This is a genomic window from Mesorhizobium sp. CA8 (genome assembly GCF_020164955.1).
Classification (GTDB): Bacteria; Pseudomonadota; Alphaproteobacteria; order Rhizobiales; family Rhizobiaceae; genus Mesorhizobium.
On sequence record NZ_JAIUHG010000018.1, the window covers coordinates 56,432 to 113,074 of the forward strand.

Genomic DNA, 56,643 nt, shown 5'->3' on the forward strand with positions numbered 1-56,643 from the left:
TGCGCTTCTCGCAGATCATGGAGGATCTCGGCTCGACCTTCGTCCAGTCGATCATGACGCTGATCGCCTTTCTGCCAGTCTTGATTCAACTGCAGGCCCACATCACCGAATTGCCGATCATCGGCACGGTCCCGCAGCCGCTGGTCGTTGCCGCATTGGGCTGGTGTCTGTTCGGAACGATTTCGGTCATGATCGCCGGCCTCAAATTGCCCGGCCTGCAATTCCGCAATCAGCGTGTCGAGGCGGCCTACCGCAAGGAACTCGTCTATGGCGAGGACCATCCCGACCGGGCGCAGCCGGCGACGACCACGGAACTATTCGCCAATGTGCGCCGCAACTACTTCAGGCTCTATTTTCACTACATCTACTTCAATGTCGTGCGATACACCTACCTGCAGGCCGACAACATCTTCTCGCTGCTGATCCTCGGGCCTTCGCTGGTTGCGCACAAGATCACCTTCGGTGCCCTGAACCAGATATCGAACGCGTTCGGCAAGGTCACGAATTCGCTGCAGTTCCTGCTAAATTCCTGGTCGACGATCGTCGAGCTGCAGTCGGTCCATAAACGTCTGCGCGCCTTCGAAGCGACGCTGCAGGGCGAACCGCTGCCAGACATCGACCAGCGCTATCTTGCCCGTCACGGCGCGGAGGATCCCGCCTGAGCTGAAGCTAGACCGTGGGCGCCTCAGCCGCCCACACTCGCCTGCGCATTGCCGGCGCGCTGGCGCGCGACATAGTCGCGGAAACTGATGCACTCGACATCCGCCTTCACGCAGACGTCGCCGGCGAAGCGCTCCAGCGCATTCCAGTAGGCGCCGTTATTCATCAATGTGAAGTGGAAGCCGAGCTCCATCGGCAGGCGCTTGCCGTTGTACTGAGCCTCGAAGGCGGCGTGGAACGTCCGGTAAGCGCGGTCGGCGAACTCGTCCGCCATCGACGGCTTCTCCAAGCCGTTCGAGTGGCGGACGTAGAGATTATAGTCCATGGCGACCACCGGCTTCGATTTCGGCCCTTCCGGAATCTGCGGCAGCGCAAAGCGGGTGGTGCCGTTCTTCGTTGGCGGCACGGCCGGGCCGTTCGAGACGCCGCTCGCGTCGTAGTCAAAGCCAGCCTGGGGCAGCGCTTCGTAAAGCGCCTTATCGGTGGACAGGTAGGGCGCGCGAAAACCGGTTACGGTATGGCGGGCGAAATCGCGCCAGCCGGGCGGCTCGGGAGAAATGCCGTTGATCGTATAGGCGTTTTCGAAAATGCGCCGCGCGGACGCGAATTCGGCCAGCCAGTCGGCCTTGCTCCAGTCCTTGCCGTCGAAATGGCCGCAGGCATGGCTGCCGATGTCGTGGCCTTCGGCCGCGGCGAGCCGGACCTGTTCCAGCCGCTCGGCGACATCCTGTTTCGAGGCGCCGAAGCCGACATTGGATTTGCCGGCGGCCTTGCCGGGGCCGGCATATTGCAGCCGCGTCTCGGGAGAGAGCAGGAAGACGCAGGACAGGAAATAGGTGAAATGCGCGCCCGTGCGCTTTGCCAGCGCCCGGCTGCGCTGCCATTGCGAGATCTCCCGGGCGGCGTCGAACGAGATCAGCACGACCTGCTTGGGGTTGGCCGGCAAAGCGGCTGGCGATTTCGGCGGATCGGCGAAGACGACATTGGCTGAGGCGAGCGAGGCGAGACTGAATGCAAGGACGCGGTACGAACGAAGCATTGGCAACCTTCTGGCGGGGACGTCTCCGGCTGATCGGAAGCCGGCTATCGCGCAAATGTGGCGCGGTTGCGTTCGGGCAAGCTCCGCCGGCGCCGGACATCCCCAGCCGATTTTCCGGCCCGCCCCCTTCCATGCCGACGAAATTTCGCTAAAACGCGGGCTCAAGAAGCGCCCCCTTCCGGGGCAGCAATGGTTTTGATTGATGTCGGACGACAGTTTTATCCGCGAAGTCAACGAAGAGATTCGTCGCGAGCAGGCGCAGAAGCTATGGGATCGTTTCGGCCCGGCCATACTCGGCCTTGCCATCCTCGTCGTGCTCGGCACCGCCGCTGTCGTAGGCTATCGCTATTGGGACGAAACCCGCGCCAACCGTTCGGGCGACGCCTTCTCGGCTGCGTTGAAGCTCGCCAATGACGGCAAGAACGATGAGGCGATCGCCGCGCTCGATCAGCTGGAGAAGGACGGCTACGGCGCCTATCCGCTGCTCGCTCGCATGCGCGCCGCGACCGTCAAGGCCGGCAAGGGCGACGTCGATGGCGCGGTCAAGGATTTCGACGAGGTCGCCGCCGACAACGCCATTCCCGCCGGCATCCGCGACATCGCGCGGCTGAGGGCCGCGCTGCTGCTCGTCGATCACGGTTCCTATGCCGACGTCTCAAGCCGCATCGAGGCGCTCACCGCCGACACCAATCCGCTGCGCCATTCGGCGCGCGAGGCGCTCGGCCTTGCCGCCTGGAAGGACGGCAAGTCGGCCGACGCGCTCAAAGTGTTCGACCAGATCTCTTCGGACGAAGCCGCCCCGCGCAATGTGCGCCAGCGGGCACAGCTGATGTCCGAGCTGATCCGCGGGTCGGGCAACGCTTCGTGATCCGGGATGGGCTTCAAAGTCGCCATCATCGGCCGGCCTAACGTCGGCAAATCGACTCTTTTCAATCGGCTGGTCGGAAAGAAGCTGGCGCTTGTCGACGACACGCCGGGTGTGACGCGCGACCGCCGCGTCCATGCGGCAAAACTCTACGACCTTCACTTCGATGTCATCGACACCGCCGGCTTCGAGGACGCGGCCGCCTCGACGCTGCCCGGCCGCATGCGCCAGCAGACCGAGATCGCGATCCGCGAGGCCGACCTCATCTTCTTTACGGTCGATGCCAAATCCGGCCTGATGCCCGACGACCGCACCTTCGCCGAGGTGGTGCGCAAATCGGGCAAGCCGGTGGTGCTCGTCGCCAACAAGGCCGAGGCGCGCGGCGCTCAGGGCGGCATGCTGGAGGCCTGGGAGCTCGGCCTTGGCGAGCCGATCCCGGTTTCGGCCGAGCACGGCCAGGGCATGCCCGACCTGCGTGATGCGGTGATCGAAGCGCTCGGCGAGGAACGCGCCTTCGGCGAGGACGAGGAAGACGATAGCGACGAGATCGCCGCCAGCGAGGTGCTGATCGGCGAGGACATCGCCGACCCCGACGCTGAAGCACCCTATGACGACACCAAGCCGCTGCGCATCGCCGTGGTCGGCCGCCCGAACGCCGGCAAGTCGACGCTGATCAATGCGCTGATCGGCGAGGAGCGGCTGCTCACCGGCCCGGAAGCCGGCATCACGCGCGACTCCATTTCGGTCGACTGGGACTGGCGTGGCCGCAGGATAAAGCTGTTCGACACGGCCGGCATGCGCCGCAAATCCAGGATCCATGAAAAGCTGGAAGTGCTCTCGGTGCAGGACGGCCTGCGCGCCATCCGCTTCGCCGAGATCGTCATCATCGTGCTAGACGCCACCATTCCCTTCGAGAAGCAGGACCTGCAGATCGCCGATCTCATCATCCGCGAGGGCAGGGCGCCGGTGATCGCCTTCAACAAATGGGACCTGATCGACAATCCGCAGGAATTGCTGGCCGAGCTGCGCGAAAAGACCGAGCGGCTCTTGCCGCAGGTGCGCGGCATCCAGGCGGTGACGGTCTCGGCTGAGACCGGCCGCGGCCTCGACAAGCTGATGGAGAGCGTCATCAAGACGCACAAGGTGTGGAACAGCCGCGTCTCGACCGGCAAGCTCAACCGCTGGCTGGAAGGTATCCTCGCGCATCACCCGCCGCCCGCCGTTGCCGGCCGCCGGTTGAAGATCAAATACGTCACGCAGGCCAAGACCCGCCCGCCGGGCTTCGTCGTTTCGTGCTCGCGGCCGGACGCGATGCCGCAATCCTATGTCCGCTATCTGACCAACAGCCTGCGTGAGGCCTTCGACATGCCCGGCGTGCCGATCCGCATGGCGCTGCGCACCTCGGACAATCCGTTTGCGGGCAGGGCGAAGAAGCGCTGAGGGCTTAAGCGGATAGCGGCAACGCCTCTCCAGTCGTCATCCACGGGCGGAGCAAGGAGCGAAGCGACGCGCGCAGACCCGAGGATCCATTCCGTGACTTCGAGGCGCCGCGGCGGTTCAGAATTCTGCACCGCTGCATCCCTCGCGCAAGGTAACGGAATGGATTCCATGGTCTGCGCGCGTCGCTTCGCTCCTTGCTTCGAATGACGAGCGCGATAGGGGCCAAGACCTCACGCGACCTCCCGCAGCCCATCGCCGGTTCGCGCCCCCTCAGGCAGCATCTCCAGCGCTGCCTGCAAGAGAATCTCCGCCAGCCGCGTCGCCACCGGGTCGAGCTCGGCGTCCTTCTGATGCAGGTGCAGCGCCATCATCGGCAGCGCCGGCAGCCCAAGCACGCCCGGCGCGATCGCCCTGACATTGGCTGGCAGGCCGATGTCGGTGCGGATCGTCAGGCCGAGACCCGCCGCCACCGCCGCCCAAATCCCGCCGAGGCTGGGGCTGGAGAAAGCCATGCGCCAGGGCATGCCGGCGCGGTCCAGCGTTTCGGTCGCGACAGTGCGCAAGAGGCAAGGCGCCTCGAACACCACCAGCGGCAGCGGCTCGCCATCGGGCTGACCTGCCTCGATCGGCTTGGCCGGGCCGATCCAGCGCGCCTGCACGTCGGCGACATGTCGGCTGTAGGGCAGGGTCGTGCCGTCATGCCAGGCAAGCGCGATGTCGAGATTGCCTGACAGGACGCGCTCGGCCAGCTCGTGGCTGCGGCCGATCCGCGCTTCGATGCGCACTTTGGGATGGGCGCGGGCGAAGCGGCCGAGCACCTCGGGCAGCACGGCCTCGCCGAAATCCTCCTGCAGGCCGAGCCGCACCCAGCCTTCCAGCTCGACGTCGCGAATAGCGGAGGCTGCCTCGTCATTGAGCTCGATCAGCCGCCGCGCATAGCTAAGCATCGTCTCGCCGGCCTCGGTGAGCGCCAGGCCGCGTCCCGCCTTGCGGAAGACCGGCGTCGCGGCCTGCTCTTCCAGCTTCTTCAGTTGTGCGCTGACGGCGGACGTCGAGCGCCCGAGCCGTTCGGCCGCCTTGGCGAAGCTGCCCAACTCCATGCCGGTGACGAAGGTCCTGAGGACATCGAGGTCGAATGTGATGCGGCGCATGAGACTGTCCAGATTTTCAGGATTGTTGGTCAAAAACTTCCTGATTTTATGGATGAAGCTATGGCGCTACATCCGGTCGGTCAAGCCGTCAGCCGGCCGTCACGGGAATGGAACCATGTCCGCCATCGTCGCACGCAACCACTGCCAACCGCCTGATGCATGCGCCGGCGCCTCCGGCCGCCGCGCCTTCGGCCCCAACCATCGCTGGAAAGTTCTGGGCATCGGCGTCGCCGCCAATGCCGGCTTCTCCGCCACCTTCTCCGGCCTTCCGGCGACCGCCGTGGTGATGCGCCAGGGCTACCATCTCGACAACGCCTCGCTCGGCCTTGCGCTTGGGCTGCTCGGCCTCGGCGTTGCGCTGAGCGAACTGCCCTGGGGCGTGCTCACCGACCGCTGGGGCGACCGCCGCGTGCTCCTGACCGGACTCGGCGCGACGGCCGCATGGCTCTTCATAATGGCCATGCTCGTCGTGCCGACAAGAATGGCGGTACCCGGCGTCGCGCTGCTCTCGGCAAGCCTGCTCGTCGTCGGCCTGCTCGGCGGCAGCGTCAACGGCTCCAGCGGCCGCGCCATCATGGGCTGGTTCGGCGAGCGCGAGCGCGGCTTCGCCATGAGCATCAGGCAGACGGCGGTGCCGCTTGGCGGCGGGCTGGGCGCGCTTGTCCTGCCTTCGCTGGCGTTGAGCTTGGGATTCACCGCGGTCTTCGGCCTGCTTGCGGTCGTCTCCGCGCTCTCGGCCTGTTTTGCCTGGCGCTGGGTGCACGAGCCGCCGGTGGAAGGCGGCGGTCACCCCACCACTACCGCAAGCGGCCCGGCGCCCTTGCGCAACATCGAGGTGTGGCGCATCTCGACCGCCATCGGGCTGCTCTGCTTTCCGCAGGTCGCGGTGCTGACCTTCGCCTCGGTCTTCCTGCATGACTTCGCCGGCATGGGCACCTTTGTGACCAGCGCCAGCCTTGCCGCGGTGCAGACTGGCGCCATGGCGATGCGCGTCTGGAGCGGCCGCTTCACCGACCGCCACGGCGCCCGCCGGCCGTTCCTGAAAGTCTGCAGCGCGTTGAGCGCCTTAGCCTTCCTGGCGCTGTGGCTGCTGGTGATCGGCGCCGCCGGATCGCCATTGCTGCTGCCGCTGCTTCCGCTGATGGTCGTCGTCGCCGGCATATCCGTCTCCGCCTGGCACGGGGTCGCCTATACCGAGCTTGCCACGCTTGCCGGCGCCGGTCATGTCGGCACCGCGCTCAGCCTTGCCAACAGTTTTGTGTTCATCGGCTTCTGCCTGGTGCCGATCGCTATTCCGTGGCTGCTGGTGGTCTTCGCATGGCCGGGCGTGTGGCTTGCGGCGGCTTTCTGCGCGGCGCTCGCCTGGCCGATCTTCCTGCGCGAGGCCTGATTCACTCAAACTGATGCACCCACCCAGGCCTGATTCCTCATCGGCCCGCTGTGGAAATCGCAAGCCGGCTTTCCTCAAACATGAAAAGAACATGATCGATGTCGTTAACCCCGCATCAAGGTTAATGCTTCATTTTGGCTCTCCGGGGTCAGTAGCGTTCTGGAGAGTTCAGTGCATCGACGCGTTTCCATGCGGCTTGCCGCCGCCGCCGTTGCGAAAAAACGTTCCTTTCTTCCTCCTTTGGTGCTCGGGCTCGGCATTTGGATCGGCTTTCCGTCGGCCGTCGCCTTTCAGGATATGGCAAGCCTGATCTCCGGCCTGGAATCGTCCGACACCCGCTGGAACGCCTATATCGAGAAATCCGCCGCCGGCTCGGTGCATGCGGCCGAAATGCCTTTCGTCGATTCCACCACCACCGGCTCGCTCTCCGGCTCCGGCGTGAATTTGCCGGGCGTGGGCACCGTCGCCTTCCGAGGCAAGGGCAGCGCCGCAGGCGTGACGCCCGATGAGGACCGTGTCGTGCGCGCCGACAAGAAGGGCCGTATCGTCCAGGTCTCGCCGGTCGCGCCGCCCAAAAATTTCAGCGCTGGCTCGATTTTCAAGCGCACCTCCTCGCTGCTGCGTCCCGCGATGGACAGCGACCTGAAGCTCACCTTCGCCAAGCCAGGCATCAAGGGCAAGGAAGTCCAGATCGCCCAGGCCTTCCATCTGCGCGAAGACAAGAAGCCGGATCCGGATCTGCCGGCGGCTCTCGTCGCACTCGTCAACAACGATAAGCCGGACATCCTCGCCACCGCCTATGCGCAGTCGGCGCCCGACTACGCCAAGGCTTCGCCCTTCGAGGCGCTGCTGCAGGACGATCCGAACAACGGCCGCTTCATCCCGCCTATGGGCAAGGGTGACCACGCCTGGATGCAGAATCCCTTGCCGGCGGCCGTCTTCTCCAAGCCGGAACAGGAATGCCTCGCCAAGGGCATCTATTTCGAGGCGCGCAGCGAGCCGGTGCGCGGCCAGGCCGCGGTCGCCCAGGTCATCCTCAACCGCGTCCGCAACCCGGCCTATCCGAAGACCATCTGCGGCGTCGTCTACCAGAACGACGACTGGTTCAACCGCTGTCAGTTCTCCTTCGCCTGCGACGGCAGGAAGAAGAGCATCACCGACCAGGCTTCCTACAAGACCGCCCAGGAGGTCGCTATGGCCGTGACTGCTGGCAAGATCTTCATTCCCGAGGTCGGCTCGTCGACGCATTACTACGCCAACTACGTCCATCCGGGCTGGGCGCGCGCCATGCAGCGCATGACCAGGATCGGCCTGCATATCTTCTATCGTACCTATGGCGGCGGCTGGAGCTGAGCCGGTAAAGCATGTCTCCAGAAAGTGGTAAGCGGTTTCGGGACAAAGACATGCGCGAAATCAAAACCCAAAGCGCATGGAGCGAATCTGAAAGATCGCGACGCGCTTTAGGCGGCTCGAGCCGAGCCGCCTAAACGACGCCTCCGGCTGTCCTCCCTCCGGCGCCCGGAATGCCCCGGCGGGCGCGGCTCGTCGCGCGGATTCGCGTCGAGTCCTCACGCGGGCGTGAAGGGCACGATGTCGCACCTCGATAACTAATTGATTTGATTGCAAAAAATACATCGCTTGGAAGTTCCGCCCGTGGCTTGACGGGCGCGGACCCTCTAACTATGTTGCCGGCGACTTTAGAAGCGGACGGACGGCAATCGTCTGCCCGGGCAGGGGGGTTGCGATGGCCGACAAAACCGGGCCAGACGGAACCGGAGAAACCGGCCGCGGCAGGCAGCCAGAAGCCACCAACCGCGACGACGAACTTGAGCGCCGCCGGCGCGATCTCGAAGCATCGCTTGCGGCGAGACGCACGGACCGGCTCGAGGGGAAAGACGAAGCGAAAGCTGCGACCGGTTACGGTCAGGCGCTGAAACTGTCCAGCGAGTTCATCGCCGGGGTGGTGGTCGGCGTCGGCTTGGGCTGGATCATCGACCGCCTGGCGGGAACAGCGCCTTGGGGTCTGATCGTCGGCCTGTTGCTGGGCTTTGGCGCCGGTATACTCAATGTCCTGCGCTCGGCGGGACTGACATCCGAGTTCGGCCAGGGCGGCAAGCCGCGCGAGCCGAAAGAATGAAGTGGGGCGCCGCGAGGCGCTGAAGTGAACTTAAGAAGCCGGTTGTGGCTTTGACGGGGATTTAAAGTGGCTGCTGCTGACAAGGTCGATCCGATCCACCAGTTCCAGATCCATCCGATCATCCCGCTGCATATTGGCGGCTACGACGTCTCTTTCACCAACTCTTCCCTGTTCATGGTCGTGACGATCGTGCTGGCCTCGGCCTTCCTCTATATGAGCACGGCGAGCCGCGCGCTTATCCCCGGGCGGCTGCAGTCGGTCTCCGAGATGGCCTACGAATTCGTCGGCAACATGCTGCGCGATGCCGCCGGCAAGCAGGGCATGCAGTTCTTCCCGCTGGTGTTCTCGCTGTTCATGTTCGTGCTGGTCGCCAACCTGATCGGCCTCTTCCCCTATTTCTTCACCGTCACCAGCCACATCATCGTCACCTTCACCCTGGCGATCCTGGTCATCGGAACCGTCATCGTCTACGGCTTCGCCAAGCACGGCTTCGGCTTCCTCAAGCTGTTCGTGCCGCATGGCGTGCCCGGCTATCTTCTGCCGCTGGTGGTGGCGATCGAAATCATCTCCTTCGTCTCGCGCCCGGTCAGCCTCTCGGTTCGTCTTTTCGCTAACATGCTGGCCGGCCACATCACGCTCAAAGTGTTCTCGGGCTTCGTCGTCAGCCTGAGCGCGTTTGGCGCCCTGGGCATGGCCGGCTCGGTCCTGCCGCTTGCGATGGCCGTCGCTCTTTCGGCGCTCGAGCTGCTGGTCGCCTTCCTGCAGGCCTATGTGTTCGCGGTGCTGACCTGCATGTATCTGAACGACGCCCTGCACCCGAGCCATTGATCGATTTTCACCGGCGCCCCGGCGCCAGCATATCCAACGTACCAACTGCAACGAATAGAGAAACCACAGGAGTTTTGAAATGGACGCAACTGCAGCAGCTGCTATCGGCGCTGGTATCGCCTGCATCGGCATGGGCGGCGCGGGCATCGGCCTCGGCAACATCTTCGGCAGCTACCTCTCGGGCGCGCTCCGCAACCCCTCGGCTGCCGACGGCCAGTTCGGCCGCCTGATCTTCGGCTTCGCCGTGACCGAAGCTCTGGGCATCTTTTCGCTCCTGATCGCTCTGCTCCTGGTCTTCAAGTAAGAGCCAGAGCTGACGAAAGGGGCCGCATGGTGCGGCCCCGTTCCATGGACAGGGGAATGAGATGTTCGTGACATCTGCCTACGCGCAAGAAACAGCGCCGGCCGCGGCCGAGGGCGATACGCATGCAGGCACCGCTGTGCCTGCCGCGGAGCATGAAGCGTTCCCGCCATTCGACGCCAAGACCTTCCCGTCGCAGATCCTGTGGCTGGTCATCACCTTCGGGCTCTTTTATCTGTTCCTGAAGCGCGTTGTGATGCCGCGTCTTGGCAGCATCATCGATGTCCGCAACGATCGCATCACCCAGGATCTCGACCATGCCGCAAGGCTGAAGGGCGAGGCGGACGCTGCCGTTGCTGCCTATGAGCAGGAGCTGGCGGAGGCCAAGGCCAATGCCAACAAGATCGGCCAGCAGGCGAACGACGCCGCCAAGGCGCAAGCCGAGGACACGCGCAAGAAGCTCGAGGCCGAGCTGGAGAAGAAGCTTGGCGAGGCCGAGGCGAGCATCGCCTCGATCAAGGCCAAGGCGATGAAGGAAGTCGGCACGATCGCCGAGGACACGACGTCGGCCATCGTCGAGGCGCTTGTCGGCGGCAAGGCCGACAAGGCCGAAATCGCGGCCGCGGTCAAATCCGCGAGCCGGTGAGGATAGGGATCATGGACGCCACATCACTCGCCACGCTCTGGGCCACCATCGCCCTGATCATCTTTCTCGGCGCCGTCATCTATCTGAAGGTGCCAGCTATGCTCGCCAAGTCGCTTGACTCCCGCGCGGCCAAGATCAGCGCTGAGCTCGAGGAGGCGCGCAAGCTTCGTGAAGAAGCCCAGCAACTGCTTGGTCAGTATCAGCAGAAGCGCAAGGAAGCCGAGAAGGAGGCTGCCGACATCGTCGCCGCCGCCAAGCGCGAGGCTGAGCTGCTCGCTTCCGAGGCGGCCAAAAAGACCGAGGACTATGTCGCCCGGCGCACCGCGCTTGCCGAGCAGAAGATCAGCCAGGCCGAGCGCGAGGCCGTCAGCGAAGTGCGCGCCTCGGCCGTCGACATCGCCGTCGAAGCCGCCCGCGCGCTGCTCGCCGCCAAGGTCGATGCCAAGGCAGGCGCCGATCTGTTCAAGTCGGCGCTCAATGACGTGAAGGCCAAGCTGAACTGAGCTGACTTCGAAGTTTCGCAGTCAAAAGCCGCCCGGGCAACCCGGCGGCTTTTTTGTTGGCGCGGATGATCTCCCCCCTCGAGGGGGAGATGTCGCCGAAGGCGACAGAGGGGGTCCTCTCACGTAGAGCGCCGACTTCATTTGCTGCCGCGGAAGGAGGCCGGCGCTTCACGCGCGATGACCCCCTCTGCCTGCCGGCCATCTCCCCCTCACGAGCGGAGATTATTCCAGCCCGGCGAAGCTCTCTTCCTCTTCTGCTATCTCGGCCCCGCCCAACCGGAACGGCGCGAACGAGGCCCGGTGCAGCCTCGCCACCGGGCCGTGCGCCTCGATGGCGGTGCGGTGCCGGACCGTCGCATAGCCCATATGCACCTCGAAGCCGTAATGTTCGTGGTGGCCGCCACAGCCGCACATCATGCGGTCGCGCATCACCTTGGCGACGATCGAGGCGGCGGCTATCGATTGCGAGCGCTGGTCGCCCTTGATGAGCGCCCGGCCTTCGCAGGCGAGACCAGGCGGAACGTCGCGGCCATCGGCCAAGGCGAGTTTCGGTTGCAGCGAGAGACCCGCGGCGGCGCGGCGCATCGCTTCCAGGCTTGCTTTCAGAATGTTGCTGTTGTCGATGCCTTCGGCGCTGATCGAGGCCATCGAGACGCTGAGCGCCGAGGCGAGAATCTTGAGGAACAGCGCCTCGCGCTGCAAATGGGTGAGGCGTTTGGAATCGTCGAGGCCTTCCGGGATACTGGCGGGATTGAGCACCACCGCGGCAGCCACCACCGGACCAGCGAGTGGACCGCGGCCTGCCTCGTCCATGCCGGCAACCGGCCACAGCCCGTCCGCCATCGCCTTCGTCTCGATCGAGAAGTCGGGCTTCTCGACCATTTCAAAGAGAAGCGGAGAATCGGAACGCGCGCGAGCCATGGTGCGGCGAGGTTCGCATCGGCTCCGATTCTCCGCAAGTCCTTCCGGGTCGGATGGGGCGTCGGACCGGGAAGGCACCGTCTCACGGCCGGGGGACAAGGGCCGGACGGAATTTCGAAACAAATGGCAATTCCAGGCGGAAAATCACTTTGCCTGGAAGTGCTTAGCGCCGGCCCGTCATGGCCGGTGCTGGCGTCAAAGCAGCATCAGCTGCTCGCCGGCGCCGGAGCCTGCGACGAATTGGTCGGTACGGAGCTGCCGCCGCTCGACATTGAGGCCGAGCCGCTTGGCGGCGATCTCGAAGCGCCGGCCGATCTGCCAGGCATAGGGACCGGCGCCCTTCATGCGCTTGCCCCATTCGGAATCGTAATCCTTGCCGTCACGCATCGAGCGGATCAGCGACATCACATGCCGGTAGCGGTCCGGATAATGCCGCAACAGCCAATCCTTGAAGATCGGCGCCACCTCGAGCGGCAGGCGCAGGATGACGTAGCCGGCCTCCCTGGCGCCTGCGGCTCTGGCCGAATCGAGGATGCGCTCCATCTCCGGATCGTTGAGACCCGGGATGATCGGCGCCACCATCACCGATGCCGGAATGCCGGCATCCGAAAGCTGCCTGATCGCCTCCAGCCGCTTCGTTGGCGTCGACGCGCGCGGCTCCATGGTTCTGGCCAGCATGCGGTCCATCGTCGTCACCGACAGCGCCACTTTTGCAAGGCCGCGCTCGGCCATGCGCGACAGGATGTCGATGTCGCGCGTCACCAGCGCCGACTTCGTCACGATGCCGACCGGATGGCCGCGCGCCTCCAGCACTTCCAGGATCTCGCGCATGATCCGGTACTGCTTCTCGATCGGCTGGTAGGGATCGGTGTTGGTGCCGATGGCGATGGTGCGCGGCTGGTAGCCCGGTTTCGACAACTCCCTATCCAGCATGCGCGCCGCGTCCGGCTTGGCGAACAGCTTCGATTCGAAATCGAGCCCCGGCGACAGGCCCATGAAGGCATGCGTCGGCCTGGCGAAGCAGTAGACGCAGCCATGCTCGCAGCCGCGATAGGGATTGATCGAGCGGTCGAAGGAAATGTCGGGCGATTCGTTGCGGGTGATGATCGTGCGCGGCTTTTCGACCTGCACTTCCGTCTTGAACGGCGGCAGCTCCTCCAGCGAGTTCCAGCCGTCGTCAAAGACATGACGGCTGGTCGGCTCGAACCGGCCGGACGGGTTGATGCCGGCCGAGCGGCCGCGATTGCGGTCGGGCCGCACGCGCATGCCGCTCTGCTCGATCATTGCATTTGCCATTTCGGCTCTTCCTGCTCCGAAAGCGGCAATGTCGGCGCGCACGATCTGTTCCATTTTCGCCCTCTCCCAGGGACTGTCAGCAGGCTGTCGAATCGCTCTGTTCATGAAACTATTCCTATTTCCTCGATGGGAACAAAGCAAGAACTTTTTCGCTTGAGGCGCGCAACTGGCGCATCGCCGCATTATCCGCTATTCGGCTAAAAATGCTCAGCGTTCTCATCGAAACCAAGAACGACGAAGAGGGTCTTGCCCGTACGCTCGCCTCGCTGGTCGGCGGCGCGGTCGAAGGCGTGGTGCGCGATGTGATCGTCTGCGATCAAGGTTCCGCCGACCAGACGCACCGGGTGGCCGAGCATGCCGGCTGTCATTATGTGACCGGCGGGATTGCCGTGGGTATCGGCCAGGCCAAGGGCGATTGGCTGCTGCTTCTGGAGCCCGGCGCCCGGCTTGCCGAAGGCTGGATCGACGAGGTCGTCGCGCACACGGCAAAACAGGCCATGCCGGCGCGCTTCGCGCGCGCCCGCGCCGATCGCACGCCTTTCCTGGCCCGCGTCTTTTCGGGCAACCGTGCGCTGGCCGAGGGTCTTGTCATCAGCAAGCGCCAGGCTGCGGCTTTGGCGAAGAGCGCGCGCAGCGCCGAAGCCCTGGCGCGCGGCCTGGCGACCAGGCGGTTGAACGCCGAAATCTGGGTAGCGCCGCCGAAGTGAGGCCTGTGCTTTACGAGGTAGGCTTGCCGCCGCGCCGAAGATGCTCGTCCAGCCGCAGCATGATCTCGACGAAGTTGCAGGGCATGTGCCGGTAGTCGAGCTGCGCCTTGATGATGCCGTCCCAGGCGTCCTTGCAGGCGCCGGGCGAGCCCGGCAGCACGAAGACGAAGGTGGCGTTGACGACGCCGCCGGTCGCCCGGCTCTGGATCGTCGAGGTGCCGATCTTGTCATAGGAGATGCGGTGGAAGACTTCCGAAAAGCCGTCCATGCGCTTTTCGAAGATCGGCTCCAGCGCCTCCGGCGTCACGTCGCGGCCGGTGAAGCCGGTGCCGCCGGTGGTGATGACGACGTCGATGTTTTCGTCCTTCGACCAGCCAAGCACCTTGTCGCGGATCTTGTCGCGGTCGTCGGTCACGATATCGCGCGCGGCAAGCGTATGGCCGGCTTCCGCGATGCGGTCGGCCAGCGTCTGGCCGGATCTGTCGTCGGCAAGGCTGCGCGTGTCGGAGACGGTCAGCACGGCGATGCGCACCGGAATGAAGGGCCGGCTTTCGTCAAGCTTCGCCATCGCTCACCTCCATGCTGCGCGTCGCGGCGACAAACCAGTCGGGATGGCGGGCGCGGATCGCGATCGCCGCGCGCTTGGCGACATTGCCGGTCTCGAAGAGGCCGAAGCATGTGGCGCCCGAGCCGGACATGCGCGCGAACGCGGCGTCGGCGCGTTTGAGCGCCTTGAGCGCCTCGCCGATGGCAGGTTCAATCGAACGCGCGGCGGGTTCGAGATCGTTGCGCGTCGCCTCCAGCCAGTTGCGGATTGCGTGAAAGTCGAGGCGCTTCGGCAGCGGCGGCAGCGCCTCGTTGTCGCGGCTGGAGAGCGCCTTGAACACGTCCGGTGTCGAGATCGCGATACCCGGATTGATCAGCACCAAGCCGAGCGCCGGAAATGCGGAGAGCGGCGACACCTCATCGCCGATGCCGCGCGCGACCAGCGGCTTCGATTTCAGGCACATCGGCAGGTCGGCGCCGAGCGAAAGCCCGATCCGGACCAGCGAACCATCGTCGATATCGAGCTTCCAGAGCCGCGTCAGGGCGTTGAGCGCGGCCGCCGCGTCACTCGAGCCGCCGCCGACGCCGGAGGCGATCGGCAGGTTCTTCTCCAGCCTGATGGCGACGGGCGGCGCATGTCGCGCGCCAGCCTCCCGCCGCAAGGCGTCACGTGCCTTCACAACCAGATTGCCGTCGTCGAGCGGCAGGCCGGCCGCATAGCGGCCGGACACGGAGAATTCGTCCTCTTCCGCCGGCTCGATCTCGAGCCGGTCGCCGAAGCGGGTGAAGACGGCAAGGCTGTCGATGAGGTGGTAGCCGTCGGAGCGCTGTCCGGTGACATGCAGCGCCAGATTGACCTTAGCCGGCGCAAGCCACGTCCGGACCTCTGTGCCGGGCTCCAGAATGTCGGCTGCTGGCGAGATGGCTTCAGTCCTTGGCCAGACGGTATTCGCCGGTCTTCGGATCCTTGACCAGCGTTCCCATCGTGCCGTTCGCCGCCTGTTTCTCGGTGCGCCGGATCTTGGCCGTCACGCGTTCGGCCTCGCGCACGAAAGCGCGGTAGCCGAAGTAAGCGGCGGCGCCGACAACGGCGAAGAAAATGATCTGCGGCATCTCAAACTCCTCCCGCGTTCTCGCGGCAAGGCCGGCCGAATGGGTCGGTCAAGCGGCCATGCTAGACGCAATCATGGCTTTTTCAAAGCCCGAAGCGCGCCCACAATGCGCGCTCTTCCGCCGCATCGAGGACGCCGTTTGCGGCAGCAGCGGCGATATCGGGCGCTGAGAAGCGCGAGCCGAACAGGCCGAAACGGCCGAACAGACCGCGCGGCGCGGTGATCAGCTTGAGCTGCGTCTTCTCGCCGAAACGGGTCTTGAGCACGCTGCGCATATCGCCCAGCGCGTCGACAAGGCCGAGCTCGAGGCCTCGCTTGGCGGTCCAGAACAGGCCGGTGAACAGGTCCGGATCGTCCTTGAGCTTGCTGCCGCGCCGATCCTTGACGAGGTCGATGAAGGTCTCGTGCACTTCGAGCTGCAGCGCCTTCAGCCGCTCGACGTCCTCCTTCTTCTCGGGCTTGAACGGATCGAGCACGGCCTTGTTCTGGCCGGCGGTGTGGACGCGCCGCTCGACGCCGATCTTCTTCATCAGCTCGGGGAAGCCGAAAGAGGCCGAGACCACGCCGATCGAGCCGACGATCGACGACGGGTCGGCGAAGATCTCGTCGCCGGCGACCGCGATCATGTAGCCGCCGGAAGCCGCCACGTCCTCGACGAAGACCAGCACCTTCTTGTTCTTCTCCGCCGCAAGGTCGCGGATGCGTTTGAAGATCAGGCGCGACTGCACCGGCGAGCCGCCAGGCGAGTTGATCGAGATGGCGACCGCCGGCGCGTCGAAGCCGAACGCCTTTTCGATGACGCCGGCCGTCGAGGCGAGCGACAGGCTCGGCCGGAACTGGCCGCCGCCCGGCATGATGGCGCCTTGCAGCCGGATGACCGGAATGGTGACGACTGTCGAGCGCCAGGATTTCGGCAGCAGGCGGTTGAAGAGGCGTTTCACGAACTGTTGTCTCCGGACCAAATGCGAAGGAGCTGGATGAGATCAGGCAGGTTGCTAGTCTCTCAGGCGCGACATCATCTTGCTTGGCATGTAGGAATTCGCCGCCCAACGGCAATGCCGCATCGCGCGCCCGGGATCAATCGCCGAACAGCGATGCCAGGCCATTGTTGATCATTTCCGTCCGCTCCGCCGGCGCGTTGCCGGACGGTCCGTGCAAGGTGAGGGGCGGGCGGATCGACAATTTTCCGCGCGCCCCGAGCGCCGCCCTGACGACGATGCGGATCGCCGCTGCGTCCGGCCGCGGATGCACGCACAGCATCTCGGCGTCGCCGAAGCGCCCCTCGATCGCGTCGAGGATGGCGACGAGCTGCTCGGGGCGTGCGATGACGGCCAGCCCGCCGCGCGGCCTGGCGACGGCGGCGGCGCTTCTGATCCAGCGCTCGAACAGCCCGTCCTCCGTCACATGCGCCTCTCTGCGCAGCGTGTCGGGCGTCGAGCGATCCTCGGCCGCGTTGAACGGCGGGTTCATGATGACGAAGTCGAAGGAGTTGTCGGCAAGCCCGGCCTCGCTCCGCGCCCGGCCGGTCAGCGTCACGTCGGCCGCCAGGACCGAAGCGCGGTCACCAAGATGCGCATTGCCCGGATGCGAAAGCGTGGCGGCGGCGAACTCCGCCATTTCGGTCGAGCGCTCGACCAGCACGGCCTGCGCCGCCGGGCAGCGCGACAGCACGGCAAGGGCGGCAGCGCCGGCACCCGCGCCGAAATCGGCGAGCCGGCCGGAAAAGCCGGACGGCACGGCCGCCGCCAGCGTCATGGCGTCCATGCCGGCGCGATGACCGCCCCGGCTCGGCTGCACCAGCCAGAAGCGTCCGCGATGGAAAGCATCGACCGTGTGCGCCGGCGTATCCGGGACGGGGACGGCGCTGGTTGCCATCACTTTTTGCGGATCTCGTTCTCGATGCCGGCATCCTTGAGGATGCGGCGCGCGGCGTCGACTTTCTCGGCATCGACCATCACGCGCCGGGGCAGGATGCCGAGCGAACCGTCGAGCACGCTCATATTCTGGTCGGCGACGAAACAGGCGATGCCGGCATCGCGCATCAGCGATTCGACGAAGGAGATGACGACGGCGTCATTGGTGCGGACAAGCTCGATCATGGAACGAAAATCGCAGGTTGTGGCGTCCGTGTAAACGTAGATGGGCACATTGCCGGCAGAGCCGCGCCAATTCGCCTCTTGCCGTGCCCGGTTGTGCCGCCCTAGAGTCGGCGCGGGACTAGTGCATGTCGCCCAGAAGTGCGCAGCGGTTCTGGGACAACGACATGCATCAAAACAAAGACTTGAAGCGCGCCGCCTGACCTCGTTTCAGCGCGAGGAGTTTCAAGGGGCGTCGTACGCGTCAGATTGACGGAGTTGTCGTGGTGGGTGTCGTTCTCAACATCGAAGGTAAGCGGGAACCCGCTTCCATCAAGGATTTGATCGATCTGACAGCCGCCGACATGGGGCGCGTCAACGAATTGATCCTGTCCAAGGCCGGCTCCGACGTCGAGATGATCCCGGAGATCGCCAACCACCTGATCTCGTCCGGCGGCAAGCGGCTCAGGCCCATGCTCACCCTCGCCGCCGCGCAGATGTTCGGCTATTCCGGCGAAGGCCATGTCAAGCTCGCGACCGCCGTCGAATTCATGCACACTGCGACGCTTCTGCATGACGACGTGGTCGACGAGAGCGCGCTGCGCCGCGGCAAGAAGACGGCGCGTATGATCTGGGGCAACCAGGCGAGCGTGCTCGTCGGCGATTTCCTGCTCGGCCAGGCTTTCCGCATGATGGTCGAGGTGGGTTCGCTGGAAGCCCTCGACATCCTGTCGGCTGCGGCCTCCATCATCGCCGAAGGTGAGGTGATGCAGCTCGCCGCAGCCAAGAACCTCGAAACCACCGAGGACGAGCATTTCGCCGTCATCAAGGCCAAGACCGCCGCGCTGTTCTCGGCCGCCGCCGAAGTGGGACCGGTGATCGCCCTGGCCTCGCGCACCGACCGCGCCGCGCTGCGTTCCTACGGCATGAATCTCGGCCTTGCCTTCCAGCTCATCGACGATGCGCTGGACTATGGCGGCTCCAGCAAGGAGCTCGGCAAGAATGTCGGCGACGATTTCCGCGAGGGCAAGGTGACGCTGCCGGTGATCCTCGCCTACCGGCGCGGCACCAAGGCCGAGCGCAGCTTCTGGAAGCGCGCCATCGAGGAAAACGTCACCGACGATGCCGGGCTCGAAAAGGCGATCGGCCTGATGGCGCGCCACGGCGCCATCGCCGATACGATCGGCCGCGCCCGTCATTTCGGCGAGATCGCCCGCGACGCGCTGGCGCCGCTGGAGGCGACGCCACAGAAGTCGGCCTTGATCGACGTCATCGATTTCTGCATCAGCCGCGTCAACTGAGCCCTTCGGCCTGCCTGCATGCCCTGCATCCGCCGGGCAGGGCGCCTGTGAATCCCGCGCCGGCCGTCTCGACAAGGAGCGGTCCGGCAAATTATCTATAAAATATGGCCAGCACAGAAGACACGATCGCCGTCCGCATCAGCAAGGAACTGGCGGATCGCATCATTTCAGGCGCGATCGAACCCGGTTCGCGGCTGCGCCAGGACCATGTCGCCGAGGAATTCAACACCAGCCATGTCCCGGTGCGCGAGGCCTTCCGGCGTCTGGAGGCTCAAGGGTTGGCGATCAGCGAGCCGCGCCGCGGCGTGCGCGTCGCTTCATTCGATCTCGGCGAGGTCAGGGAGGTGGCCGAGATGCGGGCGGCGCTCGAAGTGCTGGCGCTGCGCCATGCCGCGCCGCATCTGACGGCGTCGATGCTCGATCAGGCAGAGGAGGCGACCAAGGCCGGCGACAAATCCCGCGACGTGCGCTCCTGGGAAGAGGCCAATCGCACCTTCCACCGGCTGATCCTGGCGCCCTGCAACATGCCGCGCCTGCTCTCCACCATCGACGACCTGCATGCCGCGAGCGCCCGTTTCCTGTTCGCGGCCTGGCGCTCGGAATGGGAAACTCGCACCGACCAGGATCATCGGGCGATCCTGAGCGCGCTGAGGCAAGGCAACACGGAATCGGCCGCCGCGACGCTCGGGCGGCACGTGCAATGGATCGGCCAAAAGCCGGTCAAGACCGCTTCCGGCAAGACCCGCGACGCCTTCGCCATCGTGGGGTGAGGTTCGGTGGTTGGCCGAAGCCTCTCAGCTTCGTCATCCACGGGCGGAGCGGGAGCGAAGCGGATGCGGAGACCCGAGCATCCATGCCGTACCTTGATCGTAGAGTGCGGCGGAGCGGAATTCTGCACCCCTGCAACGCTCCTGCGTAACGGCATGGATTCTAGGGTCTGCGTGCGTCGCTCCGCTCCTTGCTCCGCCCTAGAATGACGAAATCCGTTGTCTGTTCCAGGTCAGCGCTTGCCATTCTTTTCAAAATATGGATTCGATAATAGATGAAGTTCAAAAATTATCTATAATTACAGCCAACCAGGGAAGACACCGTGACCAACGCAGCCGTTTCCACCTACAAGCCCTCCTTCAGCCCGTTGCGGCTGCACAGCCGTTCGCTCGCTTGGCAGATCGGCGCCGTGATCCTCGGTTCGCTGTTCCTGGCGCTGTCGTCCTACATCGAAGTGCCGATGGTGCCGGTTCCGGTGACCATGCAGACCTTCGCCGTGACGCTGGTCGGCGCGCTTTATGGCTGGCGCTTCGGTGCGCTCACCATTGCCGCCTGGCTGGTCGAAGGCGCGGCAGGGTTTCCGGTGCTGGCGGGCGGAGCGGCCGGGATACAACATTTCGTCGGTCCGACCGGCGGATATCTCTTCGCTTTCCCGATCGTCGGCGCCGTTGTCGGCTGGCTGGCCGAACGCGGCTGGAACGGCAAGCGCGTCATGCTTGCCTTCGCTGCCATGCTCATCGGCAACCTGCTTTGCCTGGTTCTGGGCACCGCCTGGCTTGCCGTCATGATCGGTTTGGAGAAGGCCATCACCTTCGGCTTCCTGCCCTTCATCGTCGGCGGCCTGCTCAAGTCGGCGCTGGGCGCGGCCACGCTGAAACTCTTTTCCACCGATCGGGCCGAACAGCGCGACCGCCCGTCCGGGACGCGATGACCGTCAGGCTGCGCGCCCATCATCTGCTCTGCTTGCTGACCTATGTCGGCAAAGGCTACTCGCCGGCCTTCACCGCCAATTACGACAAGGTGGTGAAGCGGCTGGGCGAGGGCGAGGCGGTTATGATCGTTTCCGGGCCGGACGACATCTGCGCCCCGCTGGTCGGCGAACCAGAGCCGCACTGCCTGCGCGAGAGCGCCGCCGAGCGGGACCGGCTGGCCGCGCGTGACGTGGGGGCTCTCCTCAACCGGCCGATCCAGGTCGGTGACCAGATCGTGCTTGACGCCTCCGGCCTGGCAGAAATGCGGAAGGCTTTTTCCGCCGGCCTGACGCGCCAGGCGTGCTCCGGCTGCGAATGGTTCGGCCTGTGCGATGCGGTTGCCGCCAGCGGATTCAGCGATACCTATCTGTAGGCAATTCGATGCCGGCATATCGGCGTCCCGGCAGAATTTTTTCGCGGGCGCGGCATCGTTTTTAAGCCGGATGATTGCAATTGTGATTCGCTGCGGATTGAAGCCCGACCCCAAAAAGGCCATGCTTTGACCGGAAAAGATCGAGTCTGTGGGCGGTCCTCGAAGGGCGGGATCGCGTCTGGCTGAAAGGGATACGATGCGGCAAGGACGTGCGCGCTGGCTGACGAGGCTGGCATTTTTGACCGGTGTGGCGCTTTGGGTGCTGCCGGTCCAGGCCAAGGAAGAGGCCCAACCGCTGCAGATCACGTCGTTCTCGGGCGCCTATCTCGCGGCTCATATCGCCGAAAGCGACAACGATCTCGACGACGCGATCGCTTATTACAAGCAGGCGCTGGCTTTTGCGCCGAACGATAAGGATCTGCAGCAGAGCCTGATGCTGGCTCTCGTCGCGCAAGGCCGCTTCGAGGAATCGCTGGTCTATGCCGACAAGCTGAAGGAAGTGCCGGACGTCGAGCGCTTCTCGCGCCTGGCGCTGGCCATCGATTCCTTCCACAAGAAGGACTATGCCAAGGCGCAGTACTGGCTGAAGCTCTCGCTCGAATCCGATCTCGACCGGTTGCTCTCCGGCGTCATGGACGGCTGGGCCAAGGAGGGCGCCGGCAACGCGTCCGAGGCGATGGAGTCCATCGACAAGCTCAAGGGCCCGGACTGGTTCGGCCTGTTCAAATCGTTCCACCGCGCGCTGATCGCCGACGCCGCCGGCCTGAACGACAAGGCCGATGAACTCTACGCCGCCACGCTTGCCGACACCACGGCCGGCGGCTCCGCGCCCGAAACCTGGATGCGCAATGCACAGGCCTATGCCTCCTTCCTCGTCCGCAAGGGCGACAAGTCGAAGGCGCTGGCGGTGTTGAACCAGGCCGAGGCCTTTGCGCCGGGCAAGCTCGAAATCACCACGCTGCGCGACCGCATCGCCAAGGGCGACAAGATCGAGCCGCTCGTCGCCGGCCCGGCCGACGGCGCGTCCGAAATCCTGCTCGACCTTGCCACCGCGCTCAACCGCGGCGGCGGCGAGCCTTTCGTGCGGCTCTACCTGCAATACGCGCTGGCGCTGAAGCCGGACAGCGATGCGGCCCTGGTGCAGCTTGCCGCCGTCGCCGAGCAGCTCAAGGATGGCGAGGGCGCCATCGCGCTTTATCGCCGCATCCCGGCGTCCTCGCCGCTGAAGGAGCTTTCCGACCTCCAGCTCGGCCTCAACCTCGCCGATCTCGACAAGCATGACGAGGCCATCGCCCATCTCAAGGCCTATCTCGACAAGCATCCGGAGGACATGCGCGCCTATCTGGCGCTTGGCGGCGTCTATGGCTCGAAGGAAGATTTCCGCTCGGCCGCCAATCTTTACGACAAGGCCGTCGAGCAGTTGAAGACGCCGACCGCCGCCAACTGGAATATCTTCTACCAGCGCGGCATCGCCTATGAGCGGCTGAAGGAATGGCCGAAGGCCGAACCCAACTTCCGCAAGGCGCTGGAGTTGCAGCCCGACCAGCCGCAGGTCATGAACTATCTCGGCTATTCCTGGGTCGACATGAACATTAACCTCAAGGAAGGCCTGGCGATGATCCAGAAGGCCGTGGATCTCAGGCCAAACGACGGCTACATCGTCGATTCGCTCGGCTGGGCCTATTACCGGATGGGCCGCTTCGACGATGCCGTGCGCGAGATGGAGCGCGCCGTTTCGCTGAAGCCCGAGGATCCGGTCCTCAACGACCATCTCGGCGATGCCTACTGGCGCGTCGGCCGCAAGCTCGAGGCAACCTACCAGTGGAACCAGGCGCGCGACCTGAAGCCGGATCCGGATGTGCTCGCCACCTTGCAGCAGAAGTTGCTCAAGGGCCTGCCGCCGATCGAGTCCAACACCGCGCAGGAAACCCCCAAGGCGAAGCCGGTGCCGGCGCCCGCGCCGAAAGGCTGAGCGTTGCGATATTGAGTTTCTGGCGGGGCCCTTCGGGGCCCCTGCATTTTCAGAACATCTTTCTGTAGACGACGAAACCGGACTTCTCGCCGACCTTGTCGTAGAGCTGCATCGCCGTGTGGTTCGTCTCATGCGCCAGCCAGTAGACACGGTTTCGCGCCCGCTTGCCTGGCGCGCTCATAGACGCCTTCGATCAGCGCCCGGCCGACGCCCTGGCCGCGCGCAGCTTCCGTGGTGAAGATCCTGCAGGTAGCAGCTCGGCGCGATCGACGTCGTCGAGCGATGATAGAGATAGTGGACGAGGCCGAGCAGATTGCCGTCGCGCTCGGCCACCAGCGCATGCACCGGCTCATAGGCATCGAAGAAACGCGACCAGGTCATCTGCGTGATCTCGCCGGCAAGCGCCGTCGGGCCGGAGCGCCCGTATAACGTGTTGTAGCCGCCCCAGAGCGGCAGCCATTGCTCGTAATCCTGCCTTGTGACGGGTCGGACGGCAAGTTGACCGGACATAGCGAAACCCTCTGTCGTTGAATTGGAACGGAGCAAACGGCGACCGCCGCTCGACGGCAATGGGCCAGCCCGCCGCAAAGCTTTCCGCCTTGCCCGGCGCGAGCCACCGCCTTGACGCTCGGCGGCCCGGCAACTAGGGAAGCGTCATCCTGCGCTTTCCGAGGCCGCCGTGACCATCGAGATTCCCGCCCATATGCATCCCAGCCGCTCCTTCCAGGGGCTGATCCTGACCTTGCACAGTTACTGGGCGGACCATGGTTGCCTCATCCTGCAGCCCTACGACATGGAGGTCGGCGCCGGCACCTTTCATCCGGCGACCACCTTGCGCGCGCTCGGCCCCTTGCGCTGGAACGCCGCTTACGTCCAGCCCTCGCGCCGGCCGAAGGACGGCCGCTATGGCGAGAACCCGAACCGACTGCAGCATTATTACCAGTACCAGGTGATCCTGAAGCCCAATCCGCCGAACCTGCAGGAGCTCTATTTGGGCTCCCTTGAGGCGATCGGCGTCGATCCGCTGCTGCATGACATCCGCTTCGTCGAGGACGACTGGGAAAGCCCAACGCTGGGCGCCTGGGGACTCGGCTGGGAATGCTGGTGCGACGGCATGGAAGTCTCGCAGTTCACGTATTTTCAGCAGGTCTGCGGCATCGAATGCGCGCCGGTGGCGGGCGAGCTGACCTACGGCCTGGAGCGGCTCGCCATGTATGTGCAGGGCGTCGACAATGTCTATGATCTGAACTTCAACGGCCGCGAGGGCGCCGAGAAAGTCACCTACGGCGACGTCTTCCTGCAGGCCGAGCAGGAATATTCGCGCCACAATTTCGAATTCGCCAACACCGCGATGCTGCTGAGGCACTTCGAGGACGCCGAGGCCGAGTGCAAGGCGCTGCTCGATGCCGGCACGCCGAAGCCGAGCGACAATCTGGCAATGCACCGCATGGTTTTCCCGGCCTACGACCAGTGCATCAAGGCAAGCCATGTCTTCAACCTGCTCGACGCGCGCGGCGTGATCTCGGTCACCGAGCGGCAGAGCTACATCCTGCGCGTGCGCAATCTGGCCAAGGCTTGCGGCGAGGCGTTCCTCAAGACGCGGGCGGGCGGGCTGGAGGCGGCTTAAGCCGACACAGCTTTCACGGTCTCGATGGCGGCGGCGGCGGCCGGCAACGCGATCTGCGCCGCTGCGCCGTCGATCGTGCGCATGGCCTGCCTGACCCCCGGCATCGTGATGGTGCCATGCGCCTGGGCGGCGAAGCAGGCGCTGAGCGCCAGGATCTGCAGGGTTCTCGATGCCGTCTTCATCGTCGTTCAGCCAATAGGTCTCTGCCTGAGCGTTTGTCGCTTCAGCGCAGCGTTCGGTTCATCGGAAGGTCTGCTCCAAGGACGGGCCGCCTGGCGCCAACCCGACAGCGGACCGAAAAATTCCGTGAAATCGCTTGAAGAGGCGATCTGCTTGCGGGTGACAGCGGCCGACCGAGTTGCTATTTCCCGCCCATTCGTTACGGCGCTGCGCGCCGACCCCTCCCCATCAAGGGGAGGGTAGGGAACCAATCAATGCCCGACTTGCTGCTCGAACTTCGCTCCGAGGAAATTCCCGCCCGCATGCAGCGCAAGGCTGCCGGCGACCTCAGGAGGATGCTGACCGACGGTTTGGTCGAGGCGGGCCTGACCTATGAGGCGGCGCGCGAATATTGGACGCCGCGGCGCCTGGCGCTCGATATCCGTGGCTTGACGGCGCGCTCCAAGGACATCCGCGAAGAGATCAAGGGACCCTCGACCACGGCCCCCGAGCAGGCCGTGCAGGGCTTCCTGCGCAAGGCCGGCCTGTCGTCGATCGCAGACGCCCATGTCCATTCCGACCCGAAGAAGGGCGACTTCTATGTCGCCCATATCGTGAAGCCGGGCAGGGCGGCCGAAGAGATCATTGCCGAACTGGTGCCGGGCATCATCAGGAACTTCCCTTGGCCGAAATCGATGCGCTGGGGGCCGGCCTCGGCGAAACCCGGCTCGCTGCGCTGGGTGCGGCCGCTGCAGTCGATCGTCTGTACCTTCGGCCCGGAGACCGAGGAGCCGGTGGTGGTCGATTTCGAGATCGACGGCGTCCGCTCAAGCAACGTCACCTATGGCCATCGCTTCCACGCGCCGGGCCCGATCGCCGTGCGCCGCTTCGACGACTATGTGGCGAAGCTCGAAGCGGCCAAGGTCGTGCTCGACGCCGACCGCCGCAAGGAGATCATCCTGGCCGACGCCCGCAACACCGCCTTCGCCAACGGCCTTGACCTCGTCGAGGACGAGGGCCTGCTGGAGGAAGTCTCCGGCCTGGTCGAATGGCCGGTCGTGCTGATGGGCGAGTTCGAGCAGGATTTCCTCACCATTCCGGGCGAGGTCATCCGCCTCACCATTCGCGCCAACCAGAAGTGTTTCGTGACCCGGCCGCAGGGCGCGGGCGAAAACCTGTCGAACCGCTTCATCCTGGTCGCCAACATCGAAGCGACCGACGGCGGCAAGGAAATCGCCTATGGCAACGGCAAGGTGGTGCGCGCGCGCCTGTCCGACGCGCTCTATTTCTGGAAGACCGACCAGGGCGATCTGCCCGACCTCGACCAGCTGAAGGAATCGGCGGAGAAGTTCGACCTGGATTTGAAGAAGCCGCTCGACCAGCGCATGGCGCGGCTCGACCATCTCAACGTCACCTTCCACGCCAAGCTGGGCACGCAAGGCGCGCGGGTCGCGCGTATCAAGCGGCTGGCTGAGGAGCTGGCGCCGACGGTCGCGAAGTCGACCTCCCCTCTTGCGGGGGAGATGGCCGGCCGGCCAGAGGGGGTCGCCGCGCGTGAAGCGCCGACATCTTCTGCGGCGAGAGGCAGCGTCGGCGCTCTACGTGAGGCGACCTCCCCTGTCGCCTTCGGCGACATCTCCCCCTCAAGGGGGGAGATTACCGCGCTCGTCGCCCGCGCGGCCGTGCTCGCCAAGGCCGATCTGCAAACCGAAGTGGTCGGCGAGTTCCCCGAGCTTCAGGGCGCCATGGGCCGCAAATATGCGCTGCTGCAGGGCGAGCATGCGTCTGTGGCCGCAGCCGCCGAGGAGCATTACAAGCCGCAGGGTCCTTCCGACCGCGTGCCGACCGATCCGGTCTCGGTTGCCGTCGCGCTCGCCGACAAGCTCGATACGCTGACCGGCTTCTGGGCGATCGACGAGAAGCCGACCGGCAGCAAGGACCCGTTCGCGCTGCGGCGAGCCGCGCTTGGTGTGGTCAGGATCCTCATCGAGAATCGCATTCGTCTGGCGCTGACGTCTGTTTTCGCCAAGGCCTTTGCAAGCTTCAAGGGCGGTGCGGATCAGTCGTCCGACCTCCTCGCCTTCTTCCACGACCGCCTGAAAGTCTATCTCCGCGACCAGGGCGCGCGGTACGATCTGATCGATGCCGTCATCACACCGCAGTCCGACGACCTGCTGCAGATCGTGCGCCGCGTCGAGGCGCTCGGCTCCTTGCTCGACACCGAGGACGGCAAGAACCTGCTTGCCGGCACCAAGCGCGCCGCCAACATTCTGGCCGCCGAGGAGAAGAAGAAAACGCTCATTGCCGAAACTGTTGAGCCGGCGCTGTTCCGCGAGGACGCGGAAAAGAAGCTCTATGCCGCGGTGAATCAGGCCGAGAAGGAAGCCGGCCAAGCAATTCAAAATGAAGATTTTTCCGCTGCCATGCTGGCTCTTAGCGTGTTGCGCGAACCGGTTGATTCATTCTTTGAGGGCGTTCTCGTGAATGATGAGGACCAGGCCGTGCGCGCCAACCGTCTGGCGCTTCTCGCCCGCATCCGCGCCGCCACCGATCAGGTCGCGGATTTTTCAAAAATCGTAGGCTGACGGCGCAGAGATCGCGTCTCACATCGAGGCGGTATCCAGTGTCTACATCGCCTTGCCGACGCGCGGCAGCGGCTGAGCATTCGGCGGCTGCGCGCCGCCCGATGCGTTGGCTGTCGCGGCCGGCTGGCTGGCGGTTTTGCTGTTGCCGTTCGAAGCGGACGCGGTGCCGTTCGCGGGCGTTGCCGGCGACGTGCCGTTTGCCGGCGCGGTGGCTGTAGTTGCCGGCGTGGTGGGCTTGGCCGCTGCGGTCGCCGCGGGCGTTGCGAAAGCGCCGCCAACGATGCCGCCGCGAATGATCATCGGGGCTTGCTGGTGCCCGGACTTCTCGGGAATTGCCGCGACCTTTTCGTCGGTGACGGCAGGCATGGGGTCGCCAAGCGCTATCATCGACGGGGTCGAGGCCGAGGACAGCTTGGCCGGCTCGATCGCATTCAGCCGGATGACTGAAGGCGTCGAGGTCGAGGGGGCGACCATGACGATCGACGAGGCATATGCCGCGCCGTTCATCGCCAGAAGGCTGATGCCCAACGCTCCAAGCAAACGCATCACAACAACTCCCAAGCCCGCAACCGCATGGAACCCGCACCTTAGGGCCGGCAGATTGAAGCCGGCTTGCGTGGAAACTTAACATTTTAGGGATTGATAAATCGCCAATACCCGCACTTGCCCGATGGAAGCGGCCGTATTACGGGACCGGCATGTTCAGGACTGGTGGCGGATTTGGCTGAGATACTGGCGATCGGCGAGGCTATGGAGCAGGCATTGGCGCTGCTCGAAGGCGGTGACGTCGTCGCCATCCCGACCGAGACGGTGTATGGCCTTGCCGGCGACGCCACCAACGGCGTTGCCGTGGCGCGTATTTTCGAGGCCAAGGGCCGGCCGCGCTTCAACCCGCTGATCGCCCATGTCGCCGATCGCGCGATGGCGGACCGTATCGCCGGTTTCGACCCGCTGTCGGCAAAGCTCGCCGAAGCCTTTTGGCCAGGCCCGCTGACGCTGGTGCTGCCGCAGCGCGCCGGCAACGGCATCCATCCGCTGGTCACCGCGGGGCTGGACACGATCGCGCTGCGCATGCCGCGCGGGTTCGGTGGCGAACTGATCGTGCGCCTCGGCAGGCCGGTCGCCGCCCCCAGCGCCAATTCTTCCGGAAAGATCAGCGGCACGACAGCGCAGGCGGTCGCCGCCGATCTCGGCGCCAGGATCGGGCTGGTCGTCGATGGCGGTGCGACGCCGGTCGGCCTGGAATCGACTATTCTCAAGGTCGAGAACGGCAAGTTGCGGCTGCTCAGGCCCGGCGGCATCGGCGCCGAGGAGATCGAGGCGGTGGCCGGCGCGAAATTGTCGCGCGGCGCAACCGGTATCGAGGCACCGGGCATGCTCGCCTCGCATTATGCGCCGGGCGCCGCGATGCGGCTCAACGTCGAGAAAATTGCCGAAGGCGAGGCGTTGCTTGCGTTCGGCCGCAACCGCGCCGAGGGCTGGGAACGGGCCGTTGCGCTGCGCAATCTCTCCGAAAGAGGCGACCTGCGCGAAGCGGCAAGCAACCTCTTCGCCTATATGCAGGCGCTCGACCTTGTCGGCGCCGCGACCATCGCCGTCGAGCCGATCCCGTTCGAGGGCCTGGGCGAGGCGATCAATGACCGGCTCGCGCGCGCCGCCGCGCCGCGTGACAACACCGCTTGAGTCTATCTCTTTGTTTCGACAATTCCGGACGGAAACCGCTTCGCACTTTTCCTGGAATTGCTCTAGTCTCGCCGCCCATGAACGATCAGCCCTTGGACCTCGATCCCGCCGTCATCGATCGCTTCGCGGCAATCGTCGGCGACAAATATGCTTTGCGCGACCAAGCCTACATCGCGCCTTACATCACCGAGCGGCGCGGCCTTTGGCACGGCCGGACATCGCTGGTGCTGCGCCCCGGCAGCGTCGAGGAAGTGAGCCACATAATGCGCCTTGCGACCGAGACCGGAACGCCGATCGTGCCGCAAAGCGGCAACACCGGATTGGTCGGCGCCCAGGTGCCGGACAAATCCGGCCGCGACATCGTGGTCTCGCTGTCCAGGCTGAACCGCATCCGCGAGATCGATGTCCTGTCAAACACGGTGACCGTCGAGGCCGGCGTCATCCTGCAGACGCTGCAGGAAGCGGTCGACGCCGCCGGCCAGCTGTTTCCGCTCTCGCTCGCCGCGCAAGGGTCGTGCCAGATCGGCGGCAATCTGTCCTCCAATGCCGGCGGCACCGGCGTCCTTGCCTATGGCAATGCGCGCGAGCTCTGCCTGGGCGTCGAGGTCGTGTTGCCGACTGGCGAGGTGTTCGATGATTTGCGCAAATTGAAGAAGGACAACACCGGCTACGATCTGAAGAACCTCTTCATCGGCGCCGAAGGCACGCTCGGCATCATCACCGCCGCGGTGCTGAAATTGTTCCCGAAGCCGAAGGGCAGGGAGGTCGCCTTTGCCGGCCTGCCGTCGTCGCCGAAAGATGCGCTGTCGCTGTTCACTTTGGCGATGGACAGGGCCGGCGCATCGCTCACCGCTTTCGAGCTGATCGGCAAAAGGGCATACGATTTCACCCTCAAGCACGGGCAAGGCATCACGCGGCCGCTGGCCGACGACTGGCCGTGGTATGTGCTGATGCAGATCTCGTCCGGCCGCTCCGAGGAAGACGGCAGGGCGCTGATCGAAGAAATCCTGGCCGAGGCGCTCGAGCAGGGCATCGTCGGCGACGCGGTGGTGTCGGCAAGCCTTGCCCAGGGCGACGCTTTCTGGAATTTCCGCGAGACGCTTCCCGAATGCCAGAAGCCGGAGGGCGCCTCGATCAAGCATGACATCTCGGTGCCGATCGCTTCGATCCCGGAGTTCATCGAAAGGGCGGCCGGCGTGGTGGAGGCAGTCTGCCCCGGCGCGCGCGTCGTCTGCTTCGGCCACATGGGCGACGGCAATCTGCACTACAACATCTCGCGTCCCGTGGATTGGCAGGACGAGGCGTTCCTCGAGCTCTACCACCCCATGAACAAGGCCGTACACGACGTCGTGCGCTCCTTCCATGGCTCGATCTCGGCCGAGCACGGCATCGGCCAATTGAAGCGCGACGAGCTGATCGCCACGGCGCCGCCGATGGCGATCGACCTGATGCGCCGGGTGAAGGCGGCCTTCGATCCGGCCGGCATCATGAATCCCGGTAAGGTTATCTGATCCTTCCTGGATCCGGCGGCCGGTCGCATTCCGATAACCATCGGCTCAGATCAGCAAAATTTAACCGACTTTCTTAAGCGCGCCGGTAAGAAGCGAGCGCTAACATTTCTTCCCATAACGAGGCCGGAAAAACCGGCCCTGAGAGAACCGGAAAACGGCCCTCAGGACTAACAGGGAAGACATCGATGAACACTGGACTGAAGCCAGTCTGGGCCGGGCGCAACATGCGTCTCGACCCGTTTCGCCTGCCGCAGATGGTGAGCTATGCCACCCGCGACGACTATGGCGATGTGACCTTCACCATCGACCAGCGCGGCGCCGTCATCCGCCGTGTGCTGGAGATGAGCGGCGTGCCGGCGATCATCGCGCTGCCCCCCAATGCGTTCCGCGGCGTCGCCGCGCGCGCCATGGAGGATCCGGACGGCAACGTCACCGTGACGCTCGAGCTCCTGCACAATGATCCGATGCTGTCGGTGCCGCTGCTGGTCGCCGACGATCTCGAGGACGTCGCCGCCGACTGGCGCGCCTGGGCCGATGCCTATCGCCTGCCGATGCTGCTGATCGAGGCCGACGGCATCGCCCGCACGTTGGAAGAATCGCTCGGCGCCGCCATCAAGGCGCTGCCGCCGCAGGAACGCCGCAAGGGCCGCGTCTCCACCATGCGCCGCCCGCGCTTCCTCGCCCGCCGCAAGGCCGGCAATCTGGGCTTGAGGCTGGTCATCGACGGCCAGGAGATTATCGCAAGGGAGTAGGTTTCTTCTCCCCGTCACTATACGGGGAGAAGTGCCCGGCAGGGCGATGAGGGGCAGCGCCGACCTGGGGGTTTAGCCGCCTCAAAATTTGATCCAACACACGCTATATCGCCGCTGTGCCTTTCGCCTTACCTCCAAGGTCGGCGCCGCCCCTCATCCGGCTGCCGCCACCTTCTCTCCGTGGAACGGGGAGAAGGAGACTACACCAGCGGCTTCAGCCATATCCACACCGAGCCGCCGATCAGGCCGAGGAAGATCAGCCAGCCGACCTGGTTGTTCGACTTGAACAATTTCAGGCACTGGTCCGGATTGTCGATGTCGAGCCGGATGATCTGGCGCGCCATATGTGCGCCGGCGGCGATCAGCCCGGCCAGCGCCACGATCGGCACCTGCGCCGAGGCGAAGGCGATGGCGAAGCAGATAAGCGCGCCGCCATAGAGCCCGGTGAGCCACATCTTGGTGTTGTCGCCGAACAGCCGCGCCGTCGAGCGTACGCCGACGATGGCGTCGTCTTCCTTGTCCTGATGCGCGTAGATCGTGTCGTAGCCGATCACCCACAGGATCGAGCCGATATAGAGCATGATCGCCGGATCATCGATGTCGCCGAACTCGACCGCCCAGCCCATCAGCGCGCCCCAGGAGAAGGCCAGCCCTAGCACGAGTTGCGGCCAGTTGGTGATGCGCTTCATGAACGGGTAGACGGCGACGATCGCCAGCGAGGCGATGCCGAGCGGAATGGCGAAGCTGTTGAACTGCAACAGCACGGCAAGCCCGATGAGCGCCTGGATGATGACGAATGCCCAAGCCTGGCGACGTGTCACCTTGCCGGCCGGCAGCGGCCGCGAGCGGGTGCGCTCGACCTGGTTGTCGATGTCCTCGTCAGCGAGGTCGTTATAGGTGCAGCCGGCGCCGCGCATGGCGACCGCGCCGATGAAGAATAATAGCAGATACCAGGGCGCCGGAAGCAACGTCAGCAGCGGGTCGGTCGCGCGCGGATAGGCGCCCGCGGCAAGTGCTGCCGACCACCAGCAGGGCCACAACAGCAGCTGCCAGCCGATAGGCCTATCCCAGCGCGCAAGCTGCGCATAGGGCCACAGCCAGCGCGGCAGCACCCGATAGACCCAATGGCCGCTCGGCGCATCGGCGACGCGGCCCTGGATTGCTTTCGACTGGACGGTTTCCATCGCGCTGGAGTGGCAGCAGCTAAGGGCGCCGTCAAGCGGCAGCGTTGTCGCTCAAGCGCTGAAACCTAGGCAGTGAACATCGTGACCGGCAAACCATGCCTTGGCGACGTCGATGAACGCCGCGGCCGCCTTCGACAGGCGCTGGCGCGTGTCGTGGGTCAGGATGATGCGCTGCATCGGCACAGGATCGGACAGGGGCTTTAAGACCAGCGGCAGGCCGTCATAGCTGCGGTCGCCATAGGGCCTCGTATAGCTGACTGCGACGCCGAAGCCGTTGGCCACCATGGAGCGCTGCAGCTCGAACGAGCTGGTCGTCGCCCGGGCGACGGGCGAGAGGCCGCGGCTGAGGAAGAGGTCCAGCATATGCTGCCAACTATGCGGCTGGTCGGTGGTGACCAGCGGATGCTGCGCGAGCTCGGCCAGGCTGACGGCGTGCTTGTCCGCCAGCTCATGGCCGGCCGGCAAAAGCGCGTGCGGCCGCAGCTCGTGCAGGAGGATGCGCTTGAAATGCCCGGGCAGGCCGAGATCATAGGTGAGGCCGAGATCGACGGCGCTGTCGGCCAGCCGCCGCCCCAGCGTGTCCAAGGTTTCATCGCCTATGACGACCGTGACGGCCGGGCAGCGCTCGGCGAAGGCGCGCATCAGCGCGGGCGCGAAATAGGGCGCCAGATCCTCGAAGCAGCCGAGTACCAGTTCGGCGCCGACATCGGCGTCGCGCGAACCGAGCGCCGCCAGTTCATCCGCCTCGCCCAGCACCTGCCTCGCCTTGGCCACGGCCCTGCGGCCGAAGGATGTCAGCGAAACGCCGCTGCCGCGCTGGCGCACGAACAGTTTCTGGCCAAGGTTGGCCTCGACATTGTCGATGGCCACCGAGATCGACGGCTGCGACACGTTCAGGGCCTGGGCTGCCGCGGTCACGCTGCCATAGCGGGCGACGGCAACGACATAGCGCAACTGGGTGAGGGTCAATCTCATAGGTGGAAACTATAAATCAGATGGCAAGTTATTATTTTACGCGATGTCGGACGCTTGCGATAGTCGGTTCACGAGCAATTCCAGGAAGGTGTGAAGCGGTCAGGCTCGGCGACTTGGCCGTAGCCTCCGTCCGGATTTGCGTCAAACAAAGAGATCGAGCGCCATGGCCAGCCCAAAGATCGATGCTTCGACGATTGCCGATTACCAGCGCGACGGCGCAGTCTGCATCCGCGGCGCCTTCAAGGACTGGGTCGACGTGATCGCCGACGGCATCGAGCGTAATATGCAGAACCGCAGCGCCACCGCTTCGGACATCGCCGGCGGCAAGGGCAGCTTCTTCGACGATTACTGCAACTGGGAGCGCTTCCCGGAATTCGTCAGGATCGTCAGGGAATCGCCGGCCGCCGCGCTCGCCGCCGCGGTCATGCAGTCGCGCAGCGCCCGGTTCTTCCACGACCACGTGCTGGTCAAGGAGCCCGGCACGCAGAAGCCGACGCCCTGGCACCAGGACATCCCTTATTACTTCGTCGACGGCAGCCAGACGGTCAGCTTCTGGATCCCGATCGATCCGGTGAAGGAAGCGACGCTGAGGCTGATCGCCGGCTCGCACAAATGGGAAAAGATGGTGCTGCCGGTGCGCTGGCTAAACGACGCCAATTTTTACGCTGGCGAGGGCGACTACCTGCCGGTGCCCGATCCCGACAACGACCCGTCGATGAAGGTTCTGGAATGGGAGATGGAGCCGGGCGACGCCATCCTGTTCGACTTCCGCACGGCGCACGGCGCGCGCGGCAACCTGACCGCGGCACGCCGCCGGGCGCTGTCGTTGCGCTGGGTCGGCGACGATGCGCGCTATGTCGAGCGTCCCGGCCGCACCTCGCCGCCCTATCCCGGCCACGACATGAAGCCCGGCCAGAAACTGCGCGAGGATTGGTTTCCCGTCATTTTCCAAAGCTGAAGCATTTTCCAGAGCTGAGCCGCTCTCCGAAGCTTCCGTTCCCCGACCGGTCAAGTTCGGCACCTGTCTCATTGGTCTTGATGAGGCCTATGTTCCCGTGCGCAATTGCCGCCAAAATGCCGAGACGCCTTGACCCGTCGCCCGCGGACCAATAGCGGGTTCAGGGAGACGATCAGCAAGAGGTGGCCATGAACGTTCTTCTTCTCGGTTCGGGTGGCCGCGAACATGCGCTCGCCTGGAAGATGTCCGCCTCGCCGCTGCTGACGAAGCTCTACGCCTCGCCCGGCAATCCGGGAATCGGCCGCATCGCCGAACTGGTGAAGCTCGACGTCGCCGACCATTCCACTGTGGCCGCCTTCTGCCAGGAAAAGAAGATCGATCTGGTCGTGGTCGGTCCGGAAGGCCCGCTGGTCGCCGGCATCGCCGATGATCTGCGCGCCTGGGGCATCCGCGTCTTCGGTCCGTCAAAGGCCGCGGCGAGGCTCGAAGGCTCGAAGGGCTTCACCAAGGACCTTTGCGCCAAATTCAACATCCCGACCGCCGCCTATGGCCGCTTCAGCGACCTGGCCTCGGCGAAAGCCTATGTCGTGAAGACCGGGGCGCCGATCGTCATCAAGGCCGACGGGCTCGCCGCCGGCAAGGGCGTTACCATCGCCATGACGCTCGATGAGGCGAACGCCGCGCTGGAAGCCTGTTTCGACGGTGCCTTCGGCGCGGCCGGCACCGAGGTCGTGGTCGAGGAATATCTGACCGGCGAGGAGGCAAGCTTCTTCTGCCTGTGCGACGGCGCCACCGCGCTCCCCTTCGGCACCGCGCAGGACCACAAGCGCGTCGGCGACGGCGACACCGGGCCGAACACCGGCGGCATGGGCGCCTATTCGCCGGCGCCGGTGATGACGCCGGAAATGACCGAGCGCACCATGCGCGAAATCATCGAGCCGACCATGCGCGGCATGGCCAATCTCGGCGCACCTTTCGCCGGCATCCTCTTTGCCGGCCTGATGATTACCGACCAGGGCCCCAAGCTGATCGAATACAACACCCGTTTCGGCGATCCCGAATGCCAGGTGCTGATGATGCGGCTGAAGGACGACCTGCTCGTCCTGCTCAACGCCGCCGTCGACGGCCAGCTCGCGCATATGTCTATCCGCTGGAGCGACGAGACGGCGTTGACGGTGGTGATGGCGGCGCGGGGCTATCCCGGCACGCCGGAAAAGGGCTCGGTCATCCGTGGTCTCGACAAGGCGGAAGGCGAGGGCGTCCAGGTCTTCCATGCCGGCACCGCCATCAATGGCGGCGCGCTGGTCGCCAATGGCGGCCGCGTGCTCAACGTCACCGCGCTCGGCAAGACCGTCGGCGAGGCGCAGGCCAAGGCCTACGCGGCGATCGAGCATATAGACTGGCCGCAGGGCTTTTACCGCCACGACATCGGCTGGCGTGCCGTCGAGCGCGAAAAAGCTGGAAGCTGATCAGGCGGCCTTGCTTTTGCCTGTCCGCGCCCAAGCCGGCAGCCAGTCGCCATGCGCGGCAAGCAGGTCGTCGACCAAGGACCAGATCTGGTCGAGGTCGAGCTCGGCCGCCGTGTGCGGGTCCATCATCGCCGCATGGTAGATGTGCTCGCGGTTCTCGCTCATCAGCGCCCGCACCGTCAGCTCCTGCACATTGATGTTGGTGCGGATCAGCGCCGTGAGCTGCGGCGGCAGATCGCCGATGTAGGTCGGCTGGATGCCGGAGGCATCGACCAGGCACGGCACTTCCGCCGCGCAGTCGAAAGGCAGCGAGGTGATGCAGCCATTGTTGCGCACATTGCCGTAGATCACCGACGGCTCGCCGGTCCACACCGAATTCATGATCGAGGAGGCATATTCCCTGGACTGCTCGACCTCGATCCGGTCGGCCGAGCGGTAGGCTTCCGCCTCGCCCTTCCAGCGCTCGATCTGCTCGATGCAGCGTTTCGGATATTCGTCGAGCGGAATGCCGTATTTCTCCATCAGGTCGCCGCGCCCCTCCTTGATGAAATAGGGCGTGTACTCGGCGAAATGCTCGGAGCTCTCGGTGACGAAATAGCCGAGCCGGGTCAGCATCTCGTAGCGCACCTTGTTCGGGCAGCGCGGGTTCCAGCCGGGTTTTGGCGCGCGGCTCTCGCGATAGGCGCGCACGAGGTCGGGATAGAGGTCGCGGTAGGAGCCGTCCGGCTGGCGATGCTCGAACTTGAGATAAAACGCCATGTGGTTGATGCCGGCCGAGCGATAGCGGATCTCCTCATAGGGAAGGTCGAGATCGTGCGCCAGTTCCATCGCCGTGCCCTGCACCGAGTGGCAGAGCCCGACCTGCTTGATCGTCGGATATTTCTCGGCGATCGCCCAGGTGTTGATCGCCATCGGGTTGACATATTGCAGCATGATCGCCTCGGGGCAGACGGCGAGCATGTCCTCGCAGATCTTCCACAGATGCGGCACGGTCCTCAGGCCCCGCATGATGCCACCGACGCCGAGTGTGTCTGCGATGGTCTGGCGCAGGCCGTATTTCTTCGGCACCTCGAAATCGGTGACGGTGCAGGGCTCGTAGCCGCCGATCTGGAAAGCGACGACAACGAAGTCGGCGCCGGAAAGCGCCTTTCGCTGGTCGGAATAGGTCTCGGCCTTCGCCTTGACGCCCAGCGTCGCTATCAGCTTGTTGACGACGACGGCGCTCTCTTCCAGCCGCTGCGGGTTGATGTCCATCAATGCGATCGTCGCGCCCGACAGGGCCGGCCGCTGCAGCACGTCGCCGACGATGTTCTTCATGAATACCGTTGAGCCGGCGCCGATGAACGCGATCCTGGGATTTCTTGCCACTGTAAAAACCTCCGGCACTTCTAGGCCACGTCGAAAGCGGCCCTGACGAGCCGTTCCGTGTAGGCGGTCTTGGGATTGGAAAGGACCTCGTCGACGGGTCCCTGTTCGACGATCTTGCCGTGCTGCATGACGATGACGCGGTGGCACAGCGCCCGCACCACCTTGAGGTCGTGCGAGATGAAGAGATAGCTCAAGCCGCGCTCGTCTTGCAGCTTTCGCAACAGGTCGATGATCTGCGCCTGCACGGAAAGGTCGAGCGCCGAAGTCGGCTCGTCGAGCAGGATGAATTCGGGCTCCAGCGCAATCGCCCGCGCGATCGCGATGCGCTGCCGCTGGCCGCCGGAGAATTCATGCGGGAAGCGCGACAGGATGTTGCCGGGCATGCCGGCGCTCACCAGCGCCTCGCGCACCCGTTCGTTCCGCTCGCGCCGCGTCGCACCCAACCTGTTGACGACCAGCCCTTCCTCGATGATCTGGCCGATCGTCATGCGCGGATTGAGCGAGGAGAACGGATCCTGGAACACGATCTGCATGCGCGAGCGCAGCGGCCGCATCTCGGCCCGCGTGAGACCCTCTATCGGCTGGTCGTCGAAACGGATCTCGCCGCGCTTGGCGTCGAGCAGCCGAAGCAGGGCTTGCCCGAAAGTGGTCTTGCCGGAGCCGGATTCGCCGACGAGCCCCAGCGTCTCGTGGCGGCAAAGTTTCAGGTCGAGATCGTCGACGGCGACCAGCTCGCGCCAGTCCGGCTTCATGAAAGAGCCGTGGCGCAGCATGAAACAGACGCGCACGCCATTCGCCTCGAGGATCGTGCGGGACTTGTCGGGCAGCACCTTCGGCCGTCCGTGTGGCTCGGAAGCGAGCAGCCGCTGCGTGTAGGGATGTTGGGGATTGGCAAACAGTCGCTCGGTGACGTTATGCTCGCGCATCTCGCCATGCTGCATGACATAGACGTAGTCGGAGAACTTGCGCACCACGGTGAGGTCGTGCGTGATCAGGATCACCGCCATCCGCAGCTCTTTCTGCAGGTTGCGGATCAGGTTCAGGATCTGGGCCTGCACGGTGACGTCGAGCGCGGTGGTCGGCTCGTCGGCGATCAGCACGTCCGGTTCGTTGGCCAAGGCCATCGCGATCATGACGCGCTGCCGCTGGCCGCCCGAGAGCTGATGCGGATACTGCTTGAGCCTTGCCTCCGGTTCGGGGATCTGAACATGCCGCAAAAGCTCGAGCGCTCGCGCCCAGGCTTGTCTGCGGCCGACTTTGCGATGCACCCTGATCGCCTCGACGATCTGGCTGCCGACCGTATAGATCGGGTTCAGCGAGCTCATCGGCTCCTGGAAGATCATCGAGATGCGGTTGCCGCGCAGCTTGCGCCGGGCGCTCTCGGCAAATTTCAGGATGTTTTGCCCGCAATAATCGATGCTCGACCGGGGCGAAACCGTCGCCCGCCGCGATAAAAGCCCCATGACGGTGCGCGCCGTCACCGACTTGCCTGAGCCGGACTCGCCGACGATCGCGATCGTCTCGCCGCGATAAAGCTGGAACGAGACGTCCTTCACCGCCTCGACGGTGCCGTGCTCGACCTTGAAGGCGACCTCGATATTGCGCGCGTCGATGATGGGCTGCTCATGGCGCGCGTCATGGTCGAGCCGGACGGCTGGCGCGAAATTGTCTGCGAGCGCGATCGTCGTCATCCGGCCACCTCAATAGGGATCGACGGCATCGCGCAGGCCATCGCCCAGCGCGTTGAAGGCAAAGACGGTGATCAGCACGAAGCCGACCGGCGACAGGATCCAGGGATAGGTGCCAATGACCGAATAGGTCGCCGTGTCCTGCAGCATCAGGCCCCATGAGATCAGCGGCGGCTTCACCGCGAAACCGAGAAAGCCGAGGAAGGATTCGAGCAGCACCACGGTCGGGATCGCCAGCGTCACCGCGACGATCACGTGGCTCATCACATTGGGGAAGATGTGCTGCATGATGATGCGCCGGTCTGTGGCGCCCACCGCCATCGCGGCGCGCACATAGTCGATCCGCGCCAGCGCCAGCGTCTTGCCGCGCACCTCGCGCGACATCTGCGCCCAGCCCAGCGCCGACATCACGATGATGACGAAGGCGAGGAAGACATTCGTCGGTGCTGTCACGGGGATCAGCGTCGTCAGCGCGAGATAGAGCGGCAGTTGCGGGAAGGCGAGCACCAGCTCGACGAAGCGCTGCATCCAGACATCGAACTTGCCGCCGAAATAGCCGGAGACCATGCCGACGGTGGTGCCGATCACGGTGATGATGAAGACCACCGTCAGCGCGATCATCAGCGACACGCGCGAGCCGTGGATGGCGCGCGACAGCACGTCGCGGCCGAACTTGTCGGTGCCGAGGAAATGCACCGGCTGACCATCCATCGAGCCGAAGAGGTGCCGGTTCGCCGGGATGAGCCCAAAGAGCTTGTAGGGCGCACCCTCGACGAAGAAGCCGAGCAGCCGCGGATGGTCGTAGTCAGGCCCGACGATCGGCTGGAAGGTGACCGGATCGAGGTCGGTCGAATCGGCCAAGGCATAGATTCTCGGCCGCGCGACGAAATTGCCGTCCTTGTCGTGGAAGACGGGCAGTTGCGGCGGCGCGAAGGCCACATCGGTCGCCTTCGGATCGGAGGGCGCCAGGAAATCCGCGAACACCGCCATGACAAGCAGGAGCACAACCAGGCACAGCCCGGCCATTCCTGTCCAGGAACGCTTCAGGCGACGCCAGACAAGGGCGATATAGCTCTCATTGCCGTGCGCCGGCTCAGCAAAGGTCACGCCTGCCGCCGGCAAAGGCGTAAGGGATGGGGGCGTCGGGGAGGGGTCGCGCGCCAGCATCTAGCGCTCCCCGAACTGGCGGATGCGGGGATCGAGCAGCACCAGCAGCATGTCGGCAATTATGTTGCCGACGATCAGCGTCGCCGACAGCACCATCATGAAGGTCGCCGTGACATAGACGTCGCCCACCGCCATCGAGCCGACGATCGCCGGCCCGACGGTGGGCAGCGCGAAGATGATCGCCGTCTCGATCTCGCCGGTCAGCATGTAGGGCAGCACTACGCCCTGATACATCACCAAAGGATGCAGCGCGTTGGGCACGGCGTGCCGCATCACCACGGCGCCGCCGGTCAGGCCTTTGGCCTTGGCCGTCTCGACATATTGCGCGTTGAGCGTGTCGAGCAGATTGCCGCGCATCACGCGCATATTGTAGGCGAGCCCGCCGAAGGTCGCGATCGCCACGACTGGCCAGACGTGCTTGACCAGGTCGACGACCTTCGCCCACGACCACGGCGCGCCGCCATATTGCGGTGAGAAGAACGAGCCGATCTCCGAGACGTTGAACTGGAAGACCAGCAGATAGACGATGATCAACGCCATCAGGAAGCGCGGCACCGTCATGCCGAGGAACGAGATCGCGGAAAGTGTCGAGTCGATCCAGCTATACTGCCTGGTCGCCGCCCATATACCGAAGGTGATGCCGAGCACCGAGGCGAGCAGATGGCAGACCAGCGCCAGAAGCAAGGTGCGCGGCAAGCGCTCGCCCACCACATCGGCCACCGGCTTGTTGTAATAGAGGCTGTAGCCGAAATCGCCGCGCGTGACGATGCCGCCGATCCAGTTGAGATACTGGACGGGCAGCGGCTTATCGAGGCCGTGTTCGACCCGGTAAGCCTGGGCTTGCGCATCCGCTTCGGCGTAGGAGGCGCCGCCCTGGTTGATCAGCTGCGATTTGATGTAGTCGGCATAGTCGCCAGGCGGCGCCTGGATGATGGCGAAGGTGACGAGGCTCAAGATTGCGAGCACGGGAAGCGCCGACGCTATGCGCATAAGCAGGAATCGCAACATCGGATGGTCCACTTTCCTTCTTCCCGGTCGCTCCTGGGGCGCCCCCAGATTTGGTTTTGTCCGGCCGCGCCAGCGGCGCGACCGGAGTTCTCTTCGTCAGGGGAGGTTAACTAGTTCATCGGGCCCTTGTCTCCGGGCTTGCCGGGAAGCTCCTCGGGGAAGAGCTCATATTTCGCCTGCTTGTCGGCGGCGACGAAGACGCGCTCGCGGATGATCGAATCCTCGGCCCAGTTGAACATGTAGATCGGCGTGCCCTGCGGGATGTTGGAGAAGCGCTTGTTGACGATCAGCGCTCCGGGGTATTCCGTCAGGCCGACATTGTAGACGTTTTCCGTCGATATCTTCTGGAACTTTCGCATCAGGTCGGCGCGCTCGTCATTGTCCTGCGTCGCGACGAACTTGTTGACGATGTCGACAAGGTCCTTCTCGAACGGCATCAGGTCGACCTCGCCGCTTTCCGGCGCGCGATGGTTCCAGCTGGTCTTTGGACCGACGGGAGCGAGCTGCTCGGTGTTCTGCACCACGGAAGTCAGTTCGGTCTCATTGCGCCGGATCAGCCAGTCGAAGCGGCCGGAATATTGGGTTGCATCGCGCTGCGTGCCGTTGACGCCGTTGATGACCACCCTCAGCCCAAGCTTTTCCATTTGAGCGACGACGCCTTCGGCCAGGCTCTTGTCGGTCGTGTAGTCGTTGTTGACCAGCATCACGATCTCGACATTCTTGCCGCCGGCCGTCCCGGCCGGGAAGTTCACGAAACCGTCGCCATCCGTGTCCTTGAGACCGGCCTTGGCAAGTTCAGCCTTGGCGCCCTTGAGATCGAAGGGATAGTAGACGGTCGATTTGCGGTCATAGAAGCTGGTGCCCGAGGAGAAGCCGCCCGGATAGATGGCGGTGAACGGGCCCTTGACCAGCGAGTCGCCCAGCGCCTTGCGGTCGAGCGCCATGGTGACCGCCTTGCGGAAATCCTCGTTGCGGTTGAGCTCACGCAGCGCCTGGCCGCGCTCGTCCGGATTGCCCCAGCCATTGGCGGAAAAATTCATGCGCAGATTATAGCCGATGAGGCGCGGACCGAAGGCAAGCCGTGCCGGCGCGTTCTTCTCGGCGGCACGCTTCAGCGAGGCGACGAAGTTCTCCGGCTGCTCCAGGTTGGAGAAGTCGCCCGAGCCCGCCACCGCCTGGACGTCGCGATCGGCCCAGGTCGAGAGCTTGTATTGCAGCTCGTTGAGATAGGGCAGTTGGTTGCCCTTCTCGTCGACCTTCCAATAGTAGGGATTGCGGCGCAGGACGATGATGTCGTCCGGCCGGTATGCTACAGGCACCCAGGCGCCCATCACCGGCATGTTCATGAATTCCGGCGGGAAGGCATTCTTGAACTGGTCGTAGGTGTTCTTCGAATATTTCGGATGCTGCGGCTTGAGGATATGCGACGGGCCGGGGCAGAAAGTGCCGTAGGCCATCGCAAAGAGATATTGCTTCGGGAACGCCGCCTTGAACGTCCATTCCACGGTGTAGTCGTCGATCTTCTTAAGCGTGGTGCCGACGCCGAAGGTTTCCTGCGTCGCGCCGTTGAGCGGCGAGACGTTGGGATCGAGCACTTCGTCCTCCCAGTAGAACATGACGTCGTCGGCGTTGAAGGGTGCGCCGTCCGACCATTTGGCGCCTTCGATCAGATGCATGGTGAGCTTGTGGCCGTCCTTCGACCATTCCCAGCTCTTGGCGAGGTTGGGCAGCGGCTCGATGTCCTTGGCTTCGACCTGGAACAGCGGCGCCGTGCGAGTCAGGCATTCGGACAGGCCGATGTCGATGCCGCCCCAGCCTTGAGTCTGGCCGGCGCCATAGTTCCAGCCTTCCGGCCTTCCGCCGATGACGTGGCGCATCGTGTCGCCATAGACGCCAATGCCGTCCGGCATGTTGCCCGCCTTGAAGACCATGGGCTCCTTGGGTAGCCTCTCCTTGACCGGCGGCAGCTTGCCGGCCTTGACGTATTTCTCGGTCACCCAGCCCGGCTCGTGATATTCGGGCAGCGCCTTGAACTCCAGGATGGAGTCGCGCGCCACGTAGTGGATCTTGCCCTCGGCCGGAAACGTCGCCGGTTCCGGCGGGATCGTCGGCTCGGATGCAAAAGCGTGTGCCGGAATGGCGGCGCTCACCGCCAGTCCGGCGGCAAAGCCAATTGTGCGTAAGGTCCTCATAGTCTCCTCCCAGTTGTTTGGACGCCCGCTGCTGCCCGCCTCTTGTTTCTGGACGGCTGATCCGGCGGACGTGCCTCCTGCATGTCTGCCTGCCTGCCCGGATCTCAGCCGGCCTGTTTGAGTGCCGCCTTTTCGGCGCGCAATTCCTCGATCGAGCGCACGTTGCGCCTGGCCGCGCCCGCCCATTCGCGGGTCTTGACCTTGGCTTTCGAAAGCCGCTCCTTTGCCGCCGGAACGGCATCGGCATATTGCGGCAGCCAGGCCGCCTGGGCGACGACCATCTCGTCCACCATCTGCCAGACCTCTTCCGGCGTCGACACCGCGCCGACCAGCGGGTCATGCAGGACGGCGAGCTTCAACAGGTCGATGTCGCCGGCGATCGCGGCATGCACCGACATGCGCTGCACATTGATCGAGGCCATGCAGGTGGCCGCGCAGGCCTCCGGCAGCGTGATGCCGGCCGCCATGTTGATGCCGAAGCGGTCGACGAAACCGGGTGACTCTATGATAGCGTCCTGCGGCAGGTTGGTGATCACGCCGTTGTTCTTGACGTTGAAGTGGCCGCGATAGACGCGGTTCGTCTCCAGCGCTTCGAGAATGTGGCTGGCATGCTCGTTGGAGCGTTTTGCCGGGTCGATCGGCTTGGAAGCCGCTTCGAGGAACTGCGGATATTCCGTCTCGAACCAGTTGCGGGTCTCGGTCGAGTAGCGCAGATAACCGCCCGTCTCGCCATGGATCCAGTCCGACATGTCGATCCAGCGCGTGATCTCGTCAGGGCGCTTGCGATACCAGGGCAGATATTCGGAGAGATGCCCGTTGCTTTCGGTCGAATAAACGCCGAAGCGCTTCAGCACGTCGATGCGCAGCTTCTCCTGCTTCGAATAGACGGGGTGGGCCTCGAAGGCGGCGACCAGCTCGTCCTTGCCGATCGGCCGGCCGTTCAGCCTGAGCTCGACGAACCAGGTCTGGTGATTGATGCCGGAGCAGACATAGTCGAGCTCCTCGGGCGACTTTGCGCCCAGCACTTCGGCGATCTGCTCGGCGCCGTGCTGCACGCCATGGCAGAGGCCTACCGTGTCCACCTTGCCATACTCGATCGCGGCCCAGGTGTTCATGGCCATAGGGTTGGCGTAGTTCAGGAACTTGGCGCCGGTCGCGGCGACCTCGCGGATGTCCCGGCAGAAATCGAGGATCACCGGAATGTTGCGTTGGCCGTAGAGGATGCCGCCGGCGCAGATCGTGTCGCCGACGCACTGGTCGATGCCATATTTGAGCGGGATGCGGATGTCGTCCGCATAGGCTTCCAGCCCGCCGACGCGCACGCAGCTGATGATGTAGCGCGCGCCCTCCAGCGCCTTGCGGCGTTCGGTCGTTGCCGTCACCTTGGTCGGCAGCTTGTTCGCTTCCACGATCCTGTCGAGGATCGCCTTGATCATCCCGAGATTGTGCTCGCTGATGTCGGTCAGCGCGAATTCGACGTCCTTGAATTCCGGCACGCACAGGATGTCGGTGAACAGCTTCTTGGTGAAGCCGACGCTGCCGGCGCCGATAATAGCGATTTTGAAACTCATCACCTTCACCTCGATCCAATCGAATGCTAGGCAAGGAGCCACGGAGGAGAACATGGCCGCACGCAACAGCGCGCATGCCATTTAAACCCGGAAATCCGGCTTTTCTCCTCCCGCCCGCTCCTCGACCGCGGGTCTTTCGCGTTCTGAGAAGCCGGATTATGCGCTTATTCGCCGGCGCGACCAGAGAAGGATTATGCTTTCGAGGGTAATTTTGTGCTGCATGACCTGATCGCCAACGGAAAGCTGATGCGGACGATCTCGCTGCCGCGCGGCCGCCAGCGCCTGCACGCCATGCCGACCAGCACCGGCTACGAAGTGCGCGAGGACGAGACCTACGACTGGGACGGGCGAAAGCGCGGCCAGACCCCGTTCACGGTTCTCCAGCATACGATCAGCGGCACCGGTCAGTTGCGCTACGAGAGCCGCAACTATCGTCTGCAGGCGAACGATACGCTGCTGGTTCTGGTGCCGCACAACCATCGCTACTGGTTGGCCAAGGGCGACCGCTGGGAATATTTCTGGATCTCGATGAACGGTGAGGAGGCGCTTCGCGTCCACAAGTCCATCCTCAGCGTCTCGGGCCCGGTGCTCCGGCTGCAGCCGGCGACCATCGACCACCTTGCCGATTGCAGCCTGCGGCTGATCAAGGGCGCCGCTTCGCCAGGCGCGGCCTCCGCGATCGCCTATGAAGCGGCGATGGCGCTCTATGACGATGTCTTCGGCTCGCATGCCTTCGCCGAGAAGCAGAGCGCCATGCAGCCTGTCATCGACCACATCAACGGCAATCTCGACAAGCCGCTGCCGGTGGCGGAGCTGGTCGAAATCAGCGGCCTTAGCCGCGCCCATTTCTCACGCTGCTTCGCAGAGAGCGAAGGGCTGCCGCCGGCCGAATTCGTCCTGCAGCAGCGCCTGCAGCGCGCGGCGAAGCTGCTCACCAAGGCGGATTTCCTGCCGGTGAAGGAGGTCGCGGTGCTGTGCGGCTTCGAGGATGCGAACTATTTTTCGAAGGTCTTTCGCCGCTGCTACGGCATCAACCCGACACAGTTTCGCACCACCGGCATGTATGCGAGCCTCGGCAGCCATCGCTGATGTCCCTCTGGGCTCCTGGAAGAAGTCGGCTCCTGGAAGAAGTCAGCGCCTGGCGCTGTCGAGCGCCGTCGAGGCGGTGCTGACCGGATCGGCCGCGGCGGCAAAAGCCGCGTCGATCTGCTCGGGCGTGCGCTGTCCGGAGCGTTTCCAGGCGACATATTGCACAATGCCGAAGCTGGCACGCCGCGGCACCGTCTTCACCACCGGCATGCGGAACCCGTCGCGGAATTTCTCCCAGCGCGCGCCGAGCACCGCGACCATTTCCTCGACGGTCGGCGGCGTCGCCACGTCGGCATAGGTGATGGTGACCTTGCCGGCCAACGCGGCCTGACGCGAAACCGGCACCGGGATCGAGGCGAGGTAGTCGGCCGGGACGTCGAGCAGGCCGCCAAAAGACCATTGCCGGCGCAGCTCGTCGGCGCTCATCGGCGCGACGCTGACGTCGATGTCGTTGCGCGTGCCGGGTACACGATATGGACAACGGAAACGTCCGCAATTGGTGTGCGCCGAGAATTGCCAGAGCGCATAGCCCTGCCAGTTGCCCATCGGAAAATGCACGTCGATGTCGGGCTTGTAGCGCGCATACCAAAGCGGCAGCCGCGACAGGAGGCGATACTGGTAGCGGTTGTCGGCGATATACTGGGCGGTCTTGCCGTTGACATAGAGCACCGGGAAGCGGCCGAGGCGGCGATGCACCTGGCGCACGAATTCCTCGGCGTCTTCCAGCGACATCCATTGCGTTGGATCGATGCCTTCGATGTCGAGGGCCATCAGCTCGTCCGGCGCCGGCTCGGCGAAATCGATGAAATTATTGGCCTGCTCGACCGGATTGCCGGGCCGTGCCAGGTGATAGGCGCCCCATTTCAAGCCAAGCGCCTTGGCCACCACCTTGCGCGTCTGGAACAATTCGCGCGTCACCGCATAGCGCTTCCATTGCGCCTTGCAGAGTTTGACGTCGGCTTCGGCGCCGAAGCAGAAATAGGGCGGCGGCAATCCGTCGGATGCCTTATTGATGAAGCCGGCGATGCGCTTGTCGGTGACGAGCTGCTGCCAGTCGATCGAATTGTATTCGTAGGCGTCGATCACCAGCGGGCGGTCGGCATTCTTCCACGGCTCGGAGAAATCCGAGGCCTTTGCCGCCGTGCCCAGCGCAACCGCCGCCGCGAGAAGCGCCAGGCGGCGAAGAGGGCGCGCTGGCTTTTTCAATCAGGGTGTCTTCCCCACTGACCAGGAAACGATCCTGAACCGCTATGGTTAAGGAATTGCTTTCAGGACATCGGCTGCGTCGATCTCCTCCAAACGTCAAAAAAGTATCAGTGGGGTGGACAAGCCGTGGTGGCAGGCGTTTCAATTGCCGCCTAAGCTTTCAATCACGGCGGCCAGTGGAAATACACGGGCCTGCCTGACGAAGCGCAGCAACCGGTCACAAGACCGGACCCGCGCGGGGAGGAAATGAAGATGAATCCGGACCTGGAAGTCGTCCAGATCAGACAGGGAGAGTCGTTCAAGGCCTGGGCCCACGGCTACCCTTTCCGTACTGTCCGCTGGCACTTCCATCCCGAGTACGAGCTGCATCTGGTCGTCGCCACCACCGGCCGCTATTTCGTCGGCGACTTCATCGGCGAGTTCGAGCCGGGCAATCTGGTGCTCACCGGGCCCAATCTGCCGCACAACTGGGTCAGCGACGTGCCGCCGGGTGAGACCGTGCCGCTGCGCGGCCGCGTCGTGCAGTTCTCGGAAGAATTCATCGCCGGCGCCGCCGCCGCCTTGCCCGAACTTGCCGCCTGCGCCGGCATCCTCGAAACCAGCCGCCGCGGCGCGCTGTTCTCGCCGGCGACGGCTGAGCTCGTGGCGCCCGTACTGGCGGAACTGACCGAGGCGCAGGGTGTGCGCCGCCTGTCGCTGTTCATGGCCGTGCTCGATATATTGAACCGCGCCGGCGACGTCCGCACGCTGGCCAGCGCCGGCTATCTGCCCGACCCCTCGGGCTTCATGTCGGCCGGCATCAACCAGGCGCTCGCCTACATCAACTGCCACCTGACCGAGCCGTTCAGCGAAGGCACTCTGGCCGAGATCGCCGGGCGCAGCCCGAGCGCCTTCTCGCGCAGCTTCCGCCGCCATACCGGAATGGCGCTGGTGCAGTATGTCAACCGGCTGCGCATCAACCTTGCCTGCCAGCTCTTGATGAGCGAGGCGCAGATGTCGATCACCGAAATCTGCTATGCCGCCGGCTACAACAACATCTCGAATTTCAATCGCCAGTTCCTGGCGCAGAAAGGCATGTCGCCTTCGCGCTTCAGGGCCTTGCTGGCTGAGAACGTCAACGCGGAGATTGCCGCCTAACAGGGAGGAAGCGGGAGGAGCCTGAAGCGGTTCCGGTCAGAAAGATTTTTCGCCCGGAATTGCATCGACAAAGAAATATTCAGGGAAGGAAAGACGCGGGGTGCAGGGCACCCTGTGCTGGGGTTCGTTTGCCCGAAATCCAGCACGTTCAGGAGGATGTCTGCGTGGTTAATCGGGATCGATCGATCCTGGGCCGCTGATAACATTCCTCCCAACAGTTCGTGATGCAGTCAAGGCCTGGCGCGTGGTTCACCGCGCAGGTCCTCGTGAAACCATTTCTCGAAACGGAGACATTCGAATGACCAGACATGCTTGGAAATCGCCGTCTGCCTTGAAGTCGACAATCGCGGCCGTTTTCGCGGTCTCGCTGCTCGGCAGCACCGCGGCCTTCGCCGACACCGTAACCGACGCCACGGTTGCCTTCCTGATGCCCGACCAGGCGTCGACCCGCTACGAGCAGCACGACTATCCCGGCTTCGTCGCCGAGATGAAGAAGCTCTGCCCGGGCTGCAAAGTGATCTACCAGAACGCTGACGCCGATGCGGCGCGCCAGCAGCAGCAGTTCAATTCGGTGATCTCGCAGGGTGCCAAGGCCATCGTGCTCGACCCGGTCGATTCGACCGCCGCCGCCTCGCTGGTGAAGCTCGCGCAGAGCCAGGGCGTCAAGGTGATCGCCTATGACCGGCCCATCCCGACGGCGCCCGCCGATTTCTACGTGTCCTTCAACAATGAAGGCATCGGCAAGGCCATCGCCGACTCCCTGGTCGAGCACCTCAAGGCTCTGAAGGTCGACCCGGCCGGCGGCGGTCTGCTGCAGATCAACGGCTCGCCGACCGATGCGGCCGCCGGCCTGATCAAGAAGGGCATTCACGAGGGTCTCGACAACAGCGGCTATCCGATCCTGGCCGAGTTCGACACGCCGGAATGGGCGCCGCCGAAGGCACAGCAATGGGCGAGCGGCCAGATCACCCGCTTCGGCGCCAAGATCCTCGGCGTGGTGGCCGCCAATGACGGCACCGGCGGCGGCGCGATTGCCGCCTTCAAGGCGGCTGGCGTCGACCCTGTTCCGCCGGTGACCGGCAACGACGCGACGATCGCGGCGCTGCAGCTAATCATTGCCGGCGACCAGTACAACACCATCTCCAAGCCGAGCGAAATCGTTGCGGCCGCCGCGGCCAACGTGGCCGTCAAGCTCTTGTCGGGCGAGAAGCCGAAGGCCGAGATGACGCTTTACGACACGCCCTCGCAGCTCTTCACGCCGGCGGTGGTGACGCAGGAGAACCTCAAGGCCGAGATCATCGACAAGAAGATCAACACGGCCGCCGAGCTCTGCGTCGACCGCTATGCCGAGGGCTGCAAGAAGCTCGGCATCACGAAGTGATCATATGACATCCGGCCGCCACTCGGCGGCCGGATGTCCAGGGAACGATTGTCAAGAAAGGCGGCGCATGAGTGACAGTCTTGAAGAGTCGGCTTCCGTCGGCGAGCTGGTGCTCAGCCTGCGCGGGATATCGAAGAATTTCGGCGCCGTTTCGGCGCTGACCGATATCGATTTCGATGTCCATGCCGGCGAAGTCGTCGCGCTGGTCGGCGACAACGGCGCCGGCAAGTCGACGCTGGTCAAGATCCTCGCCGGCGTGCACCAGCCGAGCTCGGGAACCATCAATTTCCGCGGCAAGCCGGTCACGCTGCCCGACCCGCGCGCGGCGCTGACGCTCGGTATCGCCACGGTCTTCCAGGATCTCGCGCTCTGCGAGAATCTCGACGTCGTCGCCAACATTTTCCTCGGCAACGAGCTCAGCCCGCTGCGGCTGGACGAGGTAGCGATGGAGATGCGCGCCTGGACGCTGCTCAACGAATTGTCGGCACGCATCCCGAGCGTGCGCGAGGCGGTCGCCTCGCTGTCCGGCGGCCAGCGCCAGACGGTCGCGATCGCGCGCTCGCTGCTGCTCGAGCCGAAACTCATCCTGCTCGATGAGCCGACCGCGGCCCTCGGCGTCGCCCAGACGGCGGAGGTGCTCAATCTTATCGATCGCGTCCGCTCGCGCGGTCTTGGCGTCGTGATGATCAGCCACAACATGGAGGATGTCCGCGCCGTCGCCGACCGCATCGTCGTGCTGCGGCTGGGGCGCAACAACGGCGTCTTCGAGCCCGACGCCTCGAACCAGGACCTGGTGAGCGCCATCACCGGCGCGTCCAACAACGCGGTGTCGCGCCGTGCCGAGCGTCTGCGCATCGAGCGCGATCATAGCGGCAGCGCACAGGCGGGGGAGCAGCGCCCATGACGGCAGAGAAAAGCACCTCCGCCCCGCTGGCGCTCGACCGCGCCGACGCGCGGGTGAAGCATGAGGCGGGTATAGGCGGAGCCGTCCGCGCCTTCCTCGACCGCGTGCGCAGCGGCGACCTCGGCTCGCTGCCGGTCATCGTCGGCCTCGTCGTCATCTGGACCGTGTTCACCAGCCTCAATCCGGTGTTCGTTTCCAGCAGCAATCTGGTCAATCTCCTGTTCGACTGCTCGACCGTCGGCGTCATCGCGCTCGGCATCGTCTGCGTGCTGATGGTCGGCGAGATCGATCTTTCCGTCGGCTCGATCAGCGGCTTCGCCTCGGCGCTGGTCGGCACGCTCTGGGTCAACCAGGGCTGGCCGGTCGCGCTCGCCATCCTCGCGGCGCTCGCCTTCGGTGCCCTGATCGGCTCGCTCTATGCCCTTTTGTTCAACCGTCTGGGCATGCCGAGCTTCGTTTCGACGCTTGCCGGCCTGCTCGCGGTGCTGGGCATGCAGCTCTACATCCTCGGTTCCACCGGCTCGATCAACCTGCCCTATGGCTCGGCGCTGGTGGATTTCGGCCAACTGATGGTGATGCCGAAATGGGTCTCGCACACGCTGGCGGCGATCCCTGGCTTGGCGATGCTGGCCAGCGGACTTCGCACCTTCGCGCGCCGCCGCGCGGCCAACCTGTCCGCGCCGTCCGTGACCGGGCTCATCGTGCGAGTCGCCATCATAACCATCGGCCTCGAGCTGATCGTCGCCTACCTCAATCAGTCGCGCGGCATTCCGTGGATGTTCGGCCTGTTCGTCGGCCTCGTCGTGGCGATGAACTACGCGCTGACCCGGACCAAGTGGGGGCGCTCGATGACCGCCGTCGGCGGCAACCGCGAGGCGGCGCGGCGCGCCGGCATCAAGGTGCGGGCCATCTATCTCAGCGCCTTCGCGCTCTGCTCGCTCTTCGCCGCGCTGGGCGGCGTGCTGGCGGCCGCACGGCTCGCTTCCGCGAGCCAGCAGGCCGGTACCGGCGACGTCAACCTGAACGCCATCGCGGCCGCGGTCATTGGCGGCACCAGCTTGTTTGGCGGCCGCGGCAGCGCCTATTCCGCGCTGCTCGGCATCATCGTCATCCAGTCGATCGCCAGCGGCCTGACGTTGCTCGATCTGTCCTCGTCGCTTCGTTACATGATCACCGGTGCCGTTCTGGCCATCGCCGTGATCGTCGACTCCCTCGCGCGTCGCTCCCGTGCCTCGCACGGCCGCGCCTGAACAGTTCAAATGAGAAGGGTACACATGGCTCACAATCTTTCGGGAAAAGTCGCCGCGGTCACCGGCGCGGCATCGGGCATCGGTCTCGAATGCGCCAGGGCGATGCTTGCCGCCGGCGCCCGCGTCGTGCTGGTCGACCGCGCGGAGGACAGGCTGAAGGAGGTGGTCGCCGAGCTCGGCGACGGCGCGATCCCGCTGGTGGTCGATCTCACCAACCCGGCAAGCGTGGCGACCATGATGCCGGGCATCCTCGACAAGGCCGGCCAGCTCGACATCTTTCACGCCAATGCCGGCTCCTATGTGGGCGGCGAGATCCTCAACGGCGATCCGGATGCCTGGGACCGCATGCTGAACCTCAACATCAACTCGGTGTTCCGCTCGGTGCACGCGGTGCTGCCGCACATGGTCGAACGCAAGACCGGCGACATCATCGTCACAAGTTCGATTGCCGGCCTCGTCCCTGTCGTCTGGGAGCCGGTCTACACGGCCTCCAAGCACGCCATACAGGCCTTCGTCCATACGCTGCGCCGGCAGGTGGCCAAGCACGGCCTGCGCGTCGGCGCAGTGGCGCCCGGACCGGTGGTGACGGCGCTGATCAGCGATTGGCCGAAGCAGAAGCTCGAGGACGAGCTGGCGGCCGGCGGACTGATGCAGCCCACCGAGGTCGCGGACGCCGTACTGTTCATGCTGACGCGGCCGAGAAACGTCACCATTCGGGATCTGGTGATCCTGCCGCAGAGCAATGATTTGTAGGCAGTAGGAGTTAGGCAGTAGGGAATAGGGAAAGAGGCGGTTGCCTCCGGCCATCCAACACGGACCATCTCCTACTGCCTACTGCCTACTGCCTACTGCCTACTGCCTACTGCCTACTGCCTACTGCCTACTGCCTACCTTGAGGTCCCCCCATGCCTTCCCACTTCCTCGGCATCGATGTCGGCACCGGCAGCGCGCGCGCCGGCGTCTTTGACGAGCGCGGCCAGCTGCTCGCTTCCACCAAGCGCGACATCGCGCTCTTCGTCGAGCCCGGCGAGATCGCCGAGCAGTCCAGCCGGGACATCTGGGAGGCGGTGTGCGCCAGCGTGCGCGAGGCGGTCGGGAAGGCGGGCGTCGATCCCCGGGAAATCGGTGGCATCGGCTTCGACGCGACCTGTTCGCTGGTGGTGGTCGGCGACGACGGCGGGCCTTTGCCGGTCGGTCGCTCGGGAGATAGCGACAGGAACATCATCGTCTGGATGGACCACCGCGCCCTCGACCAGACCAGGCGCATCAACGCCCTTCGGCATCCGGTCCTCGACTATGTCGGCGGCGTCATTTCGCCCGAGATGGAGACGCCGAAGCTTTTGTGGCTGAAGGAGAACCTGCCGGGGACCTTCGCCAAAGCGAGGCATTTCTTCGACCTCGCCGATTATCTCACCTGGCGCGCCACGGGCAGCCTTGCCCGCTCGGTCTGCACGCTCGCCTGCAAATGGACCTATCTCGGCCACGAGCGGCGCTGGGACGAAAGCTATTTCCATGCCGTGGGGCTCGGCGAGCTTGCCGACGAGGGTTTTGCCCGCGTCGGCACGGACGTTGTCGATCCCGGCACGGCGCTGGGTGCCGGCCTGACGGAAGCGGCCGCCGCTGAATTGGGACTGGACGCGGGCACGGTTGTCGCTGCCGGGCTGATCGACGCCCATGCCGGCGGCGTCGGCACCGTGGGGGCTGCAGGCGAAGCCGGCACCATCTCGTCGCGCATGGCCTATGTGCTCGGCACCTCTGCCTGCACCATGGCAAGCAGCGAAGGTCCTGCTTTCGTTCCAGGAGTCTGGGGCCCCTATTATTCCGCCATGGTGCCCGGGCTCTGGCTGAGCGAGGGCGGCCAGTCGGCGGCCGGCGCGGCCATTGATCTGCTGGTGCATTTCCACCCGGCCCAAGCCGAGGCCTCCGCGCGCGCCGCTATGGAAGGCAAATCGCTGGTCGATTGGCTGGCCGCGGCCGTCACGGCGGGTTCGCCCGAGCTGTCGGCCGCTGCCACGCTCGCGGGAAGCATCCATGTCGTTCCCGAATTCCTCGGCAATCGCTCGCCCTTGGCCGATCCGGATGCGCGCGGCCTGATCGCCGGGATCGGCACCGACCGTTCCGTCGAAAATCTCGTCGGCCTCTACGTGGCCGGGCTTTGCGGCCTCGGCTATGGCGTGCGTCAGATCGTGGCGGCGATGGCGTCATCCGGTCTTGCCGTCGATACCATCGTCATCAGCGGCGGCGCCGGGCAGTCGCCGCTGGTGCGCCAGCTGCTTGCCGACGCCGCCGGCTTGGCGGTCGCCGCGTCGCAGTCGCCCGAACCGGTGCTGCTGGGTGCTGCGATGCTCGGAGCGGTGGCAGCCGGCCGGTATGCGGACATTTCGAGCGCCATGCCTGCCATGTCCCGGCTTGGCGATGTCTTTACACCTGCGTCGAGTGACATGCGCGCTTGGCACGACAAGCGTTACGAAGCCTTCCTGGCGCTGCAGGCGGTGGGACGCAGCATACGTTGAGAGAGTCGCTTTATCCTTGCGCAATTCCGGACGGAAAACCGCGCCCCACTTTCCTGGAACTACCAGCCGGATGTAATTCGTCGTAGATTCTGAGTGGTAATTGCAGCTTTGAGATAGGCCTTGGCCTTCGCGATTTCGTCATTCTATGGCGGAGCAAGGAGCGAAGCGACGCGCGCAGACCATAGAGTCCGTTGCGTTACGTTGAGGCCCTTCTACGGTCTAGAATTCTGCTCCGCTGCACTCCACGGCAAAAGCCACGGAATGATCCCCGGGTCTGCGCGTCCGCTCCGCCCGTGGATGACGACGTCTACGCAAAATCCGCGTGACAAAGTTTGACGTTTACGTAAAAAGAAGGTGCGAAATCGACGCGTGGTTTCGCTTCGGCCATGCACTAGGATTGGCTGGAACGGAGGAGGAGCAGACATGTATCGCGCGCCGGTCGAGGACATCGCCTTCACGCTGAAGCAGGTGGCGGGGCTGAAGCCGGCGCTTGACGCCGGCATTTTCGGCGATCTCGGCGAGGATCTTGTCGACGCGATCCTGGCCGAGGCGGGCCGCTTCGCCAGCGAGGAGGTCGCTCCCCTCTACAAGATCGGCGACGAGCATGGTGCTGTGCTGAAGGACGCCGCCGTCACCACGCCGCCCGGCTGGAAGGAGCTCTACCGGCGCTGGATCGAAGGCGGCTGGAACGCGCTGTCGGGTCCGGAAGAATTCGGCGGGCAGGGCCTGCCGATCATGCTCGGCGTCGCCGCGCTCGAAATGTGGAACTCCGCCGCCATGGCCTTCGGCATCGGCCCGACGCTCACCATGGGCGCTGTCGAGGCGCTCGACAAACACGCCTCGGAGGAACTCAAGGCCAAATACCTCGCAAAACTCGTCTCCGGCGAGTGGATGGGCACAATGAACCTGACCGAGCCGCAGGCAGGCTCGGACCTAGCGGCCTTGCGCAGCCGCGCCGAGCCCGTCGGCGACGGCACCTATCGCATCTTTGGCCAAAAAATCTTCATCACCTATGGCGAGCACGATTTCACCGACAACATCGTGCATCTGGTCTTGGCCAGGCTTCCCGACGCGCCGGCCGGGACGCGCGGCATCTCGCTGTTTTTGGTGCCGAAGTTTTTTGTCAACGACGACGGTTCGCTCGGCGCCCGCAACGACGTCTTCTGTTCCGGCCTCGAGCACAAGCTCGGCATCCATGCCTCACCAACCTGCACCATGATCTATGGCGACGGTTTTCAAGGTTCTACACCCGGCGCCATCGGCTGGCTGATCGGCGAGGAGAACAAGGGGCTGGCCTGCATGTTCACCATGATGAACAACGCCCGCCTTGCCGTCGGCATGCAGGGCGTGGCCGTGGCCGAGACCGCCACACAGAAGGCGATCGCCTATGCCAATGAGCGCCGCCAGGGCAAGGCCTCGGCCTATTCGGGCCCCGGCATGGCGCCGATCGTCCATCACCCGGACGTGCAGCGCAATCTCTTGACCATGAAGGCGCTGACCCAGATCGCGCGCTCGATCAGCTATTCCTGTGCGCATGCGCTCGACCGCGCGCGTGTCGGCGAGGGCGAGGCCGCCGCCAAATGGCATGACCGCGCCAGCCTGCTGACGCCGCTCGCAAAAGCCTTTTCCACCGAGATCGGCGTCGAAGTCGCCTCGTTGGGGCTCCAGGTGCATGGCGGTATGGGCTTCATCGAGGAGACGGGTGCAGCCGCGCTTTATCGCGATGCGCGCATCGCGCCGATCTATGAAGGCACCAACGGCATCCAGGCGATCGACCTTGTCGCGCGAAAGCTGCCGCTCGGCGGTGGCGAGCATGTGCATTCTTATATCGGCGAATTGAAAGCGGTGGCCGATGCGGTGCGCACCTCCAACATCGACGGTTTCGGCCGCACCGCCGACAATCTCGACCATGCACTGGCCGATCTCCACGAGGCGACGGGCTTTCTGCAGAAGCTCACGGCCGATGGTAAGGCCGATGCCGCCATGGCCGGCGCGACGCCCTATCTGCGCCTGATCTCGCTCGCTGCCGGCGGCGCTTATCTGGCGCAAGGCGGGCTGGCCGATCATGGCCGCATCGCCCTTTGCCGCTTCTTCGCCGAAAACCTGCTCGGCGAGACGCGCGCGCTCAAGGATCGTGTCGTGGGCGGCGCCGAGAGCCTTGCCGTTGCCGGCAAGGAACTGATTCCCGCTTGACGTTCACAAGGAAAAAATCGTGACAGACCACATCCTCGTCGAGCGCCAGGGCGCGGTGCAGATCATCCGCA

Annotated in this window: 53 protein-coding genes and 1 pseudogene (2 of these 54 only partly in view); 32 read left to right on the plus strand and 22 right to left on the minus strand. The window is 64.7% G+C overall.

Features of this window, described 5'->3' with window-relative positions; genetic code table 11:
- Positions 1-662, plus strand: the 3' portion of a protein-coding gene (gene sbmA, locus LB553_RS19525) for a peptide antibiotic transporter SbmA (RefSeq protein ID WP_224515920.1). It extends 598 nt beyond the left edge of the window; 662 of the gene's 1,260 nt are visible here — the last part of the coding sequence; the start codon falls outside the window, past its left edge; its stop codon occupies positions 660-662.
- A 23-nt stretch (positions 663-685) separates the two neighbouring features.
- On the opposite strand, the gene LB553_RS19530 is transcribed toward sbmA, so the two are convergent.
- The gene (locus LB553_RS19530; RefSeq protein WP_224515923.1) at positions 686-1,699 is read right to left on the minus strand and encodes a polysaccharide deacetylase family protein; all 1,014 of its coding nucleotides are present in this window, start codon (positions 1,697-1,699) and stop codon (positions 686-688) included.
- A gap of 202 nt (positions 1,700-1,901) precedes the next feature.
- Between LB553_RS19530 and LB553_RS19535 the strand changes: the two genes are divergently transcribed.
- Positions 1,902-2,567, plus strand: a complete 666-nt coding sequence (locus LB553_RS19535; protein WP_224515926.1) for a tetratricopeptide repeat protein — start codon at positions 1,902-1,904, stop codon at positions 2,565-2,567.
- Between the two features lie 6 nt (positions 2,568-2,573).
- Positions 2,574-4,004 carry a ribosome biogenesis GTPase Der gene (gene der, locus LB553_RS19540; RefSeq protein ID WP_224515928.1) on the plus strand — a complete coding sequence of 477 codons (1,431 nt, stop codon included), beginning with the start codon at positions 2,574-2,576 and terminating at the stop codon, positions 4,002-4,004.
- A gap of 230 nt (positions 4,005-4,234) precedes the next feature.
- Here der and LB553_RS19545 read toward each other — a convergent pair whose 3' ends face one another.
- Positions 4,235-5,155 carry a LysR substrate-binding domain-containing protein gene (locus LB553_RS19545; RefSeq protein ID WP_224515930.1) on the minus strand — a complete coding sequence of 307 codons (921 nt, stop codon included), beginning with the start codon at positions 5,153-5,155 and terminating at the stop codon, positions 4,235-4,237.
- A 115-nt stretch (positions 5,156-5,270) separates the two neighbouring features.
- On the opposite strand from LB553_RS19545, the gene LB553_RS19550 reads away from it, so the two are divergent.
- From LB553_RS19550 to LB553_RS19580, 7 genes are all read left to right on the plus strand, one after another.
- Positions 5,271-6,545: an MFS transporter gene (locus LB553_RS19550; RefSeq protein WP_224515933.1), complete on the plus strand. Its 1,275-nt coding sequence runs from the start codon at positions 5,271-5,273 to the stop codon at positions 6,543-6,545.
- Between the two features lie 171 nt (positions 6,546-6,716).
- Positions 6,717-7,898: a cell wall hydrolase gene (locus LB553_RS19555; RefSeq protein ID WP_224515935.1), complete on the plus strand. Its 1,182-nt coding sequence runs from the start codon at positions 6,717-6,719 to the stop codon at positions 7,896-7,898.
- Between the two features lie 391 nt (positions 7,899-8,289).
- The gene (locus LB553_RS19560) at positions 8,290-8,682 is read left to right on the plus strand and encodes an AtpZ/AtpI family protein (protein WP_224515937.1); all 393 of its coding nucleotides are present in this window, start codon (positions 8,290-8,292) and stop codon (positions 8,680-8,682) included.
- 66 nt (positions 8,683-8,748) lie between these two features.
- On the plus strand, positions 8,749-9,510 hold the full coding sequence (locus LB553_RS19565; protein WP_224515939.1) for a F0F1 ATP synthase subunit A: 762 nt from the start codon (positions 8,749-8,751) through the stop codon (positions 9,508-9,510).
- A gap of 79 nt (positions 9,511-9,589) precedes the next feature.
- Positions 9,590-9,814 carry a F0F1 ATP synthase subunit C gene (locus LB553_RS19570; RefSeq protein ID WP_027164582.1) on the plus strand — a complete coding sequence of 75 codons (225 nt, stop codon included), beginning with the start codon at positions 9,590-9,592 and terminating at the stop codon, positions 9,812-9,814.
- Positions 9,815-9,875: 61 nt separating this feature from the next.
- Positions 9,876-10,457 carry a F0F1 ATP synthase subunit B gene (locus tag LB553_RS19575; protein WP_224515942.1) on the plus strand — a complete coding sequence of 194 codons (582 nt, stop codon included), beginning with the start codon at positions 9,876-9,878 and terminating at the stop codon, positions 10,455-10,457.
- 11 nt (positions 10,458-10,468) lie between these two features.
- A complete protein-coding gene (locus tag LB553_RS19580; protein WP_224515944.1) occupies positions 10,469-10,960 on the plus strand; it encodes a F0F1 ATP synthase subunit B in 492 nt (163 codons plus the stop codon).
- Between the two features lie 222 nt (positions 10,961-11,182).
- On the opposite strand, the gene LB553_RS19585 is transcribed toward LB553_RS19580, so the two are convergent.
- Together LB553_RS19585 and LB553_RS19590 are read right to left on the minus strand one after the other, a co-directional pair.
- Positions 11,183-11,881 (minus strand): ribonuclease HII, encoded by a 699-nt coding sequence (locus LB553_RS19585; RefSeq protein WP_224515946.1) that lies wholly within the window; start codon positions 11,879-11,881, stop codon positions 11,183-11,185.
- 195 nt (positions 11,882-12,076) lie between these two features.
- Positions 12,077-13,231, minus strand: a complete 1,155-nt coding sequence (locus LB553_RS19590; RefSeq protein ID WP_224515948.1) for a PA0069 family radical SAM protein — start codon at positions 13,229-13,231, stop codon at positions 12,077-12,079.
- Between the two features lie 149 nt (positions 13,232-13,380).
- Between LB553_RS19590 and LB553_RS19595 the strand changes: the two genes are divergently transcribed.
- The gene (locus LB553_RS19595) at positions 13,381-13,884 is read left to right on the plus strand and encodes a glycosyltransferase family 2 protein (protein ID WP_224515950.1); all 504 of its coding nucleotides are present in this window, start codon (positions 13,381-13,383) and stop codon (positions 13,882-13,884) included.
- Positions 13,885-13,894: 10 nt separating this feature from the next.
- On the opposite strand, the gene moaB is transcribed toward LB553_RS19595, so the two are convergent.
- The 6 genes from moaB to LB553_RS19625 form a co-directional block, all read right to left on the minus strand.
- Entirely contained in the window at positions 13,895-14,452 is a 558-nt protein-coding gene (moaB, locus tag LB553_RS19600; protein ID WP_224515952.1) for a molybdenum cofactor biosynthesis protein B, read from the minus strand.
- The gene (locus LB553_RS19605; RefSeq protein WP_224516019.1) at positions 14,439-15,332 is read right to left on the minus strand and encodes a 4-(cytidine 5'-diphospho)-2-C-methyl-D-erythritol kinase; all 894 of its coding nucleotides are present in this window, start codon (positions 15,330-15,332) and stop codon (positions 14,439-14,441) included. Before LB553_RS19605 ends, moaB begins: the two co-directional genes overlap by 14 nt.
- Positions 15,333-15,357: 25 nt before the next feature.
- Positions 15,358-15,543 (minus strand): membrane protein, encoded by a 186-nt coding sequence (locus LB553_RS19610; RefSeq protein WP_027164591.1) that lies wholly within the window; start codon positions 15,541-15,543, stop codon positions 15,358-15,360.
- An 82-nt stretch (positions 15,544-15,625) separates the two neighbouring features.
- Positions 15,626-16,483 (minus strand): S49 family peptidase, encoded by an 858-nt coding sequence (locus LB553_RS19615; protein WP_224515954.1) that lies wholly within the window; start codon positions 16,481-16,483, stop codon positions 15,626-15,628.
- A 136-nt stretch (positions 16,484-16,619) separates the two neighbouring features.
- Entirely contained in the window at positions 16,620-17,417 is a 798-nt protein-coding gene (locus tag LB553_RS19620) for a tRNA1(Val) (adenine(37)-N6)-methyltransferase (protein ID WP_224515956.1), read from the minus strand.
- Positions 17,417-17,641 (minus strand): DUF2007 domain-containing protein, encoded by a 225-nt coding sequence (locus LB553_RS19625; protein ID WP_027164594.1) that lies wholly within the window; start codon positions 17,639-17,641, stop codon positions 17,417-17,419. The genes LB553_RS19620 and LB553_RS19625 overlap by 1 nt, the downstream gene beginning before the upstream one ends.
- Positions 17,642-17,904: 263 nt before the next feature.
- Here LB553_RS19625 and LB553_RS19630 point away from each other — a divergent pair, with 263 nt between their 5' ends.
- The 5 genes from LB553_RS19630 to LB553_RS19650 all read left to right on the plus strand — a co-directional run bounded on the left by LB553_RS19630 (position 17,905) and on the right by LB553_RS19650 (position 23,002).
- Complete coding sequence (locus LB553_RS19630) at positions 17,905-18,918, plus strand: polyprenyl synthetase family protein (RefSeq protein ID WP_224516020.1); 1,014 nt, start codon at positions 17,905-17,907, stop codon at positions 18,916-18,918.
- Between the two features lie 104 nt (positions 18,919-19,022).
- On the plus strand, positions 19,023-19,688 hold the full coding sequence (locus LB553_RS19635) for a GntR family transcriptional regulator (RefSeq protein ID WP_224515959.1): 666 nt from the start codon (positions 19,023-19,025) through the stop codon (positions 19,686-19,688).
- A 320-nt stretch (positions 19,689-20,008) separates the two neighbouring features.
- Positions 20,009-20,617 (plus strand): biotin transporter BioY, encoded by a 609-nt coding sequence (locus LB553_RS19640; protein ID WP_224515962.1) that lies wholly within the window; start codon positions 20,009-20,011, stop codon positions 20,615-20,617.
- Complete coding sequence (locus tag LB553_RS19645) at positions 20,614-21,030, plus strand: DUF1284 domain-containing protein (protein ID WP_224515964.1); 417 nt, start codon at positions 20,614-20,616, stop codon at positions 21,028-21,030. Before LB553_RS19640 ends, LB553_RS19645 begins: the two co-directional genes overlap by 4 nt.
- A gap of 196 nt (positions 21,031-21,226) precedes the next feature.
- Positions 21,227-23,002: a tetratricopeptide repeat protein gene (locus tag LB553_RS19650; RefSeq protein ID WP_224515967.1), complete on the plus strand. Its 1,776-nt coding sequence runs from the start codon at positions 21,227-21,229 to the stop codon at positions 23,000-23,002.
- A 49-nt stretch (positions 23,003-23,051) separates the two neighbouring features.
- Here the strand turns inward: LB553_RS19650 and LB553_RS19655 are convergent.
- Positions 23,052-23,512 (minus strand): annotated as a pseudogene (locus LB553_RS19655) (N-acetyltransferase family protein).
- Between the two features lie 193 nt (positions 23,513-23,705).
- On the opposite strand from LB553_RS19655, the gene LB553_RS19660 reads away from it, so the two are divergent.
- Positions 23,706-24,629, plus strand: coding sequence for a glycine--tRNA ligase subunit alpha (locus tag LB553_RS19660; RefSeq protein WP_224516021.1), 924 nt, complete (start codon positions 23,706-23,708; stop codon positions 24,627-24,629).
- Here LB553_RS19660 and LB553_RS19665 read toward each other — a convergent pair.
- Positions 24,626-24,811 (minus strand): hypothetical protein, encoded by a 186-nt coding sequence (locus LB553_RS19665; RefSeq protein ID WP_224515970.1) that lies wholly within the window; start codon positions 24,809-24,811, stop codon positions 24,626-24,628. The two genes, LB553_RS19660 and LB553_RS19665, sit on opposite strands and share 4 nt — an antisense overlap.
- A 252-nt stretch (positions 24,812-25,063) precedes the next feature.
- Between LB553_RS19665 and glyS the strand changes: the two genes are divergently transcribed.
- The gene (glyS, locus tag LB553_RS19670) at positions 25,064-27,373 is read left to right on the plus strand and encodes a glycine--tRNA ligase subunit beta (RefSeq protein ID WP_224515972.1); all 2,310 of its coding nucleotides are present in this window, start codon (positions 25,064-25,066) and stop codon (positions 27,371-27,373) included.
- A gap of 42 nt (positions 27,374-27,415) precedes the next feature.
- Here the strand turns inward: glyS and LB553_RS19675 are convergent, their stop codons facing one another.
- Positions 27,416-27,919, minus strand: coding sequence for a hypothetical protein (locus LB553_RS19675; RefSeq protein WP_224515975.1), 504 nt, complete (start codon positions 27,917-27,919; stop codon positions 27,416-27,418).
- 174 nt (positions 27,920-28,093) lie between these two features.
- On the opposite strand from LB553_RS19675, the gene LB553_RS19680 reads away from it, so the two are divergent.
- The 3 genes from LB553_RS19680 to LB553_RS19690 all read left to right on the plus strand — a co-directional run bounded on the left by LB553_RS19680 (position 28,094) and on the right by LB553_RS19690 (position 31,319).
- Positions 28,094-29,056, plus strand: a complete 963-nt coding sequence (locus LB553_RS19680; protein WP_224515977.1) for an L-threonylcarbamoyladenylate synthase — start codon at positions 28,094-28,096, stop codon at positions 29,054-29,056.
- Between the two features lie 77 nt (positions 29,057-29,133).
- A complete protein-coding gene (locus tag LB553_RS19685; protein WP_224515978.1) occupies positions 29,134-30,567 on the plus strand; it encodes an FAD-binding oxidoreductase in 1,434 nt (477 codons plus the stop codon).
- A 185-nt stretch (positions 30,568-30,752) separates the two neighbouring features.
- Positions 30,753-31,319, plus strand: a complete 567-nt coding sequence (locus tag LB553_RS19690) for a DUF6101 family protein (RefSeq protein ID WP_224515979.1) — start codon at positions 30,753-30,755, stop codon at positions 31,317-31,319.
- Between the two features lie 200 nt (positions 31,320-31,519).
- On the opposite strand, the gene ubiA is transcribed toward LB553_RS19690, so the two are convergent.
- Positions 31,520-32,503: a 4-hydroxybenzoate octaprenyltransferase gene (ubiA, locus tag LB553_RS19695; protein ID WP_224515980.1), complete on the minus strand. Its 984-nt coding sequence runs from the start codon at positions 32,501-32,503 to the stop codon at positions 31,520-31,522.
- A gap of 51 nt (positions 32,504-32,554) precedes the next feature.
- The gene (locus LB553_RS19700) at positions 32,555-33,478 is read right to left on the minus strand and encodes a LysR family transcriptional regulator (RefSeq protein ID WP_224515981.1); all 924 of its coding nucleotides are present in this window, start codon (positions 33,476-33,478) and stop codon (positions 32,555-32,557) included.
- Between the two features lie 163 nt (positions 33,479-33,641).
- On the opposite strand from LB553_RS19700, the gene LB553_RS19705 reads away from it, so the two are divergent.
- Positions 33,642-34,436 (plus strand): phytanoyl-CoA dioxygenase family protein, encoded by a 795-nt coding sequence (locus tag LB553_RS19705; protein ID WP_224515982.1) that lies wholly within the window; start codon positions 33,642-33,644, stop codon positions 34,434-34,436.
- A 188-nt stretch (positions 34,437-34,624) separates the two neighbouring features.
- On the plus strand, positions 34,625-35,905 hold the full coding sequence (purD, locus tag LB553_RS19710) for a phosphoribosylamine--glycine ligase (RefSeq protein ID WP_224515983.1): 1,281 nt from the start codon (positions 34,625-34,627) through the stop codon (positions 35,903-35,905).
- Here the strand turns inward: purD and LB553_RS19715 are convergent, their stop codons facing one another.
- The 6 genes from LB553_RS19715 to LB553_RS19740 form a co-directional block, all read right to left on the minus strand.
- On the minus strand, positions 35,906-37,273 hold the full coding sequence (locus LB553_RS19715; protein ID WP_224515984.1) for an alpha-glucosidase/alpha-galactosidase: 1,368 nt from the start codon (positions 37,271-37,273) through the stop codon (positions 35,906-35,908).
- Positions 37,274-37,293: 20 nt separating this feature from the next.
- The gene (locus LB553_RS19720; protein ID WP_224515985.1) at positions 37,294-38,964 is read right to left on the minus strand and encodes an ABC transporter ATP-binding protein; all 1,671 of its coding nucleotides are present in this window, start codon (positions 38,962-38,964) and stop codon (positions 37,294-37,296) included.
- 9 nt (positions 38,965-38,973) lie between these two features.
- Positions 38,974-40,128: an ABC transporter permease gene (locus LB553_RS19725; protein ID WP_224515986.1), complete on the minus strand. Its 1,155-nt coding sequence runs from the start codon at positions 40,126-40,128 to the stop codon at positions 38,974-38,976.
- Positions 40,129-41,136 (minus strand): ABC transporter permease, encoded by a 1,008-nt coding sequence (locus tag LB553_RS19730; RefSeq protein ID WP_224515987.1) that lies wholly within the window; start codon positions 41,134-41,136, stop codon positions 40,129-40,131. It lies immediately after the preceding gene.
- 110 nt (positions 41,137-41,246) lie between these two features.
- Complete coding sequence (locus tag LB553_RS19735) at positions 41,247-43,328, minus strand: ABC transporter substrate-binding protein (protein WP_224515988.1); 2,082 nt, start codon at positions 43,326-43,328, stop codon at positions 41,247-41,249.
- 104 nt (positions 43,329-43,432) lie between these two features.
- Entirely contained in the window at positions 43,433-44,899 is a 1,467-nt protein-coding gene (locus tag LB553_RS19740) for an alpha-glucosidase/alpha-galactosidase (protein WP_224515989.1), read from the minus strand.
- Between the two features lie 246 nt (positions 44,900-45,145).
- Here LB553_RS19740 and LB553_RS19745 point away from each other — a divergent pair, with 246 nt between their 5' ends.
- Complete coding sequence (locus LB553_RS19745) at positions 45,146-45,988, plus strand: AraC family ligand binding domain-containing protein (protein WP_412033361.1); 843 nt, start codon at positions 45,146-45,148, stop codon at positions 45,986-45,988.
- Positions 45,989-46,030: 42 nt separating this feature from the next.
- Here the strand turns inward: LB553_RS19745 and LB553_RS19750 are convergent, their stop codons facing one another.
- On the minus strand, positions 46,031-47,194 hold the full coding sequence (locus tag LB553_RS19750; protein WP_412033360.1) for a glycoside hydrolase family 25 protein: 1,164 nt from the start codon (positions 47,192-47,194) through the stop codon (positions 46,031-46,033).
- A 252-nt stretch (positions 47,195-47,446) separates the two neighbouring features.
- Between LB553_RS19750 and LB553_RS19755 the strand changes: the two genes are divergently transcribed.
- From LB553_RS19755 to LB553_RS19790, 8 genes are all read left to right on the plus strand, one after another.
- Positions 47,447-48,331, plus strand: coding sequence for an AraC family transcriptional regulator (locus LB553_RS19755; RefSeq protein ID WP_224515991.1), 885 nt, complete (start codon positions 47,447-47,449; stop codon positions 48,329-48,331).
- Positions 48,332-48,629: 298 nt separating this feature from the next.
- Entirely contained in the window at positions 48,630-49,712 is a 1,083-nt protein-coding gene (locus LB553_RS19760) for a sugar ABC transporter substrate-binding protein (RefSeq protein WP_224515992.1), read from the plus strand.
- A gap of 67 nt (positions 49,713-49,779) precedes the next feature.
- On the plus strand, positions 49,780-50,616 hold the full coding sequence (locus tag LB553_RS19765; RefSeq protein ID WP_224515993.1) for an ATP-binding cassette domain-containing protein: 837 nt from the start codon (positions 49,780-49,782) through the stop codon (positions 50,614-50,616).
- Positions 50,613-51,866, plus strand: a complete 1,254-nt coding sequence (locus LB553_RS19770; protein WP_224515994.1) for a sugar ABC transporter permease — start codon at positions 50,613-50,615, stop codon at positions 51,864-51,866. Before LB553_RS19765 ends, LB553_RS19770 begins: the two co-directional genes overlap by 4 nt.
- 24 nt (positions 51,867-51,890) lie before the next feature.
- Positions 51,891-52,619 carry an SDR family oxidoreductase gene (locus tag LB553_RS19775; RefSeq protein ID WP_224515995.1) on the plus strand — a complete coding sequence of 243 codons (729 nt, stop codon included), beginning with the start codon at positions 51,891-51,893 and terminating at the stop codon, positions 52,617-52,619.
- Between the two features lie 152 nt (positions 52,620-52,771).
- The gene (locus LB553_RS19780; RefSeq protein ID WP_224515996.1) at positions 52,772-54,379 is read left to right on the plus strand and encodes an FGGY-family carbohydrate kinase; all 1,608 of its coding nucleotides are present in this window, start codon (positions 52,772-52,774) and stop codon (positions 54,377-54,379) included.
- Between the two features lie 423 nt (positions 54,380-54,802).
- Positions 54,803-56,572, plus strand: coding sequence for an acyl-CoA dehydrogenase family protein (locus LB553_RS19785; protein WP_224515997.1), 1,770 nt, complete (start codon positions 54,803-54,805; stop codon positions 56,570-56,572).
- A gap of 19 nt (positions 56,573-56,591) precedes the next feature.
- Positions 56,592-56,643: the start of a crotonase/enoyl-CoA hydratase family protein gene (locus LB553_RS19790; protein ID WP_224515998.1), read on the plus strand. It continues 701 nt past the right edge of the window; the window shows 52 of its 753 coding nt (coding positions 1-52); it begins with the start codon at positions 56,592-56,594; its stop codon lies off the right edge, out of view.

Bases quoted from the DNA above. Each gene is read 5' to 3' on its own strand.
- LB553_RS19530 (WP_224515923.1), bottom strand. From the start codon at position 1,699: ATGCTTCGTTCGTACCGCGTCCTTGCATTCAGTCTCGCCTCGCTCGCC.
- LB553_RS19535 (WP_224515926.1), top strand. From the start codon at position 1,902: ATGTCGGACGACAGTTTTATCCGCGAAGTCAACGAAGAGATTCGTCGC.
- der (WP_224515928.1), top strand. From the start codon at position 2,574: ATGGGCTTCAAAGTCGCCATCATCGGCCGGCCTAACGTCGGCAAATCG.
- LB553_RS19545 (WP_224515930.1), bottom strand. From the start codon at position 5,155: ATGCGCCGCATCACATTCGACCTCGATGTCCTCAGGACCTTCGTCACC.
- LB553_RS19550 (WP_224515933.1), top strand. From the start codon at position 5,271: ATGTCCGCCATCGTCGCACGCAACCACTGCCAACCGCCTGATGCATGC.
- LB553_RS19560 (WP_224515937.1), top strand. From the start codon at position 8,290: ATGGCCGACAAAACCGGGCCAGACGGAACCGGAGAAACCGGCCGCGGC.
- LB553_RS19570 (WP_027164582.1), top strand. From the start codon at position 9,590: ATGGACGCAACTGCAGCAGCTGCTATCGGCGCTGGTATCGCCTGCATC.
- LB553_RS19575 (WP_224515942.1), top strand. From the start codon at position 9,876: ATGTTCGTGACATCTGCCTACGCGCAAGAAACAGCGCCGGCCGCGGCC.
- LB553_RS19580 (WP_224515944.1), top strand. From the start codon at position 10,469: ATGGACGCCACATCACTCGCCACGCTCTGGGCCACCATCGCCCTGATC.
- LB553_RS19585 (WP_224515946.1), bottom strand. From the start codon at position 11,881: ATGGCTCGCGCGCGTTCCGATTCTCCGCTTCTCTTTGAAATGGTCGAG.
- LB553_RS19590 (WP_224515948.1), bottom strand. From the start codon at position 13,231: ATGGAACAGATCGTGCGCGCCGACATTGCCGCTTTCGGAGCAGGAAGA.
- LB553_RS19595 (WP_224515950.1), top strand. From the start codon at position 13,381: ATGCTCAGCGTTCTCATCGAAACCAAGAACGACGAAGAGGGTCTTGCC.
- moaB (WP_224515952.1), bottom strand. From the start codon at position 14,452: ATGGCGAAGCTTGACGAAAGCCGGCCCTTCATTCCGGTGCGCATCGCC.
- LB553_RS19610 (WP_027164591.1), bottom strand. From the start codon at position 15,543: ATGCCGCAGATCATTTTCTTCGCCGTTGTCGGCGCCGCCGCTTACTTC.
- LB553_RS19620 (WP_224515956.1), bottom strand. From the start codon at position 17,417: ATGGCAACCAGCGCCGTCCCCGTCCCGGATACGCCGGCGCACACGGTC.
- LB553_RS19625 (WP_027164594.1), bottom strand. From the start codon at position 17,641: ATGATCGAGCTTGTCCGCACCAATGACGCCGTCGTCATCTCCTTCGTC.
- LB553_RS19635 (WP_224515959.1), top strand. From the start codon at position 19,023: ATGGCCAGCACAGAAGACACGATCGCCGTCCGCATCAGCAAGGAACTG.
- LB553_RS19645 (WP_224515964.1), top strand. From the start codon at position 20,614: ATGACCGTCAGGCTGCGCGCCCATCATCTGCTCTGCTTGCTGACCTAT.
- LB553_RS19650 (WP_224515967.1), top strand. From the start codon at position 21,227: ATGCGGCAAGGACGTGCGCGCTGGCTGACGAGGCTGGCATTTTTGACC.
- LB553_RS19660 (WP_224516021.1), top strand. From the start codon at position 23,706: ATGCATCCCAGCCGCTCCTTCCAGGGGCTGATCCTGACCTTGCACAGT.
- LB553_RS19665 (WP_224515970.1), bottom strand. From the start codon at position 24,811: ATGAAGACGGCATCGAGAACCCTGCAGATCCTGGCGCTCAGCGCCTGC.
- glyS (WP_224515972.1), top strand. From the start codon at position 25,064: ATGCCCGACTTGCTGCTCGAACTTCGCTCCGAGGAAATTCCCGCCCGC.
- LB553_RS19675 (WP_224515975.1), bottom strand. From the start codon at position 27,919: ATGCGTTTGCTTGGAGCGTTGGGCATCAGCCTTCTGGCGATGAACGGC.
- LB553_RS19685 (WP_224515978.1), top strand. From the start codon at position 29,134: ATGAACGATCAGCCCTTGGACCTCGATCCCGCCGTCATCGATCGCTTC.
- LB553_RS19690 (WP_224515979.1), top strand. From the start codon at position 30,753: ATGAACACTGGACTGAAGCCAGTCTGGGCCGGGCGCAACATGCGTCTC.
- ubiA (WP_224515980.1), bottom strand. From the start codon at position 32,503: ATGGAAACCGTCCAGTCGAAAGCAATCCAGGGCCGCGTCGCCGATGCG.
- LB553_RS19700 (WP_224515981.1), bottom strand. From the start codon at position 33,478: ATGAGATTGACCCTCACCCAGTTGCGCTATGTCGTTGCCGTCGCCCGC.
- LB553_RS19705 (WP_224515982.1), top strand. From the start codon at position 33,642: ATGGCCAGCCCAAAGATCGATGCTTCGACGATTGCCGATTACCAGCGC.
- purD (WP_224515983.1), top strand. From the start codon at position 34,625: ATGAACGTTCTTCTTCTCGGTTCGGGTGGCCGCGAACATGCGCTCGCC.
- LB553_RS19720 (WP_224515985.1), bottom strand. From the start codon at position 38,964: ATGACGACGATCGCGCTCGCAGACAATTTCGCGCCAGCCGTCCGGCTC.
- LB553_RS19725 (WP_224515986.1), bottom strand. From the start codon at position 40,128: ATGCTGGCGCGCGACCCCTCCCCGACGCCCCCATCCCTTACGCCTTTG.
- LB553_RS19730 (WP_224515987.1), bottom strand. From the start codon at position 41,136: ATGTTGCGATTCCTGCTTATGCGCATAGCGTCGGCGCTTCCCGTGCTC.
- LB553_RS19735 (WP_224515988.1), bottom strand. From the start codon at position 43,328: ATGAGGACCTTACGCACAATTGGCTTTGCCGCCGGACTGGCGGTGAGC.
- LB553_RS19740 (WP_224515989.1), bottom strand. From the start codon at position 44,899: ATGAGTTTCAAAATCGCTATTATCGGCGCCGGCAGCGTCGGCTTCACC.
- LB553_RS19745 (WP_412033361.1), top strand. From the start codon at position 45,146: ATGCGGACGATCTCGCTGCCGCGCGGCCGCCAGCGCCTGCACGCCATG.
- LB553_RS19755 (WP_224515991.1), top strand. From the start codon at position 47,447: ATGAATCCGGACCTGGAAGTCGTCCAGATCAGACAGGGAGAGTCGTTC.
- LB553_RS19760 (WP_224515992.1), top strand. From the start codon at position 48,630: ATGACCAGACATGCTTGGAAATCGCCGTCTGCCTTGAAGTCGACAATC.
- LB553_RS19765 (WP_224515993.1), top strand. From the start codon at position 49,780: ATGAGTGACAGTCTTGAAGAGTCGGCTTCCGTCGGCGAGCTGGTGCTC.
- LB553_RS19770 (WP_224515994.1), top strand. From the start codon at position 50,613: ATGACGGCAGAGAAAAGCACCTCCGCCCCGCTGGCGCTCGACCGCGCC.
- LB553_RS19775 (WP_224515995.1), top strand. From the start codon at position 51,891: ATGGCTCACAATCTTTCGGGAAAAGTCGCCGCGGTCACCGGCGCGGCA.
- LB553_RS19780 (WP_224515996.1), top strand. From the start codon at position 52,772: ATGCCTTCCCACTTCCTCGGCATCGATGTCGGCACCGGCAGCGCGCGC.
- LB553_RS19785 (WP_224515997.1), top strand. From the start codon at position 54,803: ATGTATCGCGCGCCGGTCGAGGACATCGCCTTCACGCTGAAGCAGGTG.